54 protein-coding genes (1 of these 54 running past the window's edge) are annotated in these 56,531 nt (G+C 71.7%); 18 read left to right on the plus strand and 36 right to left on the minus strand.

What is annotated here, in order from left to right; translation table 11 throughout:
* A protein-coding gene (locus tag EJF31_RS14985; RefSeq protein WP_125037957.1) for an alkene reductase crosses the window boundary here: on the plus strand, positions 1-173 show its 3' end. 898 nt of this gene lie to the left of the window's left edge; the window shows 173 of its 1,071 coding nt (coding positions 899-1,071); its start codon lies beyond the left edge, outside the window; it ends in the stop codon at positions 171-173.
* Between the two features lie 102 nt (positions 174-275).
* On the opposite strand, the gene pruA is transcribed toward EJF31_RS14985, so the two are convergent.
* Genes pruA through EJF31_RS15000 form a run of 3 tightly spaced genes read right to left on the minus strand, consistent with a single transcriptional unit; the run spans position 276 to position 3,823 of the window.
* The gene (gene pruA, locus EJF31_RS14990) at positions 276-1,904 is read right to left on the minus strand and encodes an L-glutamate gamma-semialdehyde dehydrogenase (protein WP_125037958.1); all 1,629 of its coding nucleotides are present in this window, start codon (positions 1,902-1,904) and stop codon (positions 276-278) included.
* Positions 1,905-1,955: 51 nt separating this feature from the next.
* Positions 1,956-2,369: a hypothetical protein gene (locus tag EJF31_RS14995; RefSeq protein ID WP_125037959.1), complete on the minus strand. Its 414-nt coding sequence runs from the start codon at positions 2,367-2,369 to the stop codon at positions 1,956-1,958.
* Complete coding sequence (locus EJF31_RS15000) at positions 2,366-3,823, minus strand: wax ester/triacylglycerol synthase family O-acyltransferase (protein ID WP_125037960.1); 1,458 nt, start codon at positions 3,821-3,823, stop codon at positions 2,366-2,368. Before EJF31_RS15000 ends, EJF31_RS14995 begins: the two co-directional genes overlap by 4 nt.
* A gap of 161 nt (positions 3,824-3,984) precedes the next feature.
* Between EJF31_RS15000 and EJF31_RS15005 the strand changes: the two genes are divergently transcribed.
* Positions 3,985-4,341, plus strand: a complete 357-nt coding sequence (locus EJF31_RS15005) for a hypothetical protein (RefSeq protein ID WP_125037961.1) — start codon at positions 3,985-3,987, stop codon at positions 4,339-4,341.
* Between the two features lies 1 nt (position 4,342).
* The gene (locus EJF31_RS15010; protein WP_260430887.1) at positions 4,343-5,692 is read left to right on the plus strand and encodes a hypothetical protein; all 1,350 of its coding nucleotides are present in this window, start codon (positions 4,343-4,345) and stop codon (positions 5,690-5,692) included.
* Here the strand turns inward: EJF31_RS15010 and EJF31_RS15015 are convergent.
* Positions 5,655-6,911 (minus strand): hypothetical protein, encoded by a 1,257-nt coding sequence (locus EJF31_RS15015; protein WP_125037962.1) that lies wholly within the window; start codon positions 6,909-6,911, stop codon positions 5,655-5,657. The two genes, EJF31_RS15010 and EJF31_RS15015, sit on opposite strands and share 38 nt — an antisense overlap.
* A 3-nt stretch (positions 6,912-6,914) precedes the next feature.
* Positions 6,915-7,565, minus strand: a complete 651-nt coding sequence (locus EJF31_RS15020) for a hypothetical protein (RefSeq protein WP_125037963.1) — start codon at positions 7,563-7,565, stop codon at positions 6,915-6,917.
* A 98-nt stretch (positions 7,566-7,663) separates the two neighbouring features.
* On the opposite strand from EJF31_RS15020, the gene EJF31_RS15025 reads away from it, so the two are divergent.
* Complete coding sequence (locus EJF31_RS15025; RefSeq protein WP_125037964.1) at positions 7,664-7,906, plus strand: helix-turn-helix domain-containing protein; 243 nt, start codon at positions 7,664-7,666, stop codon at positions 7,904-7,906.
* A gap of 5 nt (positions 7,907-7,911) precedes the next feature.
* Here EJF31_RS15025 and EJF31_RS15030 read toward each other — a convergent pair whose 3' ends face one another.
* The 3 genes from EJF31_RS15030 to sigE are packed head-to-tail and all read right to left on the minus strand — an operon-like array spanning position 7,912 to position 10,318.
* Positions 7,912-9,201, minus strand: coding sequence for a S1C family serine protease (locus tag EJF31_RS15030; RefSeq protein ID WP_125037965.1), 1,290 nt, complete (start codon positions 9,199-9,201; stop codon positions 7,912-7,914).
* A gap of 35 nt (positions 9,202-9,236) precedes the next feature.
* Entirely contained in the window at positions 9,237-9,728 is a 492-nt protein-coding gene (locus EJF31_RS15035; protein WP_125037966.1) for a zf-HC2 domain-containing protein, read from the minus strand.
* Positions 9,725-10,318: an RNA polymerase sigma factor SigE gene (gene sigE, locus EJF31_RS15040; RefSeq protein WP_373994729.1), complete on the minus strand. Its 594-nt coding sequence runs from the start codon at positions 10,316-10,318 to the stop codon at positions 9,725-9,727. The genes EJF31_RS15035 and sigE overlap by 4 nt, the downstream gene beginning before the upstream one ends.
* Positions 10,319-10,592: 274 nt before the next feature.
* Here sigE and EJF31_RS15045 point away from each other — a divergent pair, with 274 nt between their 5' ends.
* The gene (locus EJF31_RS15045) at positions 10,593-11,231 is read left to right on the plus strand and encodes an O-methyltransferase (protein WP_373994730.1); all 639 of its coding nucleotides are present in this window, start codon (positions 10,593-10,595) and stop codon (positions 11,229-11,231) included.
* 16 nt (positions 11,232-11,247) lie between these two features.
* Here EJF31_RS15045 and EJF31_RS15050 read toward each other — a convergent pair whose 3' ends face one another.
* From EJF31_RS15050 to EJF31_RS15060, 3 genes are read right to left on the minus strand one after another with little or no spacing between them, the layout of a single operon-like run.
* Complete coding sequence (locus EJF31_RS15050) at positions 11,248-11,586, minus strand: hypothetical protein (RefSeq protein WP_125037968.1); 339 nt, start codon at positions 11,584-11,586, stop codon at positions 11,248-11,250.
* Entirely contained in the window at positions 11,583-13,142 is a 1,560-nt protein-coding gene (locus tag EJF31_RS15055) for a M17 family metallopeptidase (RefSeq protein WP_260430889.1), read from the minus strand. Before EJF31_RS15055 ends, EJF31_RS15050 begins: the two co-directional genes overlap by 4 nt.
* Positions 13,143-13,171: 29 nt before the next feature.
* Positions 13,172-13,339: a DUF3117 domain-containing protein gene (locus EJF31_RS15060; protein ID WP_182540000.1), complete on the minus strand. Its 168-nt coding sequence runs from the start codon at positions 13,337-13,339 to the stop codon at positions 13,172-13,174.
* Between the two features lie 184 nt (positions 13,340-13,523).
* On the opposite strand from EJF31_RS15060, the gene EJF31_RS15065 reads away from it, so the two are divergent.
* Positions 13,524-14,300: a PaaX family transcriptional regulator C-terminal domain-containing protein gene (locus EJF31_RS15065; RefSeq protein WP_125037971.1), complete on the plus strand. Its 777-nt coding sequence runs from the start codon at positions 13,524-13,526 to the stop codon at positions 14,298-14,300.
* Between the two features lie 26 nt (positions 14,301-14,326).
* Complete coding sequence (locus tag EJF31_RS15070) at positions 14,327-15,160, plus strand: enoyl-CoA hydratase/isomerase family protein (protein WP_125037972.1); 834 nt, start codon at positions 14,327-14,329, stop codon at positions 15,158-15,160.
* A gap of 6 nt (positions 15,161-15,166) precedes the next feature.
* Here EJF31_RS15070 and EJF31_RS15075 read toward each other — a convergent pair whose 3' ends face one another.
* Genes EJF31_RS15075 through dapE form a run of 5 tightly spaced genes read right to left on the minus strand, consistent with a single transcriptional unit; the run spans position 15,167 to position 18,500 of the window.
* Complete coding sequence (locus tag EJF31_RS15075) at positions 15,167-15,946, minus strand: M14 family zinc carboxypeptidase (RefSeq protein WP_125037973.1); 780 nt, start codon at positions 15,944-15,946, stop codon at positions 15,167-15,169.
* 6 nt (positions 15,947-15,952) lie between these two features.
* Positions 15,953-16,378: a hypothetical protein gene (locus EJF31_RS15080; protein ID WP_125037974.1), complete on the minus strand. Its 426-nt coding sequence runs from the start codon at positions 16,376-16,378 to the stop codon at positions 15,953-15,955.
* Between the two features lie 15 nt (positions 16,379-16,393).
* Entirely contained in the window at positions 16,394-16,702 is a 309-nt protein-coding gene (locus EJF31_RS15085; RefSeq protein WP_125038433.1) for a DivIVA domain-containing protein, read from the minus strand.
* The gene (locus tag EJF31_RS15090; protein ID WP_260430890.1) at positions 16,702-17,436 is read right to left on the minus strand and encodes a TIGR00730 family Rossman fold protein; all 735 of its coding nucleotides are present in this window, start codon (positions 17,434-17,436) and stop codon (positions 16,702-16,704) included. Before EJF31_RS15090 ends, EJF31_RS15085 begins: the two co-directional genes overlap by 1 nt.
* Positions 17,433-18,500 carry a succinyl-diaminopimelate desuccinylase gene (dapE, locus tag EJF31_RS15095; protein WP_125038434.1) on the minus strand — a complete coding sequence of 356 codons (1,068 nt, stop codon included), beginning with the start codon at positions 18,498-18,500 and terminating at the stop codon, positions 17,433-17,435. Before dapE ends, EJF31_RS15090 begins: the two co-directional genes overlap by 4 nt.
* 51 nt (positions 18,501-18,551) lie before the next feature.
* Between dapE and EJF31_RS15100 the strand changes: the two genes are divergently transcribed.
* Positions 18,552-19,406, plus strand: coding sequence for an LLM class F420-dependent oxidoreductase (locus tag EJF31_RS15100; RefSeq protein WP_125037975.1), 855 nt, complete (start codon positions 18,552-18,554; stop codon positions 19,404-19,406).
* Here the strand turns inward: EJF31_RS15100 and ileS are convergent.
* The 3 genes from ileS to EJF31_RS15115 all read right to left on the minus strand — a co-directional run bounded on the left by ileS (position 19,393) and on the right by EJF31_RS15115 (position 24,820).
* Positions 19,393-22,656 carry an isoleucine--tRNA ligase gene (ileS, locus tag EJF31_RS15105; RefSeq protein ID WP_125037976.1) on the minus strand — a complete coding sequence of 1,088 codons (3,264 nt, stop codon included), beginning with the start codon at positions 22,654-22,656 and terminating at the stop codon, positions 19,393-19,395. The two genes, EJF31_RS15100 and ileS, sit on opposite strands and share 14 nt — an antisense overlap.
* A gap of 399 nt (positions 22,657-23,055) precedes the next feature.
* Positions 23,056-24,102 carry a hypothetical protein gene (locus EJF31_RS15110; protein ID WP_260430891.1) on the minus strand — a complete coding sequence of 349 codons (1,047 nt, stop codon included), beginning with the start codon at positions 24,100-24,102 and terminating at the stop codon, positions 23,056-23,058.
* A gap of 121 nt (positions 24,103-24,223) precedes the next feature.
* Entirely contained in the window at positions 24,224-24,820 is a 597-nt protein-coding gene (locus EJF31_RS15115) for an AAA family ATPase (protein WP_125037977.1), read from the minus strand.
* 55 nt (positions 24,821-24,875) lie between these two features.
* Here EJF31_RS15115 and EJF31_RS15120 point away from each other — a divergent pair, with 55 nt between their 5' ends.
* The 4 genes from EJF31_RS15120 to EJF31_RS15135 all read left to right on the plus strand — a co-directional run bounded on the left by EJF31_RS15120 (position 24,876) and on the right by EJF31_RS15135 (position 29,067).
* On the plus strand, positions 24,876-25,406 hold the full coding sequence (locus EJF31_RS15120; protein ID WP_260430892.1) for a DinB family protein: 531 nt from the start codon (positions 24,876-24,878) through the stop codon (positions 25,404-25,406).
* A gap of 45 nt (positions 25,407-25,451) precedes the next feature.
* On the plus strand, positions 25,452-26,393 hold the full coding sequence (gene dapD / locus EJF31_RS15125) for a 2,3,4,5-tetrahydropyridine-2,6-dicarboxylate N-succinyltransferase (RefSeq protein ID WP_125037978.1): 942 nt from the start codon (positions 25,452-25,454) through the stop codon (positions 26,391-26,393).
* Between the two features lie 27 nt (positions 26,394-26,420).
* A complete protein-coding gene (locus tag EJF31_RS15130; RefSeq protein WP_125037979.1) occupies positions 26,421-27,293 on the plus strand; it encodes a hypothetical protein in 873 nt (290 codons plus the stop codon).
* A 268-nt stretch (positions 27,294-27,561) separates the two neighbouring features.
* The gene (locus tag EJF31_RS15135) at positions 27,562-29,067 is read left to right on the plus strand and encodes a helix-turn-helix transcriptional regulator (RefSeq protein ID WP_185736294.1); all 1,506 of its coding nucleotides are present in this window, start codon (positions 27,562-27,564) and stop codon (positions 29,065-29,067) included.
* 210 nt (positions 29,068-29,277) lie between these two features.
* On the opposite strand, the gene EJF31_RS15140 is transcribed toward EJF31_RS15135, so the two are convergent.
* The 5 genes from EJF31_RS15140 to fdxA all read right to left on the minus strand — a co-directional run bounded on the left by EJF31_RS15140 (position 29,278) and on the right by fdxA (position 34,021).
* Positions 29,278-30,660: a HAMP domain-containing sensor histidine kinase gene (locus EJF31_RS15140; protein ID WP_185736295.1), complete on the minus strand. Its 1,383-nt coding sequence runs from the start codon at positions 30,658-30,660 to the stop codon at positions 29,278-29,280.
* Positions 30,653-31,780, minus strand: a complete 1,128-nt coding sequence (locus tag EJF31_RS15145; RefSeq protein WP_185736296.1) for a cytochrome P450 — start codon at positions 31,778-31,780, stop codon at positions 30,653-30,655. Before EJF31_RS15145 ends, EJF31_RS15140 begins: the two co-directional genes overlap by 8 nt.
* A 185-nt stretch (positions 31,781-31,965) precedes the next feature.
* Positions 31,966-32,421 carry a response regulator gene (locus EJF31_RS15150; RefSeq protein WP_125037983.1) on the minus strand — a complete coding sequence of 152 codons (456 nt, stop codon included), beginning with the start codon at positions 32,419-32,421 and terminating at the stop codon, positions 31,966-31,968.
* A gap of 161 nt (positions 32,422-32,582) precedes the next feature.
* On the minus strand, positions 32,583-33,698 hold the full coding sequence (gene dapC, locus EJF31_RS15155; protein WP_125037984.1) for a succinyldiaminopimelate transaminase: 1,116 nt from the start codon (positions 33,696-33,698) through the stop codon (positions 32,583-32,585).
* Positions 33,695-34,021 (minus strand): ferredoxin, encoded by a 327-nt coding sequence (fdxA, locus tag EJF31_RS15160; protein WP_125037985.1) that lies wholly within the window; start codon positions 34,019-34,021, stop codon positions 33,695-33,697. The genes dapC and fdxA overlap by 4 nt, the downstream gene beginning before the upstream one ends.
* A 76-nt stretch (positions 34,022-34,097) precedes the next feature.
* Here fdxA and EJF31_RS15165 point away from each other — a divergent pair, with 76 nt between their 5' ends.
* Positions 34,098-34,988, plus strand: coding sequence for a GNAT family N-acetyltransferase (locus EJF31_RS15165; protein ID WP_125037986.1), 891 nt, complete (start codon positions 34,098-34,100; stop codon positions 34,986-34,988).
* Here the strand turns inward: EJF31_RS15165 and EJF31_RS15170 are convergent.
* The gene (locus EJF31_RS15170) at positions 34,985-35,953 is read right to left on the minus strand and encodes a DUF389 domain-containing protein (protein ID WP_125037987.1); all 969 of its coding nucleotides are present in this window, start codon (positions 35,951-35,953) and stop codon (positions 34,985-34,987) included. The two genes, EJF31_RS15165 and EJF31_RS15170, sit on opposite strands and share 4 nt — an antisense overlap.
* A gap of 182 nt (positions 35,954-36,135) precedes the next feature.
* Here EJF31_RS15170 and aspS point away from each other — a divergent pair, with 182 nt between their 5' ends.
* Entirely contained in the window at positions 36,136-37,419 is a 1,284-nt protein-coding gene (gene aspS, locus EJF31_RS15175) for an aspartate--tRNA(Asn) ligase (protein WP_125037988.1), read from the plus strand.
* A gap of 9 nt (positions 37,420-37,428) precedes the next feature.
* On the opposite strand, the gene EJF31_RS15180 is transcribed toward aspS, so the two are convergent.
* Positions 37,429-38,592, minus strand: coding sequence for a glycoside hydrolase family 6 protein (locus tag EJF31_RS15180; RefSeq protein WP_125037989.1), 1,164 nt, complete (start codon positions 38,590-38,592; stop codon positions 37,429-37,431).
* A 144-nt stretch (positions 38,593-38,736) separates the two neighbouring features.
* Between EJF31_RS15180 and EJF31_RS15185 the strand changes: the two genes are divergently transcribed.
* Positions 38,737-39,858, plus strand: a complete 1,122-nt coding sequence (locus tag EJF31_RS15185) for a sulfite oxidase (RefSeq protein ID WP_125037990.1) — start codon at positions 38,737-38,739, stop codon at positions 39,856-39,858.
* Here EJF31_RS15185 and EJF31_RS15190 read toward each other — a convergent pair.
* Genes EJF31_RS15190 through EJF31_RS15220 form a run of 7 tightly spaced genes read right to left on the minus strand, consistent with a single transcriptional unit; the run spans position 39,836 to position 45,726 of the window.
* On the minus strand, positions 39,836-40,669 hold the full coding sequence (locus EJF31_RS15190; protein ID WP_125037991.1) for a triacylglycerol lipase: 834 nt from the start codon (positions 40,667-40,669) through the stop codon (positions 39,836-39,838). The genes EJF31_RS15185 and EJF31_RS15190 overlap by 23 nt on opposite strands.
* A gap of 37 nt (positions 40,670-40,706) precedes the next feature.
* Complete coding sequence (locus tag EJF31_RS15195; RefSeq protein ID WP_125037992.1) at positions 40,707-42,419, minus strand: VanW family protein; 1,713 nt, start codon at positions 42,417-42,419, stop codon at positions 40,707-40,709.
* 9 nt (positions 42,420-42,428) lie between these two features.
* Positions 42,429-42,779 (minus strand): hypothetical protein, encoded by a 351-nt coding sequence (locus EJF31_RS15200; protein WP_125037993.1) that lies wholly within the window; start codon positions 42,777-42,779, stop codon positions 42,429-42,431.
* Complete coding sequence (gene mshB, locus EJF31_RS15205) at positions 42,779-43,687, minus strand: N-acetyl-1-D-myo-inositol-2-amino-2-deoxy-alpha-D-glucopyranoside deacetylase (RefSeq protein ID WP_125037994.1); 909 nt, start codon at positions 43,685-43,687, stop codon at positions 42,779-42,781. Before mshB ends, EJF31_RS15200 begins: the two co-directional genes overlap by 1 nt.
* Before the next feature lie 23 nt (positions 43,688-43,710).
* Positions 43,711-43,989: a hypothetical protein gene (locus EJF31_RS15210; protein ID WP_125037995.1), complete on the minus strand. Its 279-nt coding sequence runs from the start codon at positions 43,987-43,989 to the stop codon at positions 43,711-43,713.
* Positions 43,989-44,372, minus strand: coding sequence for a (deoxy)nucleoside triphosphate pyrophosphohydrolase (locus EJF31_RS15215; protein ID WP_260430893.1), 384 nt, complete (start codon positions 44,370-44,372; stop codon positions 43,989-43,991). Before EJF31_RS15215 ends, EJF31_RS15210 begins: the two co-directional genes overlap by 1 nt.
* Positions 44,373-44,385: 13 nt before the next feature.
* On the minus strand, positions 44,386-45,726 hold the full coding sequence (locus EJF31_RS15220; RefSeq protein ID WP_125037996.1) for a hypothetical protein: 1,341 nt from the start codon (positions 45,724-45,726) through the stop codon (positions 44,386-44,388).
* A 131-nt stretch (positions 45,727-45,857) separates the two neighbouring features.
* Between EJF31_RS15220 and EJF31_RS15225 the strand changes: the two genes are divergently transcribed.
* A complete protein-coding gene (locus EJF31_RS15225) occupies positions 45,858-46,913 on the plus strand; it encodes a hypothetical protein (protein ID WP_125037997.1) in 1,056 nt (351 codons plus the stop codon).
* Between the two features lie 279 nt (positions 46,914-47,192).
* On the opposite strand, the gene EJF31_RS15230 is transcribed toward EJF31_RS15225, so the two are convergent.
* Entirely contained in the window at positions 47,193-50,471 is a 3,279-nt protein-coding gene (locus EJF31_RS15230) for an Ig-like domain-containing protein (RefSeq protein ID WP_125037998.1), read from the minus strand.
* Between the two features lie 310 nt (positions 50,472-50,781).
* On the opposite strand from EJF31_RS15230, the gene EJF31_RS15235 reads away from it, so the two are divergent.
* Both EJF31_RS15235 and EJF31_RS15240 read left to right on the plus strand, forming a co-directional pair.
* Positions 50,782-52,335, plus strand: coding sequence for a hypothetical protein (locus EJF31_RS15235; RefSeq protein WP_125037999.1), 1,554 nt, complete (start codon positions 50,782-50,784; stop codon positions 52,333-52,335).
* A gap of 10 nt (positions 52,336-52,345) precedes the next feature.
* Positions 52,346-53,674, plus strand: coding sequence for an HNH endonuclease signature motif containing protein (locus tag EJF31_RS15240; protein ID WP_221767595.1), 1,329 nt, complete (start codon positions 52,346-52,348; stop codon positions 53,672-53,674).
* 13 nt (positions 53,675-53,687) lie between these two features.
* Here the strand turns inward: EJF31_RS15240 and EJF31_RS15245 are convergent, their stop codons facing one another.
* A complete protein-coding gene (locus EJF31_RS15245) occupies positions 53,688-55,310 on the minus strand; it encodes a response regulator transcription factor (protein WP_125038000.1) in 1,623 nt (540 codons plus the stop codon).
* Between the two features lie 16 nt (positions 55,311-55,326).
* A complete protein-coding gene (locus EJF31_RS15250; RefSeq protein WP_125038001.1) occupies positions 55,327-56,418 on the minus strand; it encodes an NAD(P)/FAD-dependent oxidoreductase in 1,092 nt (363 codons plus the stop codon).
* Between the last annotated feature and the right edge of the window lie 113 nt (positions 56,419-56,531).

Raw genomic sequence — 56,531 nt, forward strand, 5'->3', positions numbered from 1 at the left:
AGGCGATCCTCGACGACGACCTCGGCGACGCCGTGGCCGTGGGCCGCCTGTTCCTCGCCAACCCCGACCTGCCGAAGCGCTGGGAGACCGGCGCCGAGCTGAACGAGCCGAACCCGGCCACGTTCTACGGCGGCGGTGCCGAGGGCTACACGGACTACCCGACCCTCGACTGAGCTCGCACGACATGACGAAGCCCCCGCCGGCAGTGCCGGCGGGGGCTTCGTCGTCCAGACGGTGGTCGAGCCTGTCGAAACGGTGGTCGAGCCTGTCGAGACTCAGCCCATGTAGGGGTAGCGGTAGTCCGTCGGCGGGACGAACGTCTCCTTGATGGACCGCGGGCTGGTCCAGCGCAGCAGGTTAACCGCGGCGCCGGCCTTGTCGTTGGTGCCCGAGGCGCGGCCACCGCCGAAGGGCTGCTGGCCCACGACGGCACCGGTCGGCTTGTCGTTGATGTAGAAGTTGCCCGCGGCGAAGCGGAGCTCCTTGCGGGCCCACGCGATGGCGCGGCGGTCCTGGGCGATGATCGCGCCGGTGAGGGCGTAGGGCGCGAAGGACTCCATCTGCGCCACGACCTTCTCGAAGTCGCCGTCCTCGTAGACGTGGACGGCCAGGATCGGGCCGAAGTACTCGGTGGAGAACATCTCGTCGGTCGGGTCGGCGATCTCGACGACGGTGGGGCGCACGAAGTAGCCCACCGAGTCGTCGGTCTGGCCACCGGCGATGACGTCGAGGCCGTCGGTGCCCTGCGCGCGGGCGATGGCCCGCTGGTGCTTGGCGAAGGCGCGGTCGTCGATGACGGCCGACATGAAGTTCGACAGGTCCTTGGGCGAGCCCATGGAGATGCCCTCGACGTCGGCGACGAGCTCGTCCTTGAGCTGGGTCCACAGCGAGCGCGGGACGTAGGCGCGGGACGCGGCCGAGCACTTCTGGCCCTGGAACTCGAAGGCGCCGCGGATCATCGCGGTCTTGAGGACCTGCACGTCGGCCGAGGGGTGGGCGACGATGAAGTCCTTGCCGCCGGTCTCGCCGACGATCCGCGGGTAGGAGCGGTAGCCGGTGATGTTCTCCCCGACCGTGCGCCACAGGTGCTGGAAGGTCGGGGTCGAGCCCGTGAAGTGGATGCCGGACAGGTCGCGGTGCGTCAGCGCCACGTCCGAGACCTCGAGGCCGTCACCGGGCAGCATGTTGATGACGCCCGGCGGCATGCCGGCCTCGACGAGGAGCTCCATCGTCAGCGACGCGGCGAGCTGCTGGGTCGGGGACGGCTTCCACACGACCGTGTTGCCCATCAGCGCCGGCGCGGTCGGCAGGTTGCCCGCGATCGCGGTGAAGTTGAACGGCGTGATCGCGTAGACGAAGCCCTCGAGCGGGCGGTGGTCGGTGCGGTTCCAGATGCCCGGGCTGTTGGCGATCGGCTGGTCGGTGAGGATCTGCTTCGCGTAGTGCACGTTGAAGCGCCAGAAGTCGATGAGCTCGCAGGCCGAGTCGATCTCCGCCTGGAAGGCGGTCTTGGACTGGCCGAGCACCGTCGCGGCGTTGATCCGCTGGCGCCACGGGCCGGCGAGCAGGTCGGCGGCCTTGAGCAGGATCGCGCACCGCTCGTCGAAGGCCATCGCGCGCCACTCGGGCGCCGCGTCGAGGGCGGCGTCGACGGCGGCCTGCGCGTCGGCCTTGGTGCTGTTGCGGGTCACGCCGAGCACGTGCTGGTGGTCGTGCGGCTGGACGACCTTGATCTCCTCGCCACCGGCGGGGCGGAACTCACCACCGATATGAGCGTGCAGGTCGTGCTGGGTGGCCTCGAGGCGGCCGATCTCCGCGAGGAGGGCGTCCCGTTCGGGGCTGCCCGGCGCGTAGGTCAGGTTCGGCTCGTTGGTGGGAGCCGGGGGGAAAGAAATTGCGTCCATGGCAGCGACCATAGCGACCTGACGGGGGCAACGCCGAGTCGAGGAATGGGCCTACAGCAGGTCGCGGATCTCCTGGGTGGCGAACCACGCGAGCTCGGCATCCTCGTCGGGACCCTCCGCTCCCCAGTCGCTCGTGTCGACGTGGGCGGAGGCGACGTTCTTCCACGGCACGTCCGCCGCGACGTCGACCAGGGTCGGGTCGTCGCCGGGCACGGGCACCACCGAGGGCACGTCGGCGGCGACCACGAAACGCCGCGGCAGGTCACCGCTCCCCCGCAGGCCGGCCGAGGTGCCGCCGGCGGCCATCAGGGCGGCGTACTCCCAGCCCTCGTCGTCGCCCTCGGGCCACTCGGCGCGCAGCGCGTCGGTGACGGCGTGCGCGCGCAGCGGTCCGTCGAGGCGGCCGTCGGCGACCAGCGCCGCGAGCGAGGTCGAGGTCAGGGGGACGTAGATGCGGACGCTCATGGGGCCGGGGTCGCCTTCCTGGGAGCCTTCTTCTTCCGGCCGCGCGGGACCCGTGGGCGTGCGCCGGTCGCGGTGTCGAGCAGCTCGTCCAGCGCCTCACGCAGACAGGTCGCCAGGAGCTCCGCGTCGGGCAGCAGGTCCCGGTCGGCGGTGAGTCCGTAGTAGACGCCGCCGTCGTACGACGTCACGCCGATCGCCAGCGGGTGTCCGGGCAGCAACGGGTGGACGGGGTAGGTCGCGACCATCCGGGCGCCTGCGGCGTAGAGCGGCGACTGCGGCCCGGGCACGTTGGTGACGCTGAGCTGGTAGCCGCGGCGCAGCTCGGCCGCCGCCACCCTCGCCCCGATCGCGTGGAACGTCGTCGGCGCGAAGCCGGCGATGCCCGCGAGCCGGTTGGCGGCGACGGCGCGGCCGGTGTCCTTGTGGGCCTGGAAGGAGTAGGACACCTGGTGCAGGCGGACCACCGGGCTGGACTCCCCGATGGGCAGGTCCACGAAGTGCGCGGCGATCTGGCTGCCGAGCGACGTCGCCTCGAGCTCCTGGTCGATCACCGAGATCGGCACCACGGCGTGGACCTGGCGCATGCCGTGCATCGACTCGCTGCGTGTCATCAGCCAGCTGCGGAGCGCTCCGGTGATGGTGGCCAGGATGACGTCGTTCACCGTGCCGCCGTGGGCGTTGCGGACGGTGCGGTAGTGGGCCAGCTCGGTGCGTACGGCGACCACGCGGCGCTGCAGCGACAGCGGCCCGGTCACCGGGTAGGGGCGCGACGGGCGCCGGCCGGTCAGTGCGTTGACCACGCCGCTGGCCCGCTGCGCGGCGGCGTCGGTGCCGCGCAGCACGGCACCGGTCCGGCTGCGGATCGTGGCCGCGACGGTGCGCGGCTGGGTCAGCGACTCGCGCACGGCGTCGGCGAGCAGGCCGCCCTGGGTGACGCGCGGGCCGGGCCGCCACTCGTCGCCCCCGAGCTCCTTGGGGGTCTCCCCGACGTCGAGCAGGACCTGCCCGAGGTCGACGGTGTCGACGCCGTCGACGAGGACCTCGTGGGACTTCGACAGCAGCGCGACCTGGCCGCCCTCGAGGCCCTCGACGAAGTACATCTCCCACAGCGGCCGGGACCGGTCCAGGGGCCGCGACACGATCCGGCCGACCAGCTCGAGCAGCTGCTCGAGGGTGCCCGGGCGCGGCAGCGCGGAGCGGCGTACGTGGTAGCCGAGGTCGAAGTTCTCGTCGTCGACCCAGACGGGGTTGGCCAGTCGTCCGGGGACCGACTGGATCCGCTGGCGGTAGCGCGGCACGAAGGAGATGCGGTCCCGGATCAGCTCCACGAGCCGGTCGTGGTCGAAGCCCGAGTCGCCCGGGTCGAAGATCTCGACCGTGGCGTTGTGCATCGGCGTCGCGGCGGACTCTGCCGCCAGCAGCGCCAGGTCGCGCGGCCGGAGCCGCTCGGTCATCTGGAAGCCCTTTCCTCGCGTGCGCGTCGACGTCTCGCCGGGGTCCCCGGCGTGACGGCTTGCTCAACGTGGGATTCTGGCAGAGGTGACGCCCCGAGCGGGCTCCAGTCCCACGTGCAGCCGCGTGCCGTCGAGCACGTCCCGACCCTGTTAGGAACCCGATGCGCCGGATCCTCGCCACCGTGGCGGTCCTCCTCGCCCTGCCCGTCCTCGTCTCCTGCGGCGGGGGCGACTCCTCGTCGGGCGACGTCCCCACGAAGACGATCGAGGTCACGATCAACGGCGACTCGGTGACGCCCAACGGGGACCGGATCGTGATCGACCACGGCCAGACGGTCGAGCTGGTCGTCAAGGCCGACAAGCCGGGCGAGATCCACGTGCACTCGACGCCGGAGCAGGAGTTCCAGTACGGCGCCGGCACCACCACGCTGACCGTGAAGAACCTCGACAAGCCCGGCATCGTCGACATCGAGTCGCACTCGCTGGAGAAGACGATCGTCCAGCTCGAGATCCGCTGACGTGCCGGCCGGGGTGTTCGCCTCCCACGCGGACAAACTGACCTTCGCCCACGGCATCGGCGGGGCCAAGGACCTGCCGGTCTCGCCCGAGCTGGCCATCGCCGGCGCGGTCGCCGCGCTCACCGTCTCGTTCACGGTCCTCGCGGTCGCGTGGCGCAACCCGCGCTACGACGAGGCGACCAGCGGCCGTCCGGCGCCGGCCTGGCTGTCGGCCGTCGTGGACTCCGCCGCCTGGCGCGTCGGCCTGCGGGTGCTGGGCTTCGTGGTCTTCCTGTACGCCGCGATGGCGGCCGTGCTCGGCAAGGACCTCCTCACCAACCCGTTCTTCGGCATGTACTACGTCTGGTGGTGGGTCGGGCTGGTCCCGGCGTCCTTCCTCCTCGGCCCGGTCTGGAAGGCGATCAGCCCGGTCCGCACGATCAACCTGGCCTTCGCCCGGCTCTCGGGCAGCGACCCCGACGAGGGCGTCTTCACCTATCCCGAGCGGCTCGGCCACTGGCCCGCCGCGGTCGGCCTCTTCGCGTTCGTGTGGATGGAGCTGGTCTACCCCTTCAGCACCGAGCTCGGCCCGGTGCGGCTGTGGAGCGCCGTCTACGTCGCGATCATGCTCCTCGGCGGTGCGCTGTTCGGCTCGACCTTCTACGAGCGGGCGGACCCCTTCGAGGTCTACTCCTCGCTGGTCGGGAAGATGTCGGTCTTCGGGCGGCGCGGGCAGCAGCTGGTGCTGCGCAGCCCGCTGGCCAACCTCGACACGGTGGTCGTCCGGCCCGGCCTCGTCGCGGTCGTCGCGGTGCTCTTCGGCAGCACGGCCTTCGACTCGTTCAAGGACTCCTCGCCGTGGGTCCGCTTCGTCCAGTCGACCGACCAGTCGACGTACCTGTTGAACAACGTGGCCCTGCTCGTGTTCTGCGTGGGGGTCGGACTCGTCTTCTCGCTCGGCTGCGTGCTCACCGGGATCGGCGACGACCTGCGGCACCGCGAGCTGCCCAACCGGTTCGCCCACTCGGTGGTGCCGATCGTGGTCGGCTACGTCGTGGCGCACTACCTGACCTACCTCGTCGAGGTCGGCCAGCAGACTTTGATCCAGGCCAGCGACCCCTTCAGCGACGGCAGCAACTACCTCGGCACCGCCGACCTGACCGTCAACTACGGGCTGTCCTACCACCCGACGTTCCTGGCCACCACGAAGGTGCTGGCCGTCGTGCTGGGCCACGTGCTGGGCGTCATCGCGGCCCACGACCGCGCCGTGCGCGTGCTGCCCAAGCGGCACCAGCTGACCGGTCAGCTGCCGCTGCTGGTGGCGATGGTGGCCTTCACCGTCGGAGGGCTCTACCTGCTGTTCGCGGCCTGACGGCCGCGGCTCCGGCCGGGACCCCGAGCACGGCGTCGACGACGCCCGCGACCGCGCGGGCCAGCGGGGAGTCCCCGACCTCGGCGAGGGTGCGGCCCGCGACGAGCGCGCGGTCGGCGGTGGCGCGGTCCTCCGGGAGGAAGTGCAGGGCGGCCGAGCGGGTGAAGCCGGAGACCATCCCGGCGATGTCCTTCTCCGACCAGCCGAGGCTTGCCCGCATCCGGTTGACCACGACGTGGGGTGTCGCGTCGGTCAGCTCGCGGAGCTCGACGAGGCCGCGGGCCAGCCGGGACAGCCCGACCGGGTCGGCGTTGCCGACCACCAGCACCTCGTCCGCGACGGCCAGCGCACCCAGCGTCATCTGGTTGCGGCCCGGACGGGAGCCGAACTCCGAGGCCGGGTCGTCCTCGAGGCTGAAGCCGGTGTCCACGACGACCTGGCCGTGGTCGCGGGCCACCTCGAGGAGGTGCTCGACGGCCCCGGCCCGGACCTCGACCCAGCGGTCGGGACGGGGCAGGCCGGTGACCACGCTCAGGTGGGCGTCGAGCCCCCGCTGGACGGAGGCGAACCGCTCCGCCAGCTGACCCGCCGTGGCGAGCCGGGCGGCCGAGAGCAGACCGGAGACCTCGTCGAGGATGCCGAGCGCCTGCGCGACGGAGCCGCCCCAGGGATCGGCGTCGACCAGCACGGTGCGCAGCCGCCGCCGGCCGAGCTCGGACGCGATCGCCGTGGCGAGGGTCGTGCGGCCCGGTGCGCCGGCGGGACCCCAGACGGCCAGCACGCGGCCCTCGGACGGCACGGCGTCGCCGGGGTCGGGCAGCGGGACGGCCGGCCCGTCGGGGCGGGCCCGGGTCGCGTCGGGGTCCTCGGGCACCGCGGTCACGGCCTCGGGCAGCGCGTCGAGCCGGTCCTCGGCGACCAGCCAGGGGATGCCGATCCGCGAGGCGCGCAGGCGCCCCGCGTCGTCGACCCCGGCCGGCACGATCGCGACGGGCCGGACGCCGTGCTTGCGGAGGTGGTCGGTGGCGGCCAGGTCGAGGCCGGGAGCGTCCAGGCCCAGCACGGCGACATCGGCCTGGCCCGCGGTCGCGGCCGCGAGCAGGTCGGCGACGTCGACGCAGCGCTTGAGCACCACGATGCCGGGGCTCTCCCCCAGCAGCCGCAGGGCCGGGGACTCCCAGGCGGCACCGGCCGCGACGACGAGCACGACGACGGGCACGGGTCAGCTCCGTCGTACGACGGTGACGACGGGGTCCTCCAGCGAGCCGAGCAGCGCGAAGAACGCCGCGGCGTCCTCCTGCGCGACGGCCAGCACCAGCTGGCGCTTGCCGGTCGTGCTGAAGCCCTCGTCGACGGGCGGGGCGTCGACGACGGTGACGCCGGACAGCGCCGGGCCGTCGGCGGGGTGCCTGCCCCGGGACGCGGCGGGGACCAGCCACACGTCGACCACGGAGCCCTGGTCGACCGACCCGGGCACCTGCTCGGCGTCGACGGCGACCGGCAGCTCGACGGAGTCGCTCTCCCCGGCCGTGCCGACGGCCGCACGCGGCAGGAGCTCGCCGGCGCCCACGCCCCGGGTCAGCTCGAGGTCGGCGGGCAGCTCGTCGTCGACGGTGAAGTAGCCCGCGAGGTCGGCGTCGTCGACGAACCGGACCCGCGTGGCGACGAGGTCGTCGGCCTGCACGCGGTCGCCCGCACCCATGTCGGAGGCGGCCGACCAGACCTGCACGCTGTCGTCGGCGGCGGCCATCAACCGCGACCCCGCGACGACCGAGGCGGCCACGATGACGATGCCGACCCACATGCGCGGGTCACGCCAGCCGGGCGTGGCCGCACGGGTGGCGGCGGGCGGTTCCCCGAGATCCCTGGACACGGGAGACATCATGCTCAGCGGCGGCCGATCGGAAACCCGTCCTCCACAGGCTGGGGTCGGGGCCGCCGCGCCGGGGGCCGGGATGCGACCATGGGCGCATGTCCGGCACGCCCCGCTTCCTCACCCTCGCCGACGTCGCCGAGGTGCTCAACACCTCCAGCGCCCAGGTCTACGCGCTGGTGCGACGAGGCGACCTGCCGGCGATCAAGATCGGCGGTCGCGGCCAGTGGCGGGTCGAGGCGGCCCAGCTCGAGGACTTCATCCAGCGGATGTACGCCGAGACCCGGACCTTCGTCGACGAGCACCCCTACGTCGAGGCGGGCGAGCGCCCCGAGGCCTGAGGGCCTCAGCCCACCTCGGAGCCGAGCTTCACCTCGATCGTGCGCTCCTTGCCGTCCCGGACGACGGTGAAGCGCAGCCGCTCGCCGGGCTGGTGGGACCGGATCGAGACGATCAGCGCGATGCCGTCGCTGACGCGCTCCCCGTTGACCGCGGTGATGAGGTCGCCCTTCTCCAGCCCGCTCCGGTCGGCCGGGGTGCCGGAGAGGACCTCGTCGATGACGGCGCCCTTGCCATCGTCCTGGCCCCCGGTCTGGACCTTCGCCCCGATGACGGGGTAGCGGGCCTCGCCGGTGCGCAGGATCTGGTCGGCGGTCACCTTGACCTGCTCGATCGGGATCGCGAAGCCGACGCCGATGTTGCCCGACTCGCCGCTGGTGCTGCTGCCGGTGGTGGCGATCGCGGAGTTGACGCCCACGACCTGTCCCCGCAGGTTGACCAGCGGACCACCGGAGTTACCGGGGTTGATGGCCGCGTCGGTCTGCACCGCGTTGATGTACGACGAGTCGTTGGCCGAGTCGCCGGTGGTCACCGGCCGGTGCAGCGCCGACACGATGCCGGCCGTGACCGTCGAGCTCAGGCCGAGCGGCGAGCCGAAGGCGACGACCCCCTCGCCGACGCGCAGCTGCTGGGAGGAGCCCAGCGAGGCCGGCTTGAGGCCCTTGGCGCCCGCGGCGTACAGGACGGCGAGGTCGTAGACCGGGCTGCGGCCCACCAGGGTGGCCTCGTAGCGGTTGCCGTCCTGGTCGACGATCTCGATCGGGCCGTCGTCGGAGGCCGCCGAGGCCACGACGTGGTTGTTGGTGATGATGTGCCCCTGGCGGTCCAGCACGAAGCCGGAGCCGGTGGCGCCGCCCTTCTCGCCGTCGTACTCGGCGGAGATCTGGACGGTGCTGGGCAGCAGCTCCTGGGCGACCGCGGCGACCGAGCCGTTGTCGGCTGCCAGGGGCGGGGCATTGACGGTGTCGACGCCGGCCAGGCCGCTGGAGACGGTGCCGACGTTGTCGGTGCGGAAGTGCTCGTAGGCCACCCCGCCGACGGCTCCGCCGACGACGCCGACCACGAGGGCGAGGACGGCCACGACCGGCCAGATCCACCCGGGCACCCGACCGCGGGGCGGCGCCTGCCGGGCCGGCACGGCGGGCGGCGCCTGCGTGCCCGGGGGCGGGAACGCCGCCCACTGCCCCGGCGGCGGCTGGGAGGTCGGCGGCATCCAGGACAGCGGCCGCGTGGGCTCGCCGTCGGTGCCGTCCGCGGGCTGGGGACCGGGTGCGCGACCCGGTTCGTCCTCGTTCACCCCCCTATCTTCACCCCGAGGGCGAAATCAGGGTGTCAACGGGTGCGGTGCAACCTCGCCGCGCGGTGGCCGGCGAGGTCCGCGGTGGGGCTGGGCGTGGACGCGCCGAAGGAGTCGGTCGGCCGGACCAGGTTGGTCACCGGCGCCCGCCGGTCACCGGCCGGTGCGTCGGCCGGGGCGAGTCCGAGGGCCAGCACGCCCATCACGGCGGCCCCCACCGCGCCGCCGCCGATCACGACGAGCCCGGTGTTGATCCGGGAGCGCTGGTCGCCCTGGCGGGCGTGCGCGAGGTAGACGTCGCCGGGGGGCATGCCGGGGCTGCCCAGCAGCGACCCCTTGAGGTGGTCGGAGGCGCCGGTGCTGCCGAAGGAGAGGCCGGCGAGGCGGGTCTTGACCCAGCCCTCGCGCTCGACCTGGTCACGGCAGGCGTGACAGGTGTGGACGTGCGCCCAGGCGCGCTCGGCCTCGTCCGGCGGGAGCTGGCCGTCGAGGAGCGCGCTGACGCGGGAGCCGAGGTGTCCGATCACGGGCGCATCACCGGGCCTCGTGCGGTCACGGTGGGGCCGGAGTAGCGGACCCGGCCGTCGGTGGGCGCGCGGTGCGCGAGCGCGGAGCGCAGCATCGCGCGGCCGCGGTGGATGCGGGAGCGGACGGTGCCGAGCTTGGCGTCGAGGATCTCGGAGATCTCCTCGTAGGAGAGCCCCTCCACGTCGCAGAGGACGACCGCGGCGCGGAAGTCCGGCGGCAGGGTCGCCAGGGCGCGCTCGATGTCGTCGTCGAAGGTCTGGTCGGCGTACGCCGCGTCGGGCGTCGGCGTGGTGCTGGTCAGGCGGTCCGCGCGCTCGTCGGACAGGGCGTCGAAGCGGATCCGCTGCTTGCGACGGGCCTGGTCGAGGAAGAGGTTGGTGGTGATCCGGTGCAGCCAGCCCTCGAAGGTGCCGGGCGTGTAGGTCGACAGGCTCCGGAAGACGCGGACGAAGACCTCCTGGGTCAGGTCCTCGGCGTCGTGGCGGTTGCCGGTGAGCCGGTAGGCCAGTCGGTAGACGCGGTCGGAGTGGCGTTCGACGATCTCGTCCCAGGTGGGGACGCCGGTCTCGCCCGACGGGTCGGCCTGCATGGCGTCCACCGGTGTCTCCTTGCCGCGCGAGGACCGCGCCTGTGATCCGAACAGCGTCCTGACCTCTCTCACGCTAGGAACTGAGACTGAGAGGACCCTGTGAGGGGTGCCTCCGCCGACCTGAGAACTCATCAGCCCCAACGACCCGGGGCCTCCCGGTGTTCCCGGGTTGTGCCGCTTCTTCCCCGGGCCGGGACACGCTTCACGATACGGTGGGGCCGCGCCCGGCTCCGGCGGTCGGCGCCCGAACCAGGAGGCCACCATCACCACCCCGATCAAGCCCGCGAGTTGGTCCTACGCCGAAGGGTTCGTCGCCGAGGACGAGGTCCTCGCCGCGGCGCGTGCGCGTGCCGAGGAGGTCGGCGTCGTCGCGATCGGCTCCGGCGGTGGCGCGGCGCTCCGGTTCCTGGCCGCCGTCCTGGACGCGCGCGCCGTCGTCGAGATCGGCACCGGCACCGGCGTCTCCGGCCTCTGGCTGCTGCGCGGCATGCGCTCCGACGGCGTCCTCACCACCGTCGACATCGAGGCCGAGCACCAGCGGCTGGCCCGTCAGTCCTTCAGCGAGGCCGGCATCCCGGCCAACCGCGCGCGCACGATCTCGGGCGCGGCGCTCGACGTGCTCCCCCGCCTGACCGACGGCCACTACGACCTGGTCTTCTGCGACGGCGACAAGGCGGAGTACTCCGCCTACCTCAAGGAGGCCCTGCGCCTCCTGCGCCCCGGCGGCGTGGTGGCCTTCGACAACGCGCTGTGGCACGACAAGGTGGCCGACCCGGCCCAGCGCGATGAGGACACCGTCTCCATCCGCGAGCTCGGCAACGAGATCGCCGAGCACCCCTCGCTGGTCGCCGCGCTCCTGCCCGTCGGTGACGGGCTGCTCGTCGCCAAGAAGGAGTGGTCCCCCGAGGGCTGACGCCCCGGGGAGCCGATCAGAAGCGCGGTGCGGCGGTGAAGCCGTCCCAGCCCTCGGCGACGGCGACGACGTCGCACGCCTCGATGAGGACCGGCGCGCTGCCGATCAGCTGCGAGCCCGGCGCCTCGGCGGCGCCGGCCGTGAACGTCTCCTGGAAGGCCGCGCGGGCCTCGTCGGTGGAGAAGACGTAGCAGCCCTCGAACCACTCGCCCGCGCGCATCCGCCACGTCTTGAAGTGCAGCCCGGCCAGGCCGGTGAACTTCGCGTGGGAGCTGCCCTCGACGTACGACGCCAGCTCCTCCTCGATGCCCGCGGGGGCGTCGACGAGGGACCAGCGGACGGTCAGGCCCTTCACGAAAGGCCCCCGGTGGGGTCCTCGCTGCGCAGCCACTGGAGCAGCAGGCGGGCGCCGAAGCCGGTGGGGCCGGTGGTCCACTCGTGCCACTCAGACGGCGAGTCGCCGACCGAGGCCAGGTCGAGGTGGGCCCACGGGGTGGACCCGACGAAGTGCTGGAGGAACAGGGCGGCGGTGATCGCGCCGGGTCCGCCGGGAGCGTTGTCGGCGTCGGCGACCTTGGAGGCGAGCTTCTCCTCGTAGGCCTCGGCCAGCGGGAAGCGCCACAGGGGCTCGCCCGCGGCGGCGCCCGCCTCGTCGATGACCCGCGCGAGCACGTCGTTGTTGGCGAAGAAGCCGCCGGTGCGCTGGCCGAGCGCGACCTTCATCGCGCCGGTGAGCGTGGCGACGTCGACGATCACGTCGGGCCCGATCGTGTCCACGGCGTAGGCGAGCGCGTCGGCCATGACCAGGCGGCCCTCGGCGTCGGTGTTGGTGACCTCGCTCGTGCGCCCGCCGTAGTGGCGGACGACGTCACTGGGACGCAGGGAGTTGCCGCCGACGGCGTTCTCGGCGGCGGCCACGAGGCCGACGACCCGCACCGGGCAGCCGACCGCGGCGAGCGCGGCCATGACCGCGATGACGACGGCGCCGCCGGTCATGTCGCGCTTCATGTTGACCATCGCCTCGCCGGGCTTGATCGACAGGCCGCCGGTGTCGAAGGTGATGCCCTTGCCCACGAGGACGACGGTCGGCGTCTTGCGTCCGGCCGTGACCGGCGCGTAGTCCATCCGGATCAGGCGGGGCGGTGTGGCCGAGGCCTGGCCGACCCCGACGATGCCACCGAAGCCCTCGGCGGCCAGTCGCTGCTCGTCCCAGACGGTGACCTCGAGCCCCGCCTCCGCGCCGGCGAGGCGGGCCTGCTCGGCCAGCCACTCCGGGCTCTTGAGGTTGGAGGGCACGGTCGAGAGCAGTCGCGCGCGCCAGCCGGCGCCTCCGACCGCGAGGGCGCGGTCCAGGGCGGGGGCGAGCTCGTCGGCGTCGGGCAGCCCGGTGAGGACCACCCGGCCGACGGGCGGCTTCTCGGGAGCCTCCGAGCGCCAGTGGAACTGGAAGGACCCCAGCATCAGGCCGACGACGAACGCCTCGAGCCCGGCCTCGTCGGTCAGGCTCGCGATCGAGGTGGCGACGCTGGCCCGGCCGGCGACCGCGCGACCGAGTGCGGCACCCGCACGACGGAGGTCTTCGGGACGCTGCTCACCGACCCCGACGAGGAGCACCCAGCGCAGGGCCTCGTTGTGCGGGGCCCCCTGCGGGACGGGGTAGGAGGTGACCTCCCCGACCTTGCCGGTGGCCTCGTGCATCTCCAGCACGGCGAGCAGGTCGACCACGAGGTCGGCCCCCAGCTCGTCGGCCCCGGGGCCGAGCAGCACCGTGCTGTCCGGTCCGTCGGGCGCCGGCAGCACCGGCAGGGCCACCACCTCGGCCCCGACGATGGCGTGCGCGCGCAGGTCACTGAGCGCGAACTCCGGGGGTGATGCCTGGGTGGGAAGGGACAGAGTCTGGGGCGACGTCACCGTGTGTGTCACTGGGAAGCGTGTCGGCGTCAGCCGACGACGGCCTTGAGGGCGTCGCCGAGCGAGCCGGCCTCCTCGGCGTTGAGCTCCACCACGAGGCGTCCCCCGCCTTCGAGCGGGACGCGCATCACGATGCCGCGCCCCTCCTTGGTGACCTCCAGCGGACCGTCCCCAGTCCGCGGCTTCATGGCCGCCATCCGCGCACCTCTTCCTTGTGCAGTTCCAGAGGCGAGCCGCTCCGAGCGAGCAGGCACGCCGTACGCAGCGTCCATTATCCCCCATGAACCCGGCGCTCCCGACCACGGCACTCCCGAGGGGCCGCGCGCAACTCCGCCGACAACTCGCGAGCGGATCGTCGGACGGTGCTGGCATCATCGCTGCATGCACGCACGGTCGGCGTTGTTCGACGTCTACGGCGACCACCTGAGGGCCCGCGGCAGCCAGGCCCCGGTGGCGGCCGTCGTGCGCCTGCTCGACCCGGTCGGCATCGCGGCGCCCGCCGTGCGCACCGCCATCTCGCGGATGGTCGGCGAGGGCTGGCTGGAGCCCGTCGCCCTGCCGGCCGGCCGCGGCTACCGCACCACCGACCGCGCCAACCGGCGGCTCGACGAGGCCGCCGACCGCATCTACCGCCGCACCGAGCCCGCGTGGGACGGCGGCTGGCACCTCGCGTTCGTGGCGCCGCCGCCGGGCCGCAGCGCCCGCACCCGCCTGCGTGCCGACCTCGGGTTCGTCGGCTACGCCGAGCTCGCCGACAACGTCTGGGTGAGTCCCTTCCACCGCAGCGAGCTCGACGAGGTGCTCGAGCGCGCCGGCGCCCTGGTGCGCACCGCCCGGGCGACCGACATCGACCCGCCGCCCACCGGCGCCTGGGACCTGGAGTCCCTCGAGCGCGCCTACGTCGAGTGGCTGGCCACCGCCGACGACCTCATCGCGCAGCAGCTCGACGCCCACCGCGACGAGGACGAGGCGGCCTTCGCGGCGCGGTTCCACCTCGTCCACGAGTGGCGGAAGTTCCTCTTCGCCGACCCCGGCCTGCCCTCCTCCCTGCTGCCCGACGACTGGCCGGGGCGGGCCGCGGGCGAGCTGTTCGCCAGCGAGGCCACGCGGCTCAAGCCGGGCGCCGACCGGTTCGTGGCGAGGTGCCTCGACGTCTGAGACCGGGGCTGGGCAGACTGCAGCCCATGACCGACTCCTCCTCCACGTCCCTCGGGTCCCCCGGGTCCCCCGACAGTGCTGTGCTGCTCGACGTCACCGACGGCGTCGCGACCATCACGCTCAACCGCCCCGACGCGATGAACAGCCTCGACATCGCCACGAAGGTGCTGCTGCTCGAGACGGTGCGCACCGTGGCCGACGACCCCGCGGTGCGGTGCGTGGTGCTGACCGGCACCGGTCGCGCCTTCTGCACGGGCCAGGACCTCAAGGAGCACGTCCAGCTGCTCGAGAGCGGCGGCAGCGACCAGCTCTTCAGCACCGTCGACGAGCACTACAACCCGATCGTCACTGCCCTCGCCGGGATGGCCAAGCCGGTCATCGCCGCCGTCAACGGCGTGGCCGCGGGCGCCGGGGCCAGCCTGGCCTTCGCGTGCGACCTGCGCGTCGTGGCCGACACGGCCGGCTTCAACCTCGCCTTCGCCAACGTGGCCCTGTCCTGCGACACCGGCGCGAGCTACCACCTCCAGCAGCTCGTCGGCCGGGCGCGCGCCATCGAGCTGCTCTACTTCCCCCGCACGATCAAGGCCGACGAGGCACTCGAGCTCGGGCTCGCGACGAGCGTCGTCCCCGCCGACGGGCTGGCCGCCGAGGTCGGCGCCCTGGCGGCGCGCCTGGCCGCCGGACCGACCGTGGCCCTGGGCGCGATGCGGCGCTCGGTCGCCTACTCGGCGGGGCACTCCTTCGAGGAGTCCCTGGAGTTCGAGAGCTCGATGATGACGCTCACCGGCGCGACCTCCGACCACCGCGAGGCGGTCGCGGCGTTCGTGAACAAGCAGAAGCCGACCTTCGAGGGCCGCTGAGCGGGGCTACTGCTCGAAGTCGTATTCGCCCCGCCAGGCACCGAAGATCGACAGGACCTGGCGGGGTGCGACCTGCCGCATGCGCGTGCGCGGCGGGTGGGCGCCGTACTCGACGGTGAGGGCGTTGCCCCGGAAGTTGTGGTTGAACCAGCCGGTCATCGTGCCGTGGCAGACCCCGCCGCACGTGAAGGACTTGGCCGGCAGGTCCAGCGCCCTGGCGACGCGTGTGGCGAACTTCGGCCGCTTGGTGTCGGTGTCGACGCCGTGGAGCGGCTGGTGGAAGCTCAGGATCCACTGCGGCCGGACCTTGCCGAGGAACTTCATCATCGCCCGGGTCTCGGGCTCCGAGGCCGGCTTGCTGCCCGACTCGTAGTTGCCGTCGAGTGCTGCCCAGTGGAAGGGGTAGTTGCGGTTGAGGTCGACGCCGTGGGCGTTGCGGCGGGTGCCGGCGGCGAGGCCGTCGGGGTTGTACGTCGGCACGACCCACAGGTCGACGCCGAGGATGGGGTCGCCGTCGCGCAGTGCCCGCAGGATCTGGGCGGGGGCGCTCTCGTTGCCGTGCATGGTGGCGATCAGCACGACCTTGGCGGTGTGCGGGCGGCCCTGCTCGCCGAGGTGCCAGGCCACGATGGGCCGGCCCTGCACGGACTTGCCGATGACCCGCTTCTCCACGACCGCGCGATGGGCCCCCGTGGCAGCCTGCGCGGGGGCGACGGTCTGGCCGGAGACGGCGCTGCCGGCCAGCAGCGTGAGTGCGGTGAGGACGGTCCCGAGGCGTCGACGCACGGGTCGCTACACCGCCGCCGTGAGGTAGGCCCAGGTGAAGACGCAGACGCCGACGAGCATGCCGACGTGGGCCAGGACGGAGAGACCGGGGCCCTCGGACCAGGTGTCCTCGGAGCCGGTCGAGGCGTGCCGTCCGTGGCTGGGCATCCAGCGCACCAGGATCAGCAGGCCGGAGACGACCACGACCCACCAGAAGGCCAGCGCGATGATGCCCGTCGCGGCGCCGCCGAGCGCGGAGTTCTCGTCGGCCACGAGGTAGACGAGCCACGTCACGAGCGCCAGCGCGCCCGCTCCGCTGTGGAGGTTGAGGAGCCCGTTGCCGACCTGGAACCTCCCGGCGCCACCGTCGTCGTTGCCCAGGCGGAGCCTGGTCAGGACGATGACGACGGCCGCGAGGGCGGTCAGCACGTAGACGATCACCTGGGTCGACACGCCGAGCATCCTGCCCTACGCCGGGGGTTGGTCGCCACGACCCTCCGGGTTCGTGGACCGTTCATCCGCGGCCCCGGGATCCGGCCGCGACTCGATCTGGGTGGCCAGCCGGTCGAGCAGCGCGTCCACCTCGGACATCCGGTAGCCGCGGAAGGCCAGCGAGAACCGCACGCGTCGCAGGTCGTCTGACGCGAGCGGGCCCGAGGCCGGCAGGCCGAGGTCGGGGCGGTCGCCGTACTCCTCGGCGAGGGGGGTCCCGCGGCCCGCGGCGAGCGCGGCGATCCCGCCCATGGCGAGCACGATCAGGATCGCGAAGAGCCACATCACGACAGGTCGCCGTTCCTGGCGGCCACCATCAGGGCCACCGCCTCGTCGACGTCATCGGTCAGCGTGAGGAAGTCGAGGTCCCGCTGGCTGATCGTGCCCTCGGCCAGCTGGGTGTCGCGCATCCAGTCGAGCAGGCCCCGCCAGTACGTCGTGCCGAGCAGCACGATCGGGAACCGGGTCACCTTGACCGTCTGCACCAGGGTCAGCGCCTCGAACAGCTCGTCGAGGGTGCCGACGCCGCCGGGGAGCACGACGTAGCCCTGGGAGTACTTGATGAACATCGTCTTGCGGGCGAAGAAGTAGCGGAAGTTGATGCCCTTGTCGACCCACTGGTTGAGGCCGGACTCGAAGGGCAGCTCGATGCCGAGGCCGACGCTCACGCCGCCGGCCTGGCTGGCGCCCTTGTTGGCGGCCTCCATCGAGCCGGGGCCGCCGCCCGTGATGACCGCGAAGTTCGCCTCGGCGAGCTTGCGGCCGACCTCCTCGGCCTGGGCGTACGTCGGGTGGTCGGCCGCCGTGCGCGCCGAGCCGAAGACGGAGATCGCCGGCCCGAGCTCGGCCAGGGCCCCGAACCCCTCGATGAACTCGGCCTGGATGCGCAGCACCCGCCAGGGATCGGTGTGCACCCAGTCGGTCGGGCCGCGACTGTCGAGGAGGCGCTGGTCGGTGGTCTCGGTCTCCTCGGCCTGGTGGCGACGCTTGAGGACCGGGCCGGTGTAGCGGTCCTTCACGACCCGGCTCCCAGCCAGGTGCGCAGCAGCCGCTCGCAGCGCTCGATGTGCTCGACCGGCACGTGCTCCTCCTGCTTGTGCGCCAGCATCGGGTCGCCGGGGCCGAAGTTGACCGCCGGGACGCCGAGGCCGGTGAAGCGGGCCACGTCGGTCCAGCCGAACTTCGGGTTGACCTCGCCGCCGACCGCCTCGACGAACGCCTTGGCCGCGGGCACGTCGAGACCCGGCAGGGCTCCGGGCGCGCTGTCGGTGAGGGTGACGTCGTAGCCGTCGAAGAAGTCGCGGACGAACTGCTCGGCCTCGGCCTCGCTGCGGTCCGGCGCGAAGCGGAAGTTGACCTCGACCACGCACTCGTCGGGGAGCACGTTGCCGGCGACGCCGCCGCGGATGAACACGGCGTTGAGGCCCTCGTGGTACTCCAGGCCGTCGATGACCGGCCGGCGGGCGTCGTACTGCTCGAGCCGGGCGAGGATGCCGGAGGCCTTGTGGATGGCGTTGACGCCCTTCCAGCTGCGGGCGCTGTGGGCGCGCTCGCCGGTGGTGCGGACCTCGACGCGCAGGGTGCCCTGGCAGCCCGCCTCGACGACGGCGTTGGAGGGCTCCATGAGGATCGCGAAGTCGCCGGTCATCAGCTCGGGGTTGCTGGCGGAGAGCTTGGTGAGGCCGTTGAACTCGGCGTCGATCTCCTCCGCCTCGTAGAGGATGAACGTGACGTCGCGGTTGGGCTCGGTGACGTGCTTGGCGAGCCGCAGGATGACCGCGTCGCCGCCCTTCATGTCGCAGGTGCCGAGGCCGTGCAGGAGGTCGCCCTCGCGGCGCGCGGGCAGGTTGTCGTTGACCGGCACGGTGTCGAGGTGGCCGGCGATGACGACGCGCTCGCCGCGGCCGAGGTCCGTGCGGGCCACGACGGTGTGGCCGTGGCGGGTGACGGTGAGGTGGTCCAGCGGGCGCAGCGCCGCCTCGACGGCGTCGGCGATCGCCCGCTCGTCCTGGCTGACCGACTCGATGTTGACCAGCTGCTCGGTGAGGGTGACGGCGTCGAGGTCGAGGTCGAGATGAGACATGGGGTCATCCAACCAGTTCCCAGAAACTGGAACAGGTTCTAGTATCCCCACATGCGCCACGGCATCGTCCTGTTCACCTCCGACCGTGGGATCACCCCCGCGGCAGCCGCGCGGGCGGCCGAGGAGCGCGGCTTCGACACGTTCTACGTCCCCGAGCACACCCACATCCCGGTCAAGCGCGAGGCGGCCCACCCCCGCACCGGCGACGAGACGCTCCCCGACGACCGCTACACCCGGACCCTCGACCCGTGGGTCTCGCTGGCCACGGCGGCCGCGGTCACCTCCCGGATCCGGCTCTCGACCGCCGTCGCGCTGCCCGTCGAGTCGGACCCGATCACGCTCGCGAAGCAGATCGCCACGCTCGACCACCTGTCCGGCGGCCGGGTCACGCTCGGCGCCGGCTTCGGGTGGAACACCGACGAGCTCGCCGACCACCACGTCCCCGCCGGGAGGCGCCGCACGGTCCTGAAGGAGTACGTCGAGGCGATGCGCGCCCTGTGGACGCAGGAGGAGGCGTCGTACGAGGGCGAGTTCGTGTCGTTCGGCGCCTCGTGGGCGTGGCCCAAGCCGGTGCAGGCGCACGTGCCGCTGCTGATCGGGGCCGGCGGCGGCCCGAAGACCTTCCGCTGGATCGCCGAGCACGCCGACGGCTGGATGACCACACCGGTCGAGCAGGACATCACCGGCAAGGCCGACGCGCTCCGCGCCGCCTGGGCCGAGGCCGGGCGGTCCGGCTCACCGGACCTGCACGTCCTCGTCGCCACCCAACCCTCCCCCGAGGACCTCGCCGCGTGGGCGGCCGCGGGCGCGACCGAGCTGATCTGGGGCGTGCCGGACGCCGGCCCGGAGGTCGTCGAGGCCTACCTCGACAAGCTCGCGGGCCGGCTGGGAGTCACGCCCGGCTGACGGCGACCGTCGCCTTCTCGTTGTCGCCGACGGTCACGGCCGTGCCGTCGCCGTTGGCCTCGACCACGGCGTACGACGACGCGAGGGTCTCGCTCGAGATCAGCGACTCGTGGGTGCGGGCGGCCGCCTGCACGGCGGGCGAGCCGCCGATCGTCAGCGCGATCCGGTCGGAGACCTCGAGCCCGGCGTCGCGGCGGGCCTGCTGGACGGCGCGGACCAGGTCGCGGGCGAGGCCCTCGGCGGCCAGCTCGGGCGTGACGGCCGTGTCGAGCACGACGAAGCCGCCGCGTGGGAGCATGCCCGTCACGGACGCGTCGTCGGCGGACCCGGCGACGGTCTCGAGGGAGTACTCCCCCTCGACCAGCGCGAGGCCGCCCGCGGTCACCGTGCCGTCCTCGGCCACCGACCAGTCGCCGGACTTCGAGCCCTTGATGGCGGTCTGCACGTCCTTGCCCAGGCGCGGGCCGGCCGCGCGGGCGTTGACGGTCAGCTTCTGCGAGACGCCGTACGCCGCGGCCTCGGGCGCGTCGTCGGCCAGCAGGCGCACCGCCTTGACGTTGAGCTCGTCGGAGATGATCCCCTCGAAGCCGGCGAGCGCGGCCGGGTCGGCGACGACGACGGTGAGCAGCGAGAGCGGCAGCCGGTTGCGCAGGTTGCCGGCCTTGCGCAGCGCGGAGGTCGCCGAGCAGATGTCGCGGACCTGGTCCATCGCGGCCACGAGCGCGTCGTCACCGGGCAGCTCGTCGACGGTCGGCCAGTCGGTCAGGTGCACCGAGCGCCCGCCGGTCAGGCCGCGCCAGATCTCCTCGGTCGTCAGCGGCAGCAGCGGCGCGGTCACCCGGCACACCACCTCGAGCACGGTGTAGAGGGTGTCGAACGCCTCGGCGTTGTCGCCCCAGAACCGGTCGCGCGAGCGGCGGATGTACCAGTTGGTGAGCACGTCGAGGAAGGACCGCGTCGAGTCGCACGCGTTGGCCACGTCGTAGTTGTCGAGCTGGTCGGTCATCTGCGCGACGTACTGGCGGCACTTCGCGAGGAGGTAGCGGTCCAGCGGGTCCTGCGAGGCCGTCGAGGCCTGGGCGTCGTACCCCTCACCGGCGGCGTTGGCGTAGAGCTGGAAGAAGTACCAGCTGTTCCACAGCGGGATCAGCACCTGTCGCACCGAGTCGCGGATGCCCTGCTCGGTGACGACCAGGTTGCCGCCGCGCAGGATCGGCGAGGACATGAGGAACCAGCGCATCGCGTCGGCGCCGTCGCGGTCGAAGACCTCGCGCACGTCGGGGTAGTTGCGCAGCGACTTCGACATCTTGTTGCCGTCGGAGCCGAGCACGATGCCGTGGCTGACGCAGGTCTCGAACGCCGGCCGGTCGAAGATCGCGGTCGCCAGGATGTGCAGCGTGTAGAACCAGCCGCGGGTCTGGCCGATGTACTCGACGATGAAGTCCGCCGGGAAGTGGTGCTCGAACCAGTCGGAGTTCTCGAACGGCACGTGCACCTGGGCGAAGCTCATCGAGCCGCTGTCGAACCAGACGTCGAGCACGTCGGGGACGCGGCGCATCATCGACTTGCCCGTCGGGTCGTCGGGGTTGGGGCGCACCAGGTCGTCGACGTACGGGCGGTGCAGGTCCTTCACCTCGACCCCGAAATCGCGCTCGAGCTGCTCGAAGGAGCCGTAGACGTCGATGCGCGGGTAGGCCTCGTCGTCGCTCTTCCACACCGGCACGGGGGAGCCCCAGAAACGGTTGCGGGTGATCGACCAGTCGCGGGCGTTCTCCAGCCACTTGCCGAACTGGCCCTGCTTGATGTGGTCGGGCACCCAGCGGATCTGCTCGTTGAGCTCGAGCATCCGCTCCTTGATCGCGGTGACCTCGACGAACCACGACGAGACGCCCTTGTAGATCAGGGGCTCGCGGCAGCGCCAGCAGTGCGGGTAGGAGTGCTCGTAGGACTCGCGGCGCAGCAGGATCGTGCCCGGGCTGACGGCGCCCTGGGTCTCGGCAGGCTCGACCGACGAGTAGTTGCGGGTCGCGGCCTTGAGGTGGTCGATGACGTGCGGGTTGGCGTCGAAGACCAGCATCCCGGCGTAGTCGTCGACGGGGTGCGTGAAGCGGCCGTCCTTGCCGACCGGCATGACTGCCTCGATGCCCTCGCGGTCGGTCACCTCCTTGTCGACCTCACCGAACGCGCCGGCGGTGTGGACCACGCCGGTGCCGTCCGTGGTGGTGACCGCGTCGTCGGCGGCGACCACACGGAAGGCACGGTCGTGCCCGGCGTAGTAGGTGAACGGCGGCGTGTAGGTGCGCCCGACCAGGTCGGCGCCGCGGTAGCGGCCGAGCACGACGGGCTCGCCGTCGGGGCCGGCGAGCTCGCGGGCGTACGACGCCAGCCGCGCCTCGGCCAGCAGGTAGCGCGCGGTGCGGTCGGTGCCGGGGACGGCCGCCTCGACGACGACGTACTCGATGTCGGAGCCGACCATGACGGCCAGGTTGGACGGCAGGGTCCACGGGGTCGTCGTCCAGATGAGGATGTGGGCGCCGTCGAGGACCTCGTCCTCGCCGGTCGCGTCGAGCGGGTAGCCGACCGTGACCGCCGGGTCGTTGCGGTTCTGGTAGACGTCGTCGTCCATCCGCAGCTCGTGGTTGGACAGCGGCGTCTCGTCGTTCCAGCAGTAGGGCAGGACGCGGAAGCCCTCGTAGACCAGGCCCTTGTCGTAGAGCTGCTGGAACGCCCAGATGACCGACTCCATGTACTCGGGGTTCATGGTCCGGTAGTCGTTGTCGAAGTCGACCCAGCGCGCCTGGCGGGTGACGTACTCGCGCCAGTCGCCGGTGTACTTCATGACCGACTCGCGGCAGGCGGCGTTGAACTTCTCGATGCCCATCTCGACGATCTCGTCGGTGGTCTTGATGCCGAGCTGGCGCATCGCCTCGAGCTCGGCGGGCAGCCCGTGGGTGTCCCAGCCGAAGCGGCGCTCGACGCGCTTGCCGCGCATCGTCTGGTAGCGCGGGATCAGGTCCTTGACGTAGCCGGTGAGCAGGTGGCCGTAGTGCGGCAGGCCGTTGGCGAACGGCGGGCCGTCGTAGAAGACGAACTCGTTGGCGCCGTTCTCCCCCGCGTCGCGCTGGTCGACGCTGGCCTGGAAGGTGTCGTCGGCCTCCCAGTAGGCGAGGACGCGCTCCTCGATCTCGGGGAAGCGGGGGCTCGACGGGACGCCACCCTCGGCGTTGGTGGAGACCTTGGGGTAGGTCATCGGCTCTCCTGCGGTTCGTCGTCGGTCTCGGTGATCGAGCTTGTCGAGATCACGAGGACGACGCTCCCAGCTTCGGGATGCCGCGGTACCACCTCGCTTGCCGCACCCCGTGCTGCCTGGGACACGACCGCTTCGTTCACGGCTGTGACGGGCCTACCCGTCCGGTTCTACTGGGTCTCGGTGGTCGAGCATGTCGAGACCGTTCTTCCGGAGGCTCGCCGCTGATGACGGCTCGAACGCCTGTGGGGCACAGCGTACGGCGCCCCCTGGGCCGGGGCGAATCAGTTGCAGGGGTTTCCCGGGATAGTCCCCACCACAGTTGTCCCGAAAGCGGTCCTGCGACAGCAACTGTGGTGGGGACTATCCCGATTCTGCCCTCGGAGACGCGACCCGTGCGCGCTAGACGACGCGCCGGTGACGCAGCCAAAGCCGGCGCTGTTCGACGTCGAGGGCCCGACGTTGCTCGACAGTGTGGGTGGGGACCCACCAGTGCGGGAGCTCGAGGGTCCACTCCCTCTTTGCCGCGGGCACATGGCGCGCCCGCCGGTAGGCGTCGTCGAGTCGATGTAAGAAGGACGACGAGTCACCCAGGTCGCTGCCCACCATCGTGACGGGCTCCAGCCCGACCCGACGGAAGTCCGCCTCGCGACGCAGGTCGACGGCCCGCTGCTGCCCTTCGAGGTGCAGCTCGCCGGCGTACTCACCGGTGACTCCAGCCTCCGGATCGATCAGGTCCGGGGTCCCGATGTGTCGGCCCTCGCGATCGAACACCGGGACGTTGAAGAGCGGGCGTGGGTGGCCCGCGTCCAACTGCCACGCCAACCCCATGAGGACCTCGGGTGGAGACCAGGCGTTCTCCACGGCGTGGCCGAGTGCCCAGCGGCACCGCGGGATTCCCGTCCAGCCGCTGTGCGCAGCGGCATACGCGGCCATCTCCGCGATGCTGACCAGATCGGAGTACGCCGCCATGGATAGCACCACCGCTGCAGCCCGGTCGCTGGGCGCGTAGCGCATCTCGAAGCAGGCGGATCGCACCGCCGTCGTCACGCTGAGACCGTCGACGCACACGACGTCGCGCGGATCCAGGCGCTCCTCGGAGATCGCGATCCCGGACCGCTCGCGCACGGTGCGGCCGGCGGTCGCAACCACGACCGGCCGCCGGCCATTGACCCCGCGGCTCCCGTCGAACCACGCCCCACCCAACCAGTGGAGCGCTGCCCACCCGGTGACAGCACCGTCGTGCGGTGCGAGCACCGAAGCCTCGAGGATCCGTTGGTTCGGGTCGTCCGCGGCGACTCCGGCCGGCACGTAGAAGCCCCGGGAGATCTTGCGCCACGCCTTGCCCCGCGCCTGCCCGACCGTGGGGCCGTTCTCGCCCGTCCGGTCGAGACGCACCGGCGCGACCAGCTCAGGTCGCGAGGGGTGGAAGGGAGGCAGTTCGTGCACGCCTTCATGCTCGGCGGGACCGCCGACGTGGGCGTGTAGTTATCCACAGGCGCCGATTGTCGGGATAGTCCCCACCGCAGTTGTCGTGATTTCGCCCCTGGGACAGCAACTGTGGTGGGGACTATCGCGACAAGCCGTCCAGCCAGGCCAGCACCCGGGTCGCGACCTCGTCCGGGGTGAGGTGGGTGTTGTCGAGGCGCAGGTGGGGCATCCCCGCGAGCACCGCGTCGGCCGCCGCCGGGCGCTCGGGGTCGGTGTTCATCCGGTAGGACTCCTCGAGCTCACGCACGTGCGCGTCGGACCACGCGAGGTCGCGCTTGGAGCGCTTGTGGTCGATCCGGTCGGCGTGCCGGTTGCGGTCGAGCCGGACCGGGAGGTCGGCGTACAGCTCGAGGCACGAGACCCGCAGCCCGGCGTCGGTGTACGGCGCGATGAGCCGGCGCACGTAGTCCGCGTCCTCCGGCAGCTCGACGTTCCAGACGAACGAGAAGATGAGCCGGGTGTCGTTGGCGACGGCCTCCTCGACCACCCGCCGGCGGAACTCGGCGTTGAGGACGCGGAAGGCGGGCGAGTCGAAGCCGAAGATCTCCAGCAGCGGCTCGATCGTGTGGTGGTTGTGGAAGAGCCGGAAGTCCGAGGCGGCACAGACGGCCCGCCCGACCGTCATCTTGCCGACGGCCGGCGGTCCGGTGATGAGCAGCAGCTCCCCCGATGACATGCGCCGGACGATATGCGGTTGCCGCGCGACCGCGCGACCCGATTGGCTTGCGCCCATGAGCGACATGTGGCTGCCGGCCGACCAGGACCCCCGGATGCAGGCCGGACCGACCCGGGGCGAGCGCGATTGCCTCGTGGGCTACCTCGAGCACTACCGCACCACGCTCGAGCTCAAGTGCGACGGCCTCACCCCCGCGCAGCTCGCGACCCGTTCGGTGCCGCCGTCGACGATGTCGCTGCTGGGCATGGTGCGACACATGGCCCGGGTCGAGCAGAGCTGGTTCCGGCGGGTGATCGACGGACACATGGAGATCACCCGACTGTTCCAGGACGACGACGGCGGGTTCGACTTCGACGCGGCCGCCGTCGACGAGGCGTTCGTGGCCGACATGTGGCGGCTCTGGCGCGACGAGGTGGCCCACGCTCGCGAGGTGCTCGCGCGCACCGACCTCGACGCGGTCGTGGACGTGCACGGCGAGCCCAGCGAGGTGCGCGACATCATCGTGCACATGATCGAGGAGTACGCCCGCCACCTCGGCCACGCCGACCTGCTCCGCGAGTGCCTCGACGGCCGCACCGGCCAGTGAGCGGCCAGTGAGGCTGTGACCCGGCCCATTCCCTAGGCTGGGGGCGTGACGAACGCAGCCTGGGGCCACGGCCTCGCCACCCTCGACAGCACCGGATCCGTCCTCGACGTCTGGTTCCCCTCCCCTGCCCTGGGCTCGGCGCCGGCCGACGCGGCCGCACCCGCCGAGCTCACCGCGCTGGAGGGCAGCGACGAGGCGCGCGGCACCACCCGGGAGGTCCGGCTCGTCGAGATCGCCGACCTCGACGAGGCGCCGACCTCGACCGAGGACGTCTGGCTCCGCCTGCACCTGCTCTCGACCCGTCTCGTCGCCCCCCACGGCCAGTCGCTCGAGGGGATCTTCGGGTTCCTCGCCAACGTCGTGTGGACCTCCGCCGGCCCGTGCGCGGTCGAGGGCTTCGAGCTCACCCGTGCCCGGCTCCGCGCCGCCGGCCAGCACGTCACCGTCTTCGGCGTCGACAAGTTCCCGCGGATGGTCGACTACGTCGTGCCCAGCGGCGTCCGCATCGCCGACGCCGACCGCGTCCGCCTCGGCGCCCACCTCGCCTCCGGCACGACCGTCATGCACGAGGGCTTCGTGAACTTCAACGCCGGCACGCTCGGCGCCTCCATGGTCGAGGGCCGCATCTCGGCGGGCGTCGTGGTCGGCGACGGCTCCGACGTCGGCGGCGGGTCGTCGATCATGGGCACCCTCTCGGGCGGCGGCAAGGAGGTCATCTCCGTGGGCGAGCGCTGCCTGCTCGGCGCCAACGCCGGCATCGGCATCTCGCTCGGCAACGACTGCGTCGTCGAGGCCGGTTGCTACGTCACCGCCGGCACCAAGGTCACCATCACCGACATGGACTCCAAGCCCAAGGTCATCAAGGCCGCGGGGCTCTCGGGAGCCAACAACGTGCTGTTCCGCCGCAACTCCGTCACGGGCACCATCGAAGCCGTGCCGTGGAAGGGCGACGGCATCGAGCTCAACGCCGCCCTCCACGCCAACTAGGCGGCGAGCGGCCGTGAGAGACCGCTCATGAGGATCCGGACCTTCGTCGCCCTGGCCGTCGTCGGCGTCGCGGGCATCGCCGTGGCCACGGGGTACGGCGTGCTGCACCACGTCCCCGACCTGCTGAGCCCCGACGAGTGCCGCGCCAGCGTGGCCGGCCACGAGGTCACGCTGGCGACCGAGCAGGCCGAGAACGCCGCGCTGATCTCGGCGATCTCGGTCCAGCGGGGCATGCCCGCCCGGGCGGCCTCGATCGCGCTGGCGACCGGCTTCCAGGAGTCCAAGCTCTACAACCTCGAGTCCGGGGACCGCGACTCGGTCGGCCTCTTCCAGCAGCGGCCGAGCCAGGGCTGGGGGACGCGGGAGCAGATCCTCAACCCCTACTACTCGATCAACGCCTTCTACGACGCCCTCGAGAAGGTCGACGGCTACGAGACGATGCGCATCACCGAGGCCGCCCAGGAGGTGCAGCACTCCGGCTACCCCGAGGCGTACGCCGACCACGAGGCCGACGCCCGAGTCCTCGCCTCGGCGCTCACCGGCGAGTCCGCGCACGTCTTCAGCTGCACCGTCGACGAGCCGGGCAGCGCCTCGAAGAAGATCGGCAGCAACGGGCTGACCCACCGCGCCGAGACCGTGCGCCGCGACATCGAGGCGGCGTTCGGCGACCAGACCGCCACTCCCGTCGGCGACGGCGGCCGGGCCTTCGAGGTCACCATCGACCAGGTCGGCCACGGCTGGGCGATGGCGCAGTACCTCGTCGCGATGGCCGACCGGCTCTCGATCTCCGACGTCGCCTACGACGGCCACGTCTGGTCGTCGGGCTCGTCGTCGAAGGACGGCTGGACGACGGCGTCGGGCGCAGGGTCGGCGCGGCTGCGGGTGACCGTCCACCGGTGACGTGCGGAAGGCCCGACGGGGGGCGTCGGGCCTTCCTGATGGCCCGACCAGTCCCCTGACAGGTCGGACCAAGTCCTCCCGATCGCGAGCCCCCGATGTACCGACCGCACACCCCCGTGGGTGCGGCCGCGCTGACCACGATCCGGCGAACACTGCCATGGTGACGGCCGGCCGAGGCGCATCGGCCTTTGTTGCATGATCTCGACTTTGCGGGACAAAGGGCGCGAATCACCGGTCCCTGCGGGCACGGATGGCCGAGGATGGGCGCGTGCCCAAGGTCTCCCCCGCCGCCGACGACAGGACTCCTCTGGCCGGCTCCCGCATCGACATCCCGGTCCGCATCGGTTGGCTGCTGCGGACCCACCGCATGGTGGCCGGGCTGTCCCTGCGCGAGATGTCCGTGGAGCTGACCGCGCGCGGCGTGCGCCTGTCGTCGTCCACCCTGAGCCGGATCGAGACCGAGGGTCATCGCTCGCCCGCGGCCCTGGACGGCTACGCCGACGTCCTGGGCCTGCCCGACGGGCTGCTGCGGGGCACCATCGGTCTCCTCTGCCGGACCTTCCGCTACGCACCACCCGAGTCCCGGGAGCAGGGCGAACCCGGGAGGCCGAGCCTCGACCGGTTCAGCGCGGCATGCGACGCGGTCGACGTGCCGGCACCTACGGGCGGCGCGTGGATGCGCTTCGCGCGCGCACACTCCTACACCAGCGGTTTCGGGCTGCCGGTCCGCCTCATGGAGCCACACCTCCTCCGCATCAACGCCGAGCTGGGACTCGCCGTCGGCACGGCCATGATCACGCGCCACGAGGCGCTGTCCTCGCTGCGCATCGGCCCCTACGGTGACCTGCTCGAGGAGGTGACCCGGGACGAGATCCTCGTCCCCGGCCACCCTGCCGTCGACCGTCTGTTCGGCCCCCTCTCGGACCGCCCCACTCGCTCGCTGCTGCACTGGCTCAACGACCTCCTGCGCCACGAGCGAGTGGAGCTCTCCCGAAGCGCGACGTACGCCCTCCAGAGCATGCTGCTCAGTGGCGACCTCGACGCTCGCGAGTGGGCGACCCTCGTCCCGGCACTGGTCGAGGCCTGGTCCGACCCGGACCCCGGACGTCGCTCCGCCCTCGCGCAGCTCGCGACCGCTCTGCCGCCCGAGCTGCAGCGGGAGGTACGGCGGTCCTGCGACGTCGACGCCGCCCTCCCGGCACCACCGCCGGACTGGTCGCGGAGCCGCCGGAACCGTCACTACGAGCGGGCACGGGAACTCGGGCGAGCCGTGTGCGCTCGCCTCGGGCACCCCGAGGAGCCGCTCCTCGACCGACTCGTCTTCGAGAGCCTCTTCGAGATCCGCGGCGTGCGGATGGCCCATGCCCTGATGCTCCTGCGCGCCTCGGCGTTCCGGGATGCGTTCGCGGAGGTCCTGCTCGAGGAGCTCCCCCGTGCCCGCGACGAGGACGCCCGCACCGCCATGCGACGCGCGCTGGTGAGCATGCATCAGGGCCGCCCACTCCCGGAGGGAGCCGGGCTCCTGGAGTCCGAGGACGACGCGGACTTCGTCACCGGGGTGCGACTGATCGGGTCGGGTGGCGGCGTGCTGCCGGACGCCGCCGTCGAGCGCGGACTGGCCGGGGACGAGGAGGCCCGACGCCACACGGTGACCGCCCTGGGCCAGGCCAATGACCCGCGGCTGCGTGCGCTGCGGGAACGCGCCGGACTGTCACGAGAACTCCGCGACTCGGCCGTCTGGTGGTCCGACCGCAGTGGTCGAATCCTGATCTGAGCTTGAGTGTGGGAGGTGGAGTGGCCGCTTGACCCCCGTGCATGCGGCCACCCCACCAAACCCCGGCCCCACACCAGGGCGGCCATGTTGTCCGGCCTGGGGAAAATCTAGGCGAGGGCTGAGCCCCGAATCACTTTGTCCCGCAAAGCCGACTTTCCGGGACAAAGGATCCGGTGGTGCCGCGGGACTGGTATTGCAGGCGCCCAGACCTCAGCGCTCGGGGCTGACCACGGCGGGGAGGTCGACCCAGAAGGCGGCACCCTCGCCCGGGATGGACTCCACCCCCATGAGCCCCCCGTCGCGCTCGACGATGGAGCGCGAGAGGGCGAGGCCCAGGCCCGTGCCCCGCACCTCGGGGTCGGCGAAGCGCACGAAGGGCTTGAACACGTCGGCCTGCTGCTCCGGGCTCAGGCCGGGGCCCGTGTCGTGCACGGTGATCCGCACGTGCGCAATTCCCTGGTCGTCGGACGAGGTGGACGTCACCACACTGACCCGCCCCCCGGGGCGGTTGTAGGCGATCGCGTTGCCGACCAGGTTCGCAAGCACCTGACGCAGGCCGGACGGCGTGGTCAGGACGCACTCGGTGATGTCCGGGGGGAACGAGACCGTCACTCCGGCGGTGAGTGCGGGCGCCCGCAGCCAGTGCACGACGTCACTCACGGCCTCCGCGACGCTGACCGCCTGGCGGGGGGTCCCGCCACCCAGTTCCTGCCCCGTCTCCAGGAGGGAGTCGATGACCGCGAGCAGCTGCTCAGCAGCGCTGAGCACCACCCCCGAGTCCTTCACGACGCCGGTGGCGAATCCCGCGACCGTGTCCCGGTCTGGCCCCTCCTGGTCCGACTGCTCGACCAGGTCCGCAGCCTCGTCGGCCAGGAGCTCGGCCGTGCCGATGATGGCGCTGATCGGGGTGCGCAGCTCGTGGCCGAGCGCCGAGAAGAAGTGCTGCTGGCTCTCCCTGGCCTGGTCACCTCGGGCAATGGCATCGGCCAGGGACACACGCGCGCGCTCCGCGGCCATGCGTGAGGCCAGAGCGGCCGTGAGCACCTGCACCGCAGCCAGGGTCTCCGCCGGCCACGGGCCGGGCTCGGCCCGCGCCACACCGATGCTGCCGTAGCTCGTGCCGTCGCAGAGCATGCTGCTGCCGACGGCGGCGTAGGAACCGCCGGCCTCGATCTCGGTGCGATCGCCCTCCGCCTCCCCGTCGAGCAGGCCTGTGTCGGTGATGCCCACGACCCCGTGCTCGCGGACCTGCTGGGAGAACCACGGCAGCGACAGGGCGCGGCCCGCACCGGCGTCGGCGCCCACATGGGCCGTGGGGATCACGCCCTCGGCGACGCGCTCCATCAGCCAGGCGCGGTCCCCGAGTCGGATCCAACCCTGCTCCTGGTCGGGCCGCAGCGTGGTCGACACCACGGACAGGCGTGACGCGGTCGGGTTGACCGATGCGAGGGCGTCCACCGTGACGGTGAAGGCCTCGGTCAGGCTGAGCCCACCGGTGAGGATCCTGGTCACCGCCGCCTGCACCTCGGGCGGGATCGGGGCGGGCGTCGCAAACACGAGGGCCCGCTCGGGTCCGAGCACGTCGTCAGCCACCGAGGACCACCCTCGCCGGCGAGGGCCGCAGGCCACGGCTGGCGTCGATGCGCACCGGGCCGGGCGACCGCAGGTGCTGCCCCACCCCGCGCTCGACGAGGTGGACGAGCTGCGCCAGGGCCAGGTTGCGCCCGGGGCACGCATGGGGGCCGGCGCCGAACGGCAGCCAGGCACCCGGCCGCGCCGTGTCGTCGCACCAGCGGGTCGGGTCGAAGTCCGTCAGCGGCTTGAAGCCCGACTCGGGGCCGGGCGCCACCTCGTCGAGCTGGCCGAGCGCACGGGGGCTCACCACGAGCGGCGTGTACGCCGGCAAGGTCACTCCGCCGATCACGGACTCACTGAGGGCGATCCGCGGGAGCAGCCACGTGGGCGGGTAGAGACGCAGCGTCTCCCAGACGATCGCGAGACGCAGCCGTTGATCGGTGACGGCCTCGTCGGCCACGTCCGGATGGGCTGCGAGCTGCTGGAGCACCCAGGCTCCGGCCGCGATCGGCACCTGGACGCCGGCCGCCAGGGCGGTCGCCATCGCGCTCGACGCCGAGACACCGACCTCGGCGAGGGCGGCACGCAGGTCGCGGAGCGCCCGCTGCTCACGACGGCGCTCGGCGGACCAGCGACGGGGCGGTCGCGCCGCGCTGATCACGGGGGCCAGCGCGTCGACCCAGGCCAGAGTCAGCTCCGCGATCCGGTCCCTGGTTGCGTGATCGGCGGCCGGCACCAGGGCAGCGGTGGTCGACCTGCTCACGGGCAGCCGGAGCAGGTCGAGGGTGTGGACGGTGATCTCGCCGAGGTCGGCGGGTGCCGGAGGCCAGGCGGAGGCGAGCTCGGCGACGAAGACGGCCCGCCCGGCGGCGACAGCGTCCGGCGCCAGTGACGTGGTCGGCTTGTCGGGGCGCCCATCGGACTGAGCGGCTCCGAGGTCAGCGAGCGGACGGCGGCTCGCGTCGAACGGGATCGGGAAGCGGCGTACGTCCTTGAGGACGGCGCGGGCGTCGGCCAGCGTCGGGACGAGCACCGGACCGCGTGGGTTGAGCCAGACCGGGGTCGGCGACCCGACCGCAGAAGCAACGGCACCGAGGATCCCGTCGGGATCCCCGGTGCCGTCTTCAGGTGTTGCCAACGACATCAGTGCGTCGGGACCCACGGGTACACGCCGCGCAGAGCGCGCAGGGCGCGCGAGGTCGCGCGGCGCTGCTTGATCTTCGAGATCACCGAGGCTCCTTTCCTGGGGGTGGATCCGTGCCCCGAGTACCCGGATGGGGGTGGGCCGTCCCGCGTCGCGTCTCACAGACCTGCCTCCCATGGTCAATTCGGAAGGCCATCGAGGAGGTCAGCCAGTTCTTGACGACGGATCGGCTTGGGCAGGAAGAGACTAATGCCCAGCTCGTTGAGAATGGGGCGTTCGTCGCGAGCCGACGCGCTGACAATCACGACGTTCATGTCCCGGGCGTGTTCGGGGTGGGCATTGAGCCAGCGGGCGACGTCGATGCCGGACATCCGCGGCATGGACAGGTCGAGGAGCAACAGGTCGTAGTTCCCCGCGGAAACCGCCTCCACAGCCTGCTGCCCGTCGGTCACCTCGTCGACGACGTGGCCCAGCTTTTCGAGCATCCGGCGGAGCAGCTCGCGCACGATGTCGACGTCGTCGGCGACGAGCACCCGCAGCGCCCGACCGGTCTGGACCGCGTCCGTCTTGTGGACAGCGGCGTCCGGCTGCGGGGCGGTCGTCCCCGCGTCGGCTGCGTTGTCACTGTCGGTCATGCGGTTCCCTCGTCGGTCACGTACGTCGCGACGCGGACCCCCACCCACGACCGACGTTCCTTGCTGGCTTGACCCCCGGGTTGCTGCTGATGCATATCTTGCCCGGTCCTGGCCCGCTCGCGTGCCATGTCCGCCGAACCCGGACAGCGAAACCGGCCGGATCAGCCTGCGAGCCGGGCGACGGCGGCGTCGATGCGCTCGTCGGTGGCGGTGAAGGCGATCCGGACGTGGCGCTTGCCGGCGACGCCGTAGAACGACCCCGGCGCCGCGAGGATGCCGCGCTCGGCCAGCCAGGCCACGGTGTCCCAGCAGTCCTCGTCGCCCCCCTCGATCGGGCGCCGACTCCAGAGGTAGAGCGAGGCCTCGGAGTGGTCGATGCGGAAGCCCGCGCGCTCGAGGGCCTCGCGCAACCGGGCCCGGCGCGCGGCGTACCGGGCGTGCTGGTCGGCCACGTGGGCGTCGTCGTCGAGGGCCGCGATCATCGCGGCCTGCTGCGGTGACGGCATCTGCAGGCCGAGGTTCTTGCGGACGGCCAGCAGCTCGCCGACCAGGGCGGGGTCGCCCGCCACGAAGGCACAGCGGTAGCCCGCGAGGTTGGACCGCTTGGAGAGCGAGTGGACCGAGAGGATGCCCTCGGTGGAGCCCCCACTGACCGACGGGTGCAGCACCGAGACGGGCGAGGCCTCCCAGGCGCACTCGAGGTAGCACTCGTCGGAGACGAGGATCGTGCCGCGCTCACGGCACCAGTCCACGACCTTCTTGAGGTGCTCGACCGGCAGCACCCGGCCGGTCGGGTTGGAGGGGCTGTTGAGCCACAGCAGCGCCGGCGTCTCGGGGCCGAGCGAGGTCAGCGAGTCGGTGGCCACCGCGCGGGCGCCGCACAGCGCGGCGCCGACCTCGTAGGTCGGGTAGGCCAGCGCCGGGTAGGCGATCAGGTCGCCGGCCCCGATGCCGAGGTGGGCGGCCATCGAGCCGATCAGCTCCTTGGAGCCGATCACCGGCAGCACGGCGTCCAGGCCCAGGCCGGTGACGCCGTGGCTGCGCTCGAGCCAGTCCAGGCAGGCCTGGCGGGTCTCGACGCGGCCGATCGTCGTCGGGTAGCCCGGCGAGTCCGCGGCCGCGCGCAGCGCGTCCTGCACGACGGCAGGGGTCGGGTCGACGGGAGTGCCGACCGAGAGGTCGACGATCCCGTCGGGGTGCGCGCGCGCCGTGGCGGCGTACGACGTCAGGTGGTCCCAGGGGAAGTCCGGGAGCCGCGAGGAGACGAGTGGCCTCACTCGTCGTGCGGCTGCGGCGGGAGTGCCTCGACGATGGGGTGGTCCTTGTCGATCTCACCCATCTTGGCGGCACCGCCGGGCGAGCCGAGGTCCTCGAAGAACCCGACGTTGGCGGTGTAGAAGTCCTTCCACTGCTCCGGGGTGTCGTCCTCGTAGAAGATCGCCTCGACCGGGCAGACCGGCTCGCACGCACCGCAGTCGACGCACTCGTCGGGGTGGATGTAGAGCATCCGCTTGCCCTCGTAGATGCAGTCGACAGGGCACTCGTCGACGCACGCACGATCCTTCAGGTCGACGCACGGCTGGGCGATGACGTAGGTCACCAGTTCCTCCTGAGGGAGCACGTTGCACAACGGACAGACCACTCTGGAGCGGTCGGGCACAGCCTAGTATCCCGTCGTGCCTGTCCCCCCGGAAGCCCACGGTCTGGGCCCCCACGTGGTCGGCCAGCGCGTCGTCGTACGTCGCATCCTGCCCGGCGAGACGGGCCCCTCGGGCGGCCCCGCGATGACGGACCTCCTCGGCACCTGCCTGGCCTGGGGCGACGGCTCCTGCGTCGTGGCTCCCGAGCAGGGCGACCCCGTGACCATCCGGCTCGCCGACATCGTCTCCGGCAAGCCCGTGCCCCCGCGGCCCTCGCCGCGACTGCGGGTCAGCCCCCTCGAGGCCCAGACGCGGGCGCTCGCGCTCTGGCCGGACCTGGAGACCGAGCACCACGGCGCCTGGCTGCTGCGACACTCGCCCACCTCCACGGCGCGGCGCGCCAACTCGGTGCTTGCGTTCGGGCCCTCCGGCGTCGAGGACGACCTCGACGCCGTCGTGCAGTGGTACGCCGGCCGCACCGGGCGACCGATCGCGGCCGTCATCACCGGGTCGCCGGAGCACGCGTTCTTCCGCGACCTCGGGTGGGGCGCGGAGAGCAACGACGACGACACGCTCTTCCAGCTCGCGTCGGTGGCGAGCGCGCGGCGTGGGCTTCCGGAGTGGGAGGCCATCCTCGAGGAGGACGGCGACCTCGTGGTGGCGCGCATCGGCGACCTCGCCTCCGGCGTGGCGGCGTACGCCGACGACTGGGTCGGCTTCCGCAGCATCGAGGTGGCCGAGTCCGCGCGCCGGCGGGGGCTGGGCCTGCAGGTGATGGCGGCGCTGCTGGAGTGGGGCGCGGAGCGGGGTGCGCGGACGGCGTACCTCCAGGTGCTGGGCGACAACGCGCCCGCGCTGTCGCTCTATGCCGGGATGGGGTTCGTGACCCACCACGCCTACCGCTACCTGGCGCCACCCACCGCCTAGGTACGCCGGCGACCGCTCCATCCGGGCAGCCGCTCGGAGCCGGCCGTGATGGCCGGCCAGGCGACCTTCATGACCGCGAGCACGAGGACGCCCGAGACGAGCATGCCGGCCACGTTCGCGCCCAGCTGCTCGAGCGAGCCGACGACCTCCTGACGCTGCCACAGGGCGATGCCGAGCGCGAGGTTGCCGGCAGCGGGCACCGTCGTGACGCTGATGAAGACGCCGACCATGACGTTGGTGCGGTCGATCGCCAGGGCGAGCACGCCCGCCGCGCCGGCGATCAGCGCCACCACGAAGGACCAGATGTCCGGCTTCCAGATGAAGCCGGTGTTGGGGCGGGCCCGGGTGATCATGTCGGGCGTGACGGCCCCAGAGAGATGGGCACCGACCGCGAGCACCGCGACCACGAGGATCGCGAAGACGAAGCTGAAGAGCAGGAGCCGCAGGCTGCGGTGGACGATCGACCAGCTGCCCAGCACCACGCCGGCGCTGGCCGCCGCGATCGCGCTGAACTCCGGGCCGACGACCATCGCCCCGACGACCAGGATCGCGGAGTCGGTGATCACGGCGACGGCCGCCAGGGCCACCGCGAGCACCAGGAAGATGTGGAAGGACACGGTCGGCTGGGCACCGCCCGCAGCCTTGGCCTCGACGGCCTCCCAGATGACCGCGTCGTCGGGGTGTCCCGGGGCGAGCGCCTCGATCTCCTCGGCACGGTCGAAGGGCGTGCCGGTGGGGGTGCTCACCACGATGCCGCCCCGGCGGTCGACGCCCGCCTCGTTGAGGCAGTGCAGGAGCACTCCGGCCTTCTCTCGGGCCACGTCGCACTCGATCAGGTCGCCCTCGGGATCGAGGCAGGCACCACGCTGGACGGTGACGTTGGTGGTCCAGCTCCCCTCCCTGAGGAGGTCGAGGACCTCGCCGGACAGGTCGGACGGCGTGGTCAAACGGAAGTGAACGAGCACGCGCGACACAGTAGGCTGTGCCCGTCCTCCGTGAGGCCTGACAACCCTCGCGACGCGGGGGTCCGTGCGTCCGGCGTCACCGACGAGAGGCCGACGGTCAGTCGGCGAAGGTGTGGTGGCACCGCGACTTTGCCCCCGCCCACACCTCCAGGGCTTTCGTGCCTATCTGGAGGTGATTCTCAATGACGACCCCTCGCACCCTGTGTGCAGACCTTTCCTCGGCCACGCCCGGACAGACCGTCCGGTTGCAGGGCTGGGTGCACCGACGCCGCGAGCTCGCGGCCCTGACCTTCCTCGTCGTGCGGGACCGCACGGGCCTCGCGCAGGTCGTGGTGAAGGACGTCGACCTGGCCGTCCCGCCCGAGGAGACGGCGGTGACCGTGACCGGGCTGGCGACCGCCAACCCGCAGGCGCCGGGCGGGATCGAGGTCACCTCCCCCGTGATCGAGGCGCTCGGCGACCCGGCCGACACGCCGCCCGTCGAGCTGTGGCGACCGACCCTGACCGCGGGGCTGCCGACCCTGCTCGACCAGGCGGCCACGACGTGGCGGCACCCCGCCCAGCGGGCCAAGTGGGAGCTGGCCGCGGCCAGCCTGCAGGGCTTCCGCTCGACGCTCGACGCCACCGGCTTCACCGAGGTGCACTCCCCCAAGCTCGTAGAGTCGGCCACCGAATCGGGCGCCAACGTCTTCGAGGTCGACTACTTCGGGCGCAAGGCCTACCTCGCGCAGTCGCCGCAGTTCTACAAGCAGGTGCTGGTCGGCGTCTTCGAGCGGGTCTACGAGGTCGGCCCGGTCTTCCGGGCGGAGCCGCACGACACGGTGCGGCACCTCGCGCAGTACACCTCCCTCGACGTGGAGCTCGGCTTCATCGAGGACCACCGGGAGGTCGTGGCCTGCCTGCGCGACGTCGTCGCGGGGATGGTCGCGGCGATCCACGAGCGGGCTGCGTCTGCGGTCGAGCGGCTCGCGATCGACGTGCCCGTCGTGCCGGAGGAGTTCCCGGTGCTGCACTTCCGCGAGGCCCTGGAGATCGCCGGCGCGCCCGCCGACGAGCCCGACCTGGCGCCGGCGCACGAGCGCGCGCTCGGGGCGTGGGCCAAGGAGGAGCACGGCAGTGACTTCGTGGTCGTCGAGGGCTACCCGACGGCCAACCGCGCGTTCTACAGCCACCCGGACCCCGAGGACCCGCACTGGTCGAGGTCCTTCGACCTGATCTTCCGCGGCACCGAGCTGGTCAGCGGGGCGCAGCGGTTGCACCGGTACGACGACTACGTGGCGACGTTGGCCGAGCGGGGCTATCCGCTCGAGCCCTACGCGTCGTACGTCGACGCCTTCCGGCGCGGCATCCCGCCGCACGGCGGATTCGCGATCGGCCTCGAGCGGTGGACGTCGCGCCTGACCGGCAGCGCCAATGTGCGCGAGGTGACGCTCTTCCCGCGCGACCTGCACCGGCTCGCGCCGTAAGGGGGTGGCTCAGCCCGCGGGCGTTCTCGTCCGCGGGCCGGGCCACGGCGTCGTGCGCCCCATGTCGAGGGCGCGCTGGGCGACGAACGGGTCGGCCTGGTTGTGCAGCCACGGCCGGCCGAACCAGACGAAGCCGTCGACCAGGGCGTCGGCGAGGTGCCGCACGTCCCGGGGCATCCCGTAGCGGGCGGCACCGGGCTGGGCGGTCGGCGGGATGCCGAGGGTGACGCACTGGCGCATCTTCTGCGTCGAGCAGGTGCGGGCGTCGTTCTTGAGGCCGCCGGGCGTGGACGGGATGACCTCGCCCCACGTCATGGGGCGGCCGTTCTGGGCGGTGTCGACGATGAAGTGCTTGGCGCCGAAGCCGTCGCGCTTGAGGATGCGCACGATGGCGGCGCCGTGGCGGATGTTGCTGCTCGCACTGTTGTAGTGGGTGGAGTCGAGTGCGAAGCCGCGGGCGTGCCGGATGCCGGTGCGCTTGAGGAGCGCGGCGCAGCGCTCGGGGTCATGGCCCTTCCCGTTCTCGCACCAGTCGGCCGCGCCGGCGTCGATGTAGACGCTGGTGCGCCTGAGGGCCGAGAGGGTCTTCGTGGCGAAGGTCAGGAGCTTGGCGGTCACCGTCTTGTTGGGCGCGCACCACAGGAACGGCCCGTCGGGCTGCATCACGACCAGCGTCGGGGTGTCGGCGATGCCGCGGGCGAGGCCCTTGATCCAGGCGCGGTAGCTCGCGCGCTCACCCTGGGACGGCGGCCGGTTGCACGCTTCGTGCTCCCACGGCGCCATCCGGAAGACCGCCAGCTGCACGAGCTTGCTCGGGTCGCCGTCCTGCGAGGCCGCGATGTAGCTGCGGACGGTGTCCTCGATGAGGGCGTCCGGCACGAACGAGCCGTACCACTTGGTCCGCGGCCGGAGCGCGATCTTGCCGATCAGGTGCTTCGTGGTGCCGGTCGCGGAGAGGTACGGCGCCCACACCTGGTCCTGGGGCCCGTCGTAGACGCCCCAGAGCCGGTTGGCCAGCGGGTTGTGCGGGTTGTCCCGGGCGGGCTTCTCCGGCACCTGCCACACCTCCCAGCGGGGTGCCGGGCGGTGGGCGGTGGCGCCGGACGGTGCGGTCCCGGCGGCGAGGGCGCCGGTCATCAGGACGACGGCGAGCAGGGCGGCGAGCTTGTTCATGGTGCTGTCCCGCGCGGGGGGGCGCGGGCTCCTTCCGAGGCCGGCAGTCTCCCAGCGCAGGTCGCGCCCTGTCCGGCGAACAGGTCACGAGAAGGACACGGCGCGTCAATTCGCTTATCAACACTTGCTTAGTATTGTTACGGCATGTTGCGCGACCGATTGGACCGTCCCGTGGACGGCGGGAACTGGTTCGTCCACCACGGCGAGGACACGTTCGGCGACGCCGAGAGCCGCTGGGAGGCCGACGTCCCCCGGGTGACCCCCAACGACCGGTTCTTCGTCCGCAACCACACCCGCCCCCCGGTGATCGACGAGGAGGCGTGGCGGCTGCTGGTCAGCGGCGACGGCGTGGTCGGCGACACGACGTACTCCCTGGCGGACCTCAAGGCCTTCACCAGCACCACCTACGAGCGCGCGGTGGAGTGCACGGGCAACGGGCGCAGCCTCTTCGACACCCAGCAGGGCACGCCGACACCCGGCACGCCGTGGGAGCTCGGGGCCATCGGCGTGGCCCGCTGGACCGGCGTCCCGCTGCGCACCGTGCTGCGGCACGCGGGACTGCGCGGCGACGCGGTGCAGGTGATGCCGGTCGGGCTGGACGCTCCCTACCTGGAGGACGGCATCAACCACGGACGCGTACGCCGCCCGCTGCCCATCGGCAAGGCGCTGGACGACACGATCATCGCCTGGGAGATGAACGGCGAGCCGCTGCCGCCCGACCACGGCTTCCCCGCCCGGCTGGTCGTGCCCGGCTGGGTCGGCATCGCGAGCATCAAGTGGCTCGGTGAGCTGCGGGTCACGACCTCGGTGGTGGACTCGCCGTGGAACACGCGGTGGTACCGCATGCACGGCGCCGACTGGTCCGGCGACCACGCCGTGCTGGACCGGATGCCGCCCAAGAGCGTGGTCGACGTGATCGGCGAGCCGAGCGTGGGGCACCTGACCGTGCTCCGCGGCCGGGCCTGGTCGGGCGAGGCGTCGATCCGGATGGTCGAGGTCAGCACCGACGGCGGCGAGTCATGGGACGAGGCGCACCTGACGGGCCCCAACGAGCCGTCGAGCTGGGTCGAGTGGGAGCACCCGTGGACCCCGACCGGCGTCGGCCCCGCCACCCTGATGACCCGGGCGACCGACAGCCTCGGCCGCGTGCAGCCGCTGGAGGCGCCGCTCAACGACGACGGCTACCTCTTCGGCGCCGTCGTACGCCGCGTGGTGACCGTGGGCCCCAAGGTCGGCTCGGAGGTCAGACGCCGCACGCCGGCGTGAACCGCGGGTCGGCCGGCCCGTCGTGGGTGAGAGCGTCGAGCGTCCAGGAGATCGCGGCGGTGCTCATCGGGATGCGGACGTGCTCGGCCAGGTCGGTCGGGCAGGCGTCCTGCAGCGTGATGTTGGTGGTGCGCGGCCCCGCGGCGAGGTAGGCCGACGTGTAGGGCACGACGACCTCGTCGTAGCGCGTGGTGATCTGGGTGTAGCTGACCTGGCCGGGCGTCTCGTCACCGGCGTTGAGCCGGCGCAGGAAGGCCGATCCGGCTGACTGCTGGTCGCAGGCGACGCAGAAACCGCCCGTGCCGGAACCACCACCCGATCCCGAGCCGTCCTGGACCGTCGAGGTCCCGTGGTTGGACGGGGAGAGCCCGACCAGGTCATCCACGACGGCGTGACCGCCGAGGAACTTGATGTAGTAGCGCGGCATCATGCCGCCCTGGGAGTGCCCGACCATCGAGACCTTGCTGGCCCCGGTCGCGTCGAGCACCTTCTGCGTGAAGCGCTTGAGCTGGCGTGCGGAGTCGGCGATCGGGCCGGTGCCGCGGTTGCCGTAGTCGAGGGAGAAGACACAGAAGCCCCGGTCGACCATGGCGGCCGAGAGGTCGTCGAGGAGGCTCTTCCGGTCGCCGAACGTGCCGTGCACGATGATCACCGGCTCGGGCCGCTGCACGGTCGGCCGGCAGGACCAGTCGTTGGCGCCGGTCGGGTCGCCGAAGGGATTGGTGGGGTAGGCCGGGTCGGCGACGCTCATGAGGGGCAGCACGATCACGATCAGGATGGCCAGTCCGAGAGCTGCGATCCACGTCCTCATGCGGGCCCAACGAGCCACGCGGGTCCCGGGTCACGGGCTACTTGCAGATGACCGTGTCGCTCGGGATGTAGTGGGTGTGGAAGGTCTCCTGGTGGTCGAGCGCGGACTGGCCGACCTTCCGGAAGTAGCGGACGACGTCGATGTCGAAGCCGTCGTAGCCCACGTTGGGGTAGCAGTCCTTCGTGTGCAGCGTGCGGGTCCTGGGCGGCACGAAGTGGTAGCGGTCGCCGGTGGTCGTGGTGATGTCCCAGACCTTGGTCGACCACATGCTGACGGTCACGACGCCCTGGCTGGTGGGGGTGCTGGGCGTGACGTGGGCGCTGATGAGGACGCCGTACGGCGTGTCGTTGGTGAACCGCAGGTCGACCGAGCCCCAGGCGACGGTGGCCTCCCGGCCGACCGGGTAGCGGTCGATGTAGAAGGAGTGCGGCTTGTGCTCGACGTCCTTGAGGCCGGCGAAGAACATCGCGTTGAACGTCGTCGTGGCCATCTGCGAGACGCCGCCGCCGAGGTCCTCGGCGAAGATGCCGTTGCTGATGATGAAGCCCTCGGTGAAGCCGTTGGCGCGGGTCCGCTCCCCCACGGTCTTGTTGAGGGAGAACGTCTGGCCCGGCTTGAGGACGGTGCCGTCGACGAGCTCGGCGGCGCGGCCGATGTTGACGTTGCGGTACTCCGCGTAGGGGTAGTAGGTCGTGAACGTCGAGACCTGCTGCTTGATCCCGAGCTTGCGGGCGTCCTTCGTGGTGAAGCCGGCGCGGGCGACGGTGGCCTTCACCTTCATCTCGCGCTTGCCGTCGGGCCGGGTGACCAGCGTGAGGAAGGCGTCGGTGACGTCGGAGGGGTGGAAGGTGACGCCGGGCTTGTCGGGGATGACCCGCGGCCTGCCGTTGACCAGTGCGACGGTGGCGGGCACGGGGGCGCCGTGGTCGCTGATGGCCCGGTCGACGAGCTTGATCAGCTTGTCCTCGTCGACGGCCGGCTCGAGCTTGCCGTCGTTTGGCTCCAGGGCCAGCGCGTCGGCGTAGTCGCGCGGCTGGAGCCGGATGCTGGCGTCGCCGAAGTCGAGGGTGACGGCGCTGGAGAGGGCCGGGTTGGCGAAGGTGTCGAGCGCCTTCTGCACGTCGGCGTTGTCGATGTCGGGCTGCACCGGCTGGAGCGACACCTCCACACCCTGGTCGGCCAGCTCGGTGAGGTAGGCGGCCTCGACCTGCCCGGCTGCCTCCTGCGGGTCGATCGCGAGCCCGGGACGGGCGGAGGTGGTGACGATCTTGCCGTCCTTGAAGGAGACCGTGCCGTCGACCGGGTGGTGGCCGGTCGTCGCGGCCAGGTTGGCCATCGCCTGCGTCAGCGCCGCCGTGTCGACGGCGAGCTGCGGCGCGTGGTCGCCGCCGGCGGTGTAGTAGTCCCACAGGTGGGAGGGGCGCCAGCTCCGCTCGCCGCCAGCCGCCGCGACGCTGGCGGCGTAGTCGACCCCGAGGCCGATCTGGCTCGGCACGAGCTCGACGGGCTGGCCCCCGACCGTGACCGTGATGGGGGCGTCGACTCGGTCGGCGAGGCCGTCGCGGAGCGCCTGCTCGGCGACCACGGGCCGCAGCCCGCCCACCCGGACGCCGGCGATCTGGGCGCCCTGGGGCAGCTTGTTGCCGGCGAAGGAGTACGCCGCGGCGTACCCTCCGCCTACCAGCAGGACGAGGACCAGCAGCATGACCAGGACGACCTTGCCGCCCTCGCTCTCGCGCTCCTGGTCCATGCCGCAATCCTAGGGAGCGGGGTCGTCCGCGACCGGGTGCACGCGCCGGGGGCCGCGGGTCGTGGCGAGGCCGACGAGCAGGACGACGAGGGCGAACCCGATGACGACGTAGCCCTGCGTGTCCGTGCCGATCGCGTAGTCGCCCTCGGGCCGCTGCGGGACCAGGTAGGCCACCATCAGCGAGAAGCCGATCGCGAACGCGAGGCGCCGCCACCAGCCGGGCGGCAGCGCCGCGAGGGCGGCCAGCGTGGCCGCGACGGCGAGGCCGAGGCCCCACCACAGCTCGTGGAGGGCGACCGCGCACAGGCCGGTGGCCGCGCCGACGGCCAGGAGGCCGACCGCGACCGGGAGCTTGACCATCACACCCCGGCGAAGAGGTCCGTCTCGAGGCCGTCCTCGCCGACCGGGCCCGGCGTGCCCTTGGCGATCCGGTAGAACTCGATGCCCCAGGCGGTCGTGCCGACGTTGTTGGACAGGGCGAAGAACGGCCCGTCGACGGCGATCTGGGTGGCGTGGGCGGCGAGGGCGGCCATCTTGCGGTCGACGTACTCCTGGGCGTCGACGGCGGCCGAGAGGTCCTCGTCGGGGATCACGAAGAACGGCATGGGGCCGTCGGGGTCCATGCCCTCGAAGCTCGTGGTGTCGCCGGCGGCGCGGATGGCGCGCAGGCCCTCCCGCATCCGGGACTCCGACATGGCGCCCCAGTAGATCTTGGCGATGTCCCAGGGCTCGCCGAGGTCCTTGCGGTAGGACGGGATCGCGGCGAGCTGCGCGGCGTACATCGCGACGCGGTGGGCCTGGATGTGGTCGGGGTGGCCGTAGCCGCCGAACTGGTCGTAGGTCACCAGCACCTGCGGGCGGACCTCGCGGATCACCGTGACGAGGTGGTCGGCGGCCTCGGTGAGGTCGGCGTGCCAGAAGGCGTTGTCGTGGACGTCGTCGGCGGCGACCGCGTGGCCGTCCTCGTGCCACTTCATGCCGGAGTCGCGGTAGGTGCCGAAGCCGCCGAGGAAGCGGTGGTCGGTGACGCCGAGCTCCTTCATCGCCGCCTCGAGCTCGCCGCGACGGTGCTCGCCGAGCCCGTCCTCCTTGTCGGCGGCGAGGTGCTCGAGCTCGGGCACGAGGATCTCGCCCATCTCGCCCGCCGTGCAGGTCACGAGCGTCACGTCGCGGCCCTCGGCGACGTACTTCGCCATCGTCGCGCCCTGGCCGATCGACTCGTCGTCGGGGTGGGCGTGCACGAGCAGGAGGCGGTGGTCGGCGGTCATGGTCGCCAGCCTAGTAGGCGCGTTCAGGGCCGCTTGATCCGCTTGGGGGCGGTCGGCAGGACCAGCGGCGGCGCCGGCGGGGTGGCCGGGTCGTGGTCGGGGTGGTCGAGCCACCCGTCGTACTCGTCGATCAGCACGTCGAGGACCAGCTCCGGGGCGTCCGTCGTGACCGCCCACGGGTGGTCCTCGTCGTCGTCCTCGCCCGCCAGCCGCTCGCGGGCGAGGTCGGCCTGGAAGCCGTCCCGCACCAGCCGCGCCACGACCGCCCGGGCGTCGTCCTCGTCGAAGAAGATGCCGCGCATCAGGCAAGTATGGCGCGCAGCTCCGGCAGGAACGGCAGATCGGAGTCGAGCCACGGCACGTCGTCGAGCTCGTCGAGGCTGAGCCAGCGGATCAGGTCGTGCTCGGCCGGCGTCGGCTCCCCGTCGGCCAGCGTCGCGCGGGCCACGATCAGCACGTGGGTGTTGGCGATCTTCGCCTCCCCCTCGAGCCAGTGGTCGACCGTGATCGCGCAGCCCAGCTCCTCCTGGATCTCGCGGACGATCGCCTCCTCCGTGGACTCCCACGGCTCGACCTTCCCGCCCGGGAACTCCCACCGCCCCGCCGCCGACGGGGGCGTGACGCGGCGTGCCGCGAGCACCCGGTCGTCCCGGATGATCGCGGCACCCACCACGAGTCTCGTCACGCCTGTCCTTGTCTCAGTGCGTCGGCGGCGGGGGCGGCGGCGGGTCGTCCGCCGGCGGGGGCGGCGGGTCGCTTGGCGGCGGCGGAGGCGTGCCTCCTCCGGTCTTGGGCGGGGCGACCGTCTTGAGCTTCTGCCACGGCGACTTGCCTGCGATGTTGCCGCCGCCGGGCGCGACCGTGATCCGCCAGTAGCTGCGGCCGACCTTGGTCGAGACCGCACCGATCGAGTAGCGGCCGTCGTTGCCGGTCGAGCCCTTCTTGATGCTCACCCAGTGCGTGCCCGCCCAGCGCTGGAGTGTGATGGCCGCGTGCCGCGCCGGCAGGATGCGGCCGCGCAGCGTGAAGGAGTGGCCCTTGGTGACCGTGGCGTCAGCGAAACCGCCGCTCACGTACGGCCGGACCAGGATGGTGAGAAGCCGACTGGAGGCCTCGTACGCCGTGGTGCCGGCGTAGGACAGCTTCAGCGCGCTGCTGACGAACGGACGCACCTTGAAGTCGTAGTTGCCGTTCGTGCCCACCTTGGGCCTGGCGACCGTCCCCCACTTCTTCTCCGTCAGCTTGCGGGACTGGATCTTGAGCTGACCCGCCATCCCCGTGCCCTCGAAGCGCTTGCGCAGCTCGGCCGTCAGGGGCAGGCGCTTGCCGGCGATGATCGTGATCTTCTTGGGGGTCTTCTTGTCGTTTTCGAACTTCGTGCTCGTCGCGAAGCCCTCGAAGTCATAGGTCGTGGACGACTTGAGCGTGCCGACTTCGAGCGCATCGACCGCGAAGTCGTTGCCATCGCACCCGAAGGCGAACCCGAGGTACGCCGAGTCGCCACTCCCGTGGTTGTCGACGAAGTACTTGAGGCTCGAGTCGCCCGCCGTCTGATCCAAGGCCCCGTTGGCCGTGTAGTGCCTCCAGGAGAAGCTCTTCGTCCCGGCACCCACGACATGCCAGCTGGCGCCACGGATGGTCTCGACCCCGCCGGTGCCTCGCCAGATCCCCGCGTCACCTGGCTCGACATAGGTCACAACGGCTACGCCGGCGGCGTTGGTCTGCTCGGGGAACACCCGAATCCGGAAGACCGTCACGTCCGCCGGATTCTGCACCCGGGCCTGCGGTCCGACTCCGTAGCCACTCAACGCGACGTCCCAGCCGACGGTGCGACTCCCGGCCGGCGCCCTGCCCGGTCCCTTCGCCAAAACCAACTTCGGTCCGGGATTCGGCTCGATCGCGGGATCTTCACACCCCTGATTGGCGATCGTGACGCCGCTAGCAGCGAAGTGATTCCCGTCGACGCGCTTCGACGGGGCCGCCGCCCATGCAGGAGAAGGAAAAGCGGAAGCGATGAGTACGACGGCCGCGCCGAGCACGCCGGCGATCGATCTGTGCATGGAGTTCCTCGAGAGCAGGAAGGATCTCCCCGATTGATCCTTCGTCGGCGGTCAAGATAACACCGCTGTCCGGGCCAAGTCCGTCGCTCGAAGGCCGTTAGGTTGAGGCCATGTCAGGACCGCGCGACCAGCCGTACGTCGGCGGCATCCACCTGACCCGCACCGACGAGAACGCAGCCGAGATCGATGAGCTTGCGGACCTACTGGGCGGCACAGTCGGCGTGGACGCGGTCCTCGAAGACCTCAACGGCCAAGGCCACCGAACCCTGGCGTCGGGTCGGGCCGTCTCGTGGGCGATGACGTGGGACAGGCACGATCGCCGTGACCCTCAATGGTGGCCGCAAGGCATCACCACCTCTGCAGACGCGACCGAAACCGAGGACATCCGCGGTCGTCGCGTCGTCGCTGTCAGCTGGTACGCCAAGGACAAGCAGGGGTCGCGGATCAGCTTCATCGACCTCGACACGCGCCGCTATCGCCACGTGCTCCTCGTGCAGCCCGTTCGCTCGGCCGACGGATCGGTGTCGCTCGTCCCACTCCGAGTCCATGCCGGCGGGATCGTCTGGTGCGGCCCCTATCTTCATGTGGCAGCCACCGCCCAGGGCTTCATGACGTGCCGGCTGGACGACATCCTCCGCGTGGCCGACGATCACGCTGGCGACCCGTCGACACACGGGTACCGCTATGTCCTGCCAGTCCGCTTCTCCTACCAGGCACACTCGGCGCCAAAGGAAGAGCGGATGCGCTACTCGTTCATGTCCCTCGACCGCGGCGTGACGCCGCCCGAGCTGATCGTCGGCGAGTACGCGCGGGGTGACCAGACACGGCGCCTGGCCCGATTCGGGCTCGATCCGCAGTCGCACCTGCTGGTCGACGGCGAGGATGGAGCGTCCCGGCCGCTCATGGTGGACCCACATGGCTTGGCCCAGACCCAAGGCGCGACGGTGGCCCGCGGGCGCTACTACCTGACGGTGTCGCACGGCCGCTCGACGTGGGGGTCGGTCCACTCGGGACTTCCGGGAGCCTTCAGACATCACCGCTGGGCGGCCCCGATGGGCCCGGAGGACGTCGCCTACTGGCCCTCGACGGACCGACTGTGGTCGGTGACGGAGCACCCTGGACGACGTTGGGTGTACTCCATGCGCCGCTCCTGGTTCGACAGGTAGCTCGTCGGTCGAGCTTGTCGAGACCCAGAACGCCGAAAAGGCACCACCTCACAGGTGGTGCCCTTGCGCAGTTGGACCGTTCTGTTGCCCTAGGGTGAGACAGGCGGTCCGGACCATTCTCGCGCAGCGGCGAACAGAGAATGGCCCGGACCGCGTCTGTGTGTCCCGACTTTGTTGCTTCAGTTGTAGCTAGGGGTTGCGGGAGCAGCGCCCCCTGGGGAGCAAGCCCCGGGACATTCACTCCGACTGTCCCGGGACCCGCCCGTGAGACCTACAAGGTCACTTGACCCCGACGATGTCGGTCTTGCCCGACTTCGTGGTGGCGGTGGCCGAAACGGTGGCGTAGTAGTAGTTCTTCTTGTCACCGTTGAGGTCGGCGCGCTTGAAGATCGCCTTGCCGTCGGTGCCGAGCACCTTGGACTTGACCTTCTTCGCGACACCGTTCTTCACGCGGTAGAGCGCAACGGTCGCGTCCGCACCGGCGTCAGGAGCGCTGACCACCATCTTGTCGTAGCCCGCGATGGTGTCGGAGGCCGGGACGTGGTGAGCCGTGATGGTCGGGTGGATCGCCGTCTGCTTGGCGGCGAACGAAACCGAGTCACTGCGCTTCGAGGCCTCGACCACGTCACCCGTGTTGCCGAAGGTGAAGTTCTCGTAGCCCACAGCCGTGGTGGTGGCGGTGCCGGCCGAGGTGCCCTGGAAGACGTACTGGATCTTGCCGTCCTGACCCACGTACCCGTCAGCGTTGCCGTCGCCGTCCTGCTGGTTGTCCGGACCGTTGCGGAAGAACTTCACGAACAGGTCGGCGATCGGCTCACCGTTCTGGTCGATGGCGGTGTAGGTCTCCGTCACCGTGGAGCCGACAGCCTGGGTGTCGTCACCGGTGTGCGTGAGGGTGAACACCGAGTTGGCGTAGTCCACCGCGTACCAGTTGACCGTCTTCGTACCCGTGACCGTGTTGACCTTGGTCGTGGGGGCCGGCGTCGGGGTCGAGTTGTCGTACACGTTGTCGGTGTGCGTCCACGAGGCCTTGACGATCTGGTCCACAGCCCGGGTCGAGGTGGCCCAGAAGTCACCATCGAGCGCGTAGTCCGACGTGATCGCCGTGGTCGACAGGTCCGCGAACGGAGTGTTGTCGCTCAGGTCGATCGGCTCGTTGCCCACGACGTTGCCGAACTGGTCGGTCGCGAGGACGTCGAAGTAGACCGTGTCGGAGAGCGGGGCCTTCGGCAGGATCGCCGAGTCCTGCATGTCGTTCGGCGAGAACACGACCTCGACACCACCGGCGTTGAGCGGGTTCTCGGAGGTCCAGTTCTGGATCTCCGTGTCCGAAACCGCGCCGTCAGTCGCCTTGATGTTGCTGGTGACCTTGCCGTCGTCGTCGAACGCGGAGTCGCGGCCGATCGACAGCTTGAAGGAGGCATCACCGTTGGAGTCGGTGGTGACCGTCTTCGACTGACCGTCGTTGTCGTAGACACCCTGCTTGCCACCGGCGGTCACGACGGGGACGCCGTCGGTGAAGTAGCCGTGGTCCGTCGTCACGACGACCGACTCGTTGGTCAGCGGGACGGCCTGGACGCCGGGGGTGACCGGGTCCTGGTCGCCAGACATGACCTTGGCCTTGAACGACTCGACCTCGCCGGCGGTGGCCGGGTCGTCGTTCGCCGGGTTGGCGGTGATGACGATCGAGGCGGGGGTGACGTTCACCAAGAAGTCGACACCGTGGGTGGTGTTGGACGCCCCGGGGTTGTCGGAGTCCGTGGTGCCAGCGACCGTCTGAGCGGCGATGTTGTCACCGATCTCGGCAAGCTGCGGGGTCTCGGCCGGGTCCTTAACCGTCACGGCGAAGCCACCATCAGCGGCGGTGGTAACCGTCTTGGAGACTCCGCCCAGGGTGCCGTCGTCGTTGAGGAACTTGGCATCCGGCGTCGCGTCGTCGTTGGCGCTCGCGCCGGGGTTGTAGGTCAGGTCGAGCTTGACCGAGCGGCCACCGAGGCCGGTGCCGTCCTCGAGGGCAAGCGAGCCGGCAACCGGCTCCTGGCCACCGGCCGGGCCGGTCTCCGGGGATGCCTCGGCGTACTTGATGGCGGACTGGCCGGCCTTGACCGTCAGGATCTTGCTCGACGGAATGTTGCCGCCGCCGCTGATCGGAACCTCGCCGAGCTCCGCGAAGAGCTCGTAGGTGCCCGACACGCCGTCGTGCGGGAACGCGACCTTGTACTGCCCGGTGCCGGTCTCGCTGGCCGAGAAGTGGTCCGGCGTCGCGGTGGCCAGCGGGTAGCGCTTGGCGGCCGAGCCGTCGAAGGGGGTGGCCACCCAGTAGTACGAGAGGGTCTGACCGTCGGCGTTGATCGGGTTGCCGTTCTGGTCGTTGACCTGAACCGTGATGTCGTTGCCGGCAACGTAGGCCGGGTTGGCACCCGTGGTGTCGTTCTCGTCCAGGTCAAACGCCGCACCGTCACGCGAGGTCGCCTTGAGCGAGCTCTGGGCGGGGTTGTACTGCGTGACCGTGACGTCGCCGGAGCGCTTGTCGCCGAGGTTGGCCTCGTACGGGTCGGAGTCGGTCGCGTTCGCGAAGTAGTACGTCGTGCCAGGGGCCTGGTTGAAGGTCGCCTGGCCGTTCGCGTCGGTGTACTTCACCGTGGGGACGTTGTTGCCGTCGCGGACCTCGGCGTTGGCGATCGGGTTGCCGTTCTGGTCCTTGACCGTCACGACGACCGGCGCGTTGGCCTGGCTCGCAGGGATGGTCGTGGAGGCCGGAGCAGCGTCAACCGTGGTGATGGTCTGCTGGTACAGCGTGTAGGCCTCGGTGTCGTCCGAGTCGCGCGAGGCACCGAAGGTGATCTCGTCCGGCGAACCGGTGAAGTCGTAGCCGTCGATGTTCGCGATGCCCTTGAAGACGCCGGTCGTGGAGCCAGTGGGCTGCGTGACCGGTGCGGTGCCGAGGGCGTTCGGGGTGTTCGGCTGGCCGAAGAAGTCAACGAGGTTGACGTTGCCGCTCGTGGCCGACGTGGTGCCGGACAGGATCGCGTAGTCGCCGTTGGTGCCCGTGTAAGGAGCCTGGAAGACACCCAGCGAGGAACCGTCGTTGAGGTTGACCGACTCCTGCGCCGCGCCGCCGCCGGTGACGTTGACCGGGGTGCGCACGTCGCTAGCGTCGGGGTCGGCCGTCGTGGCGTTGACCGACACGGCGCGCAGGCTGATGTTCGTGGCGCCGACAAGGCTGGTGGCGTTCCACTCGTAGGAGAACGCGCCGTCGTCGTTGCGGGTGACGGTCTGGATGTCGACCCAGGTGTTCGGGTTGCCAGTGTTGTACTGGAAGGTCACGCCGGAGACGTTGCTGCCGCCGGCAGCCTCGAGGCGAACCGTGGTGTTCTGACCGTCGTTCTTGGTCGACGCGACACCCGTCCACTGGCTGAGGAGCTCAACCTGGTCGGCGGTGTACTGCGCCGTGTTGGAGACGGCCGAGGCCGTGCCAGCGAGCAACGGAAGACCCGTCACCGCCATCGCGGAGATGGCGGTAGCCGCCAGTCCCCGCTTCATGCCGCTGCTGATCATGCTGTTTCCTTCCGGAGTGAATATCGGCCGAGAGTCCCCCGCCCGACAGGCCGCCCGAGAGAGAGGCCCACGTTGTGACACCCGGACGCTGATCCCGAGTGCAAAGTGGACGCTATTGCTGCACTACGGATATGACCGTTGTTGTTGCAGGTCACATTTGTTTCTGCAATAAATAGGGCCGGGGGGCCGGACGTCCGGCATACGAACATGACTCAGGCGGGGGCCACGAGTGAGTGACACGAGCGCTGCTGCGCCAGTACAGGCGCGCAAGCGGGGCCGGCCGCAACGGCTGCCGGAGGATCCGAGCCCGATGGGCTCGACCACGATCGGCTGCGACCAGCGCATCGCCTGGCTGCTGACGTCCGCGCGCCTGCTCAACCCCGACCCCGAGCTCGCCCGCCGCGACGGCTTCATCAAGGCCCTGGCCGACCAGGGCATCAAGATCGACAACTCCCGCATCTCCCGCTGGGAGTCCGGCCTGCACCCGGTGTCGGGGCAGGTGGCGGCGACGTACGAGCAGGCGCTCGGACTGACCGAGGGCTCGCTGGTGGCGGTGGCGGCGGGGCTGCGGCGTACGTTCGGCAACGGGCCCGCGCCCCGCGAGGGTGCGCTGCGCGGCGCCGACCTCACCGACGGCGACATGGACCGGCTGCTCGAGCTCATCGACGAGGGCAAGGCGACTGGCGCGCACTGGCTGCGACTGGTGGGCCAGCTGGGCGCCTACGACCGCGTCTACCTGCGCCAGCAGGAGTGGGCAACGCTTTCCTCCCGGCTGGTGCAGGAGCTGGCGGTGTCGGTGGGCGTTGGTTTCGTACGACGCTACGAGGCCGCCGCGGGCCTCATCCGGCACCCCAACGCGCAACGCCACCTGACCCGCGCGATCGGCGGGTTCGTCATGAACCCCGACACCCAGGTCGTCGCGCCCGTGCTCAGCCTGCTCACCGAGATCGCCGACGAGGTCGCCGGCGACCTCGTGCTGCGAATGCTGACGTCGGAGGACAAGAACCTCCGCAGCGCCGCCTCGTCGGTGGCGGCCGTGAAGGTGTCGCGGGGGCACTTCGGCGCCCACGCCCTCCCCCAGCTCGAGAGCCACGTGGTCGGCAGTCTGCGCCGCGGCGAGTCCCTCGACGGCCGCCTCGACTCCTTCGACCTCGCCGTCCAGCTCCCCGACGAGTCGTGGGAGCGGGCGAAGGGCGGCCTGCGCAACCGGCGCGCCTTCGACCTCGTGATCGGCTCCCGCAAGGGCGGCGAGCTGGTGCCGACGCAGCAGACCGCGGCCGTGGTGCAGCGGCTCTCGGCGGCGGTCCAGCGCGACACCCCGACCCACAGCCCCCACGAGAACGACGCGATGCTGCGCCGCCTGCTCCGCGAGTCGCTGCTCCATGCCCACAAGCCGCGCCGGCACCACGCGGCACTGCTGCTCGCGGCCACGCCGTACGCCCCCGCCGTCGCCAAGCACTGCCAGGACCTCGCCACCCACAGCAACGACCTGATGGCCGCGCGGGCGCTGACCGTGCTGATGCGGGTCGGGCACCGGATGGGGCGCTCGCGGGTGCTGCTGCAGTCGCTCGCCGAGACCCGGCCGACGATTCGCGCGCGGGCGCTGGTCAACCTCGGCCTCAACCCCGAGCCGATCAAGCCCGCCGAGGCCACCGCGCTGCTGGGTCACCTCGACGAGCACTCGAGGCCGGTGGAGCGACACGCGACGATGTTCGCGCTCGGGATGAACGGCGGCACGACGCTGAAGAAGCTCGCCAAGAGCGAGACCGAGTGGATGGCACGCAGCGCGACGTGGTGGCTCGACCAGGGGCCAGCCCTGCACGACAGCGACGCGGCTCTTGACCAGATCGGCGCGCAGACGTAGACTCGAACACATGTTCGAACAGTTGCGATCCGCGAGCTCCTTCGGGAGCGCGCTCACGCTGCTCGAGCATGCCGACCTCCCGTCCTCCGACGAGGCGATCATCGACGAGATCCGGGCCGCCGAGCGCGCCAAGTGCCTGCTCGAGGCCCGGCAGGCGAGGCTCGCCGCGGCCTTCGACCGGTCCCAGCGTCGGGCCCAGGCCGACCGCGGTCTCCCAGCCGATCAGCGTGGCCGTGGCATCGCCGAGCAGGTCGCCCTGGCCCGCCGCGAGTCGCCCCACCGCGGCCGCCAGCACCTCTCGCTGGCGAAGATCCTGGACGCCGGCGAGCTGCCGCACACCGCGGCCGCGTTCGACGGTGGGCACATCACCGAGTTCCGCGCGATGATCATCGCCCGCGAGACCGCCTGCCTCAGCCTCGAGGACCGCCTCGCCGTCGACCGGGCCATTGCCGGCGACCCCGAGGCGCTCGAGGGCTACTCCGACCGGGTCGTCCTCGCCGAGCTCCACAAGCTCGTCTGCCGGCTCGACCCGGCCTCCGTCGCCGCGCGCCGCCGTCGCGCCGAGTCCGAGCGCCGGGTGACGCTGCGGCCCGCGCCGGACACCATGGCCTACCTGACCGTCCTGCTCCCCGTGGCCCAGGCCGTGGCGGCCTACGCAGCGCTCAAGGCCGCCGCCGACAGCACCATCGCGACCGGCGACCCCCGTGGCCGGGGGCAGGTCATGGCCGACACCCTCGTCGCCCGTACGACGGGGATCCGCCAGCACTCCCCCGACGGCCAGCCCGTCGTCCCGGTCGCCCTCGGCGTGACCCTGTCCGCCGAGGCCCTGCTCGGCGGCCACCACGACACCGCGCACCTCGACGGCGTCGGCCCGATCCCGGCCGGCCTCGCCCGCGACCTGGTCCGGCGGGCGCTCACCGCGGGCCAGCGGACCTGGCTGAAGCGACTCTTCACCCGGCCTTTCGACGGCGATTTGGTCGCCAAGGACGCTCGCGGCCGGCTCTTCCCCGAGTCGATGGGCGGCCTGCTCGAGGACCGCGACCAGTTCTGCCGGACGCCCTGGTGCAACGCTCCCATCGCCCACCACGACCACGTCACCGGACATGCGCTGACCGGCACGACCGAGGTCGACGACGGCCAGGGGCTGTGCCAGCAGTGCAACCACGCCAAGCAGGCCCCCGGCTGGCGGGCCCGGCCACGCCCCGACGAACCCGGCCACACCGTCGAGACCACCACACCGACGGGGCATCGCTACACGTCGACAGCGCCACCTGTGCTGCGCGCCCGCCGCGGCGCCTACGTCGAGCAGTGGCCCGGCCACTGGGTGCTCGTCGCCTGACTGCTCCCTGCCCCTACGCCAGCCCGTGCTCGAACGCGTAGGCGGCAGCGGCGGTGCGCGACCCGACGTCCAGCTTGCCGAAGATGTTGGACAGGTGACGGGCGACCGTCTTCTCGCTGAGGACCAGCTCCGCGGCGATCTGCGTGTTGGAGCGACCCGTGGCCACCAGGCGGAGCACCTCCACCTCGCGTGCCGTGAGCCCGCCCGGCAGGGACGCCGGCACCAGGAGGGAGTCGACCTGCTCGAGCGCCGGTCGGGTGCCGAGCGCCTCGAAGGTACGCCGCGCCGCGGTGAGCTCGAGCGCCGCCGACGACCCGTCCCCCAGCGCGGCGAGGGCGCGGCCGATCTCGACGCGCACCCGGGCCACCTCGTAGGGCGCGTCCAGCGACGTCCAGAGCGAGGACGCCTTGCGCAGGTAGGGCAGCGCCCCCGCGGCGTCGCCCGTGTCGAGGGCCGCGCGCCCCCGCGCGAAGGCCGCCGCGGCCACCAGGGACGCGCAGTCGAAGGACGAGGCGATCGCCTCGAGCTCCTCGACGAGGTCGGTCGTGGGCTGCTCGCAGGAGCGGAGCACCTCGATGGCGCCGACCAGCAGTCGCGAGCGGGACACCGGGTCGCCGACCTCGGCGAGCAGACGGCGTACAGCGCCGACCGCGGCGGACTGCCGACCGCGCGCGACCCACAGCAGCGCCAACCCGGGCTGGGGCTCGTAGCCGTGGCCGGCGGCGGCCTCGTAGGCGGCCTCGGCCGCATCGAGCTCCCCCAGCACCCGGTGGGCGTCGCCTCGCTCGGCATGGGCCAGACCGCAGGCGGCCTCGTTGCGGGAGGAGACGTAGCGCGGGATGGCGTGGGCGTACTCCTCGATGGCCTCGCGGAACGCGCCACGCAGCGCCATGATCTGGCCCCGGTGGACCGCGCACTGCCCGGTGAACGCGACCAGCCCCGGCTGCGCCTGGCACCACCGGTGCAGCGCCTCGGTCCAGGCGGCCGCGCGGCCCAGGTCGCCGACCTCCTGACAGCCCTCGATCATCACGCAGTAGGCCTCGCCGGCGAAGATCGCCGACACCTCACCGGCCGCCACCCCGACCATCGCCTCGTCGAAGAGCGCGAGCCCGGTGCGCACCTCGCCCGAGTAGAGAGTCACCCGGCCCTGCGCGGCGAGACCGATCGCCAGCAGGTCTGCGTCGGCGAAGCGCCGCGCCCGCTCAACCATGTCGCCGGCCCGCTCGAGGGCACGAGGGAGGTCGCCGGCGTGGAGGGCCATGAACATCTGCCGCAGGGAGACGTAGCCACGCTCGACGACGTCCTCCTCGACACCCTCCAGCAGTCGCTCGGCCCGGCCTCCCCACCCGGCGGACAGCTCGGGGGCACCGGTGGTCGCGTGCAGCATCGCCAGCCACGACGCGGCGCGCGCTGCGGCGGTGGTCCGCCCCTCGTCGAGGTAGCCCTGGAAGGCGCGCTGGAACCCGCCGACCGCCTCGTCGTGCCGACCCAGCAGCTGGGCGACCGTCGCCAGGTGCAGGGAGTCGTCGGCGTCGAGCGACCCCGGGTCGGCCGCCGACCACGCCTCGAGCGCGGCGATCCAGTCGCCGCGCTCGAAGGTCTCGCGGGCCCGCACGAGGTCGTCGACAGTGCCCATGCCCGGATCGTAGGGCTCAGGCGGCGGCGCTGGTCCGGTTCCGCGACCGGGCCAGGATCCGGTCCACGACGTACGCCGCATCGCGGCCGGCCCCCTCCATCAGCATCGAGGTGAACCCGAACTGGAAGCAGAGGCCGACGAAGAAGAGCCCCGGGGCGTCGTCTACGACGCCGCGATACTCCAACGGCCAGCCGTCCTCGCCGAAGACCGGCAACCGGATCCAGTCGAACTTCTGCTGGAAGCCCGTGGCCCAGACGACGTTGCGGACATCGACCGGCTGCCCGCCGACCGTCGGCCGGCCGTCGACCACGCCGTCGACGCGGTCGAGCCTGCGGTCGACACCGCGCCGGACGAGGTCGTCGCGCTTGACCCTCAGCATCGGGCCGCCGTGGTGGCGGATCTCGTCGGTGAGCTTGCGGCCGATGGGCGTACGACGCGTCAGCACGTGCCGCCAGACCCGGATCATCAGCGGGAACGCGACCCGTGCCCGCCCGGACTCCAGCCGGAACGGGATCTGCCCCGGGTCCCGGCCGGCCAGGATCGTCTCGTGTGTCTCGGCCACCTCGTAGGCGATGTCGCAGCCGGAGTGCGAGCCCCCGACGACCAGGACCGGGCCGGCCTGGAGCTGGCCGGGACGGCGGTACTCGCTCGAGTGGAGCTGGAGGATGCCGGGGTCGAGGTCGTGGGCGAGTTCGGGGACGTGCGGCGTGCGCCCGAAGGTGCCGGTCGCGACCACGACGTTGTCGCAGGTGTAGTCACCGTGCGATGTGGTGACGAGGTAGCCCTCCCCCGCCCGGTCGACGGCCTGGACGCGGACCCCGAGACGGACCGGCAGGTCGAAGTGCCGGGCGTAGGCCTCGACGTAGTCGGCGACCTGGTCCTTGCCGGGGTAGGACCACGGCTCGGCCGGGAAGGGCATGCCGGGCAGCCCGTCGTACCTCGCGGGGCTGTAGAGCCTGAGCGTGTCCCACTGCTGGCGCCAGCCGTCCCCGATGCGGGCGCCGGCGTCGAGGACGACGCAGTCGCGGCCGTGGCGGGTGAGGTGGTACGCCGTGCTGAGGCCGGTCTGGCCGGCTCCGATGATGAGGGTGTCGATGTGGGTGGTCATGCCTCCGACTGTCGCGCCGGCGGTGGCCGTCGCGCGTCGGGCGTGCTGTGCATCCTGGTGGTCCATCGCATGGGTCGAATGACCCATGTGGCGCTCCTGATGCGGTCGCACCG

This window comes from Nocardioides sp. LS1, assembly GCF_003865225.1.
Taxonomy (GTDB): Bacteria; Actinomycetota; Actinomycetes; order Propionibacteriales; family Nocardioidaceae; genus Nocardioides; species Nocardioides ginsengisegetis.

Excerpts from the sequence above, each read along its gene's own strand:
- EJF31_RS15180 (WP_125037989.1), bottom strand. The coding sequence starts at position 38,592 with ATGAACAAGCTCGCCGCCCTGCTCGCCGTCGTCCTGATGACCGGCGCC.
- EJF31_RS15060 (WP_182540000.1), bottom strand. The coding sequence starts at position 13,339 with ATGGCGGCCATGAAGCCGCGGACTGGGGACGGTCCGCTGGAGGTCACC.
- EJF31_RS15150 (WP_125037983.1), bottom strand. The coding sequence starts at position 32,421 with ATGACCGACAGTGACAACGCAGCCGACGCGGGGACGACCGCCCCGCAG.
- sigE (WP_373994729.1), bottom strand. The coding sequence starts at position 10,318 with ATGCAGGCCGACCCGTCGGGCGAGACCGGCGTCCCCACCTGGGACGAG.
- EJF31_RS15065 (WP_125037971.1), top strand. The coding sequence starts at position 13,524 with ATGCACGCACGGTCGGCGTTGTTCGACGTCTACGGCGACCACCTGAGG.
- EJF31_RS15185 (WP_125037990.1), top strand. The coding sequence starts at position 38,737 with ATGTTGCGCGACCGATTGGACCGTCCCGTGGACGGCGGGAACTGGTTC.
- ileS (WP_125037976.1), bottom strand. The coding sequence starts at position 22,656 with ATGACCTACCCCAAGGTCTCCACCAACGCCGAGGGTGGCGTCCCGTCG.
- EJF31_RS14995 (WP_125037959.1), bottom strand. The coding sequence starts at position 2,369 with ATGAGCGTCCGCATCTACGTCCCCCTGACCTCGACCTCGCTCGCGGCG.
- EJF31_RS15005 (WP_125037961.1), top strand. The coding sequence starts at position 3,985 with ATGCGCCGGATCCTCGCCACCGTGGCGGTCCTCCTCGCCCTGCCCGTC.
- mshB (WP_125037994.1), bottom strand. The coding sequence starts at position 43,687 with ATGACCGCCGACCACCGCCTCCTGCTCGTGCACGCCCACCCCGACGAC.
- EJF31_RS15210 (WP_125037995.1), bottom strand. The coding sequence starts at position 43,989 with ATGCGCGGCATCTTCTTCGACGAGGACGACGCCCGGGCGGTCGTGGCG.
- EJF31_RS15100 (WP_125037975.1), top strand. The coding sequence starts at position 18,552 with ATGCGCCACGGCATCGTCCTGTTCACCTCCGACCGTGGGATCACCCCC.
- EJF31_RS15245 (WP_125038000.1), bottom strand. The coding sequence starts at position 55,310 with ATGGGCACTGTCGACGACCTCGTGCGGGCCCGCGAGACCTTCGAGCGC.
- EJF31_RS15200 (WP_125037993.1), bottom strand. The coding sequence starts at position 42,779 with ATGGTCAAGCTCCCGGTCGCGGTCGGCCTCCTGGCCGTCGGCGCGGCC.
- EJF31_RS15250 (WP_125038001.1), bottom strand. The coding sequence starts at position 56,418 with ATGACCACCCACATCGACACCCTCATCATCGGAGCCGGCCAGACCGGC.
- pruA (WP_125037958.1), bottom strand. The coding sequence starts at position 1,904 with ATGGACGCAATTTCTTTCCCCCCGGCTCCCACCAACGAGCCGAACCTG.
- EJF31_RS15235 (WP_125037999.1), top strand. The coding sequence starts at position 50,782 with ATGGGCTCGACCACGATCGGCTGCGACCAGCGCATCGCCTGGCTGCTG.
- aspS (WP_125037988.1), top strand. The coding sequence starts at position 36,136 with ATGACGACCCCTCGCACCCTGTGTGCAGACCTTTCCTCGGCCACGCCC.
- EJF31_RS15225 (WP_125037997.1), top strand. The coding sequence starts at position 45,858 with ATGTCAGGACCGCGCGACCAGCCGTACGTCGGCGGCATCCACCTGACC.
- EJF31_RS15000 (WP_125037960.1), bottom strand. The coding sequence starts at position 3,823 with ATGACCGAGCGGCTCCGGCCGCGCGACCTGGCGCTGCTGGCGGCAGAG.
- EJF31_RS15025 (WP_125037964.1), top strand. The coding sequence starts at position 7,664 with ATGTCCGGCACGCCCCGCTTCCTCACCCTCGCCGACGTCGCCGAGGTG.
- EJF31_RS15230 (WP_125037998.1), bottom strand. The coding sequence starts at position 50,471 with ATGATCAGCAGCGGCATGAAGCGGGGACTGGCGGCTACCGCCATCTCC.
- EJF31_RS15120 (WP_260430892.1), top strand. The coding sequence starts at position 24,876 with ATGAGCGACATGTGGCTGCCGGCCGACCAGGACCCCCGGATGCAGGCC.
- EJF31_RS15070 (WP_125037972.1), top strand. The coding sequence starts at position 14,327 with ATGACCGACTCCTCCTCCACGTCCCTCGGGTCCCCCGGGTCCCCCGAC.
- EJF31_RS15240 (WP_221767595.1), top strand. The coding sequence starts at position 52,346 with ATGTTCGAACAGTTGCGATCCGCGAGCTCCTTCGGGAGCGCGCTCACG.
- EJF31_RS15130 (WP_125037979.1), top strand. The coding sequence starts at position 26,421 with ATGAGGATCCGGACCTTCGTCGCCCTGGCCGTCGTCGGCGTCGCGGGC.
- EJF31_RS15190 (WP_125037991.1), bottom strand. The coding sequence starts at position 40,669 with ATGAGGACGTGGATCGCAGCTCTCGGACTGGCCATCCTGATCGTGATC.
- EJF31_RS15085 (WP_125038433.1), bottom strand. The coding sequence starts at position 16,702 with ATGTGGCTCTTCGCGATCCTGATCGTGCTCGCCATGGGCGGGATCGCC.
- dapE (WP_125038434.1), bottom strand. The coding sequence starts at position 18,500 with ATGTCTCATCTCGACCTCGACCTCGACGCCGTCACCCTCACCGAGCAG.
- EJF31_RS15195 (WP_125037992.1), bottom strand. The coding sequence starts at position 42,419 with ATGGACCAGGAGCGCGAGAGCGAGGGCGGCAAGGTCGTCCTGGTCATG.
- EJF31_RS15115 (WP_125037977.1), bottom strand. The coding sequence starts at position 24,820 with ATGTCATCGGGGGAGCTGCTGCTCATCACCGGACCGCCGGCCGTCGGC.